Below are 57,671 nucleotides of genomic sequence, written 5' to 3'. Positions count from 1 at the left end.
GGAGTGATATTCCATTGGCACGGGGGCTGGGCAGCAGTGCTGCTGCAATTGTGGCAGCCATTGAGCTAGCCAATCAGCTTCTCGAATTAAATATGCCGGATGATCAAAAGCTCTTTTTTGCAAGTGAGGTAGAAGGTCATCCAGATAATGCGGGTGCTTCTTTATTCGGAGGTTTACTGATTGGTCTTCATGAAGAAGACAAGACACATGCTGTCAAAGTGAAGCATGTGGATATAGATGTTGTTGTCGTGATTCCTTTTTATGAAGTACTGACAAAGGATGCCCGTGATGTCCTGCCAGAGGATTTTTCCTATAAACATGCTGTCAGTGCGAGTGCTGTGAGCAACGTGCTTGTTGCCGCCTTAATGACGCAAAACTGGCCGCTTGTTGGAGAAATGATGAATAAGGATTTATTTCATCAGCCTTACCGCACAATGCTCGTCCCAGAGCTGTCGAAGGTAGAGCATGTCGCTTCGCTAAAAGGAGCGTATGGAACGGCATTAAGCGGTGCTGGTCCGACAATCTTAACCTTAGTTGAAAAAGGGAAGGGAGAAGCGCTGAAAAAGCAGCTTGCCCAAAACTTCCCGCATTGCGAAGTAGATTTGCTGACAGTACCAGTAGAAGGTGTTGTCGTGGAGCATGATCCAGTCAATCAAGTAAAGAACGTGCTGTAAAAATGCACGTTCCAGCGTGTAGGCAAACCCTCGCATTCGGTGTCAGTCCTGCGTGCTGGTGCTCACGAATATTAATTCGCTCCGCTCCAGTACTCGTCCTTCCTAGACTGCAAAGGTTCTCTATCACGCTGAAAAGAAGAAAAAGAGCTAAAATAAAGATCATTTTAGCCCTTTTTCAATAACCTGAGAACGTGCTGTAAAAATGCACGTTCTTTTTTTATTCTTGTTTTTATAAAATGAAGCAGGGATTATTATTTAGAGGATCGAACTATTTTTTATGCATAAAAGGAGGAGATACATTCATGAAGAAATTGATGACAGCAGAAGATTTAACGAAGATTGTTTCTGTTTCTCATCCGGTTTATTCACCAGATGGAAAAAAGGCGGTTTTTACAAAGGTCACGGTGAATGACAAAAAGGACGATTACAACATCCATTTATGGGTTCGAGATGAAGAGACAGAGGAGCTGTCACAATGGACATTTGAGGATGGAAAGCATCATCAGCCAGTGTGGTCAAAAGACAGCAGGCAGCTTGCGTTTATTTTGCAAAAGCCAAAGGAAGCTCCCCAGCTTGCACTGATTCAGAGCGAGGGAGGCGGTGTGCGTACCTTAACGTCGATTCCATACGGAGTATCTCATCCTGTCTTTTCACCAAATGGAACTTTCATTTATGCGGCTGTGTCACTGAAACAAACAGAGTCTATACATGATGAAAAGAAGGAAGAGCGAGATGAGTTCGCTCCTGCGGTATATGATGATTTGACCTATAAAGCAGATGGCAGAGGTTTTTTAGATGGGCGTTTTACGCAGATCATTCAAGTGGATGTTCATTCAGGAGAGATCGAGGCAGTTACGAGCGGACAGCATCATCATGTGAATCACACGCTCTCTCCGTGCGGGAAATGGCTTGCCTATATTCAATCAAATCCTCAGAAACCTTACATAAGTGATGTATGCCTCCAATCATTAGAGGACGGTACGACAAAGAAAATTACACAATCTGCTGGCGCTTATTCCGCCGTGTCTTTTGCTCCTAATGGAGAAAGCCTCGTGTATATCGGACATGAGCGAGAATTTCAAAATGCTACGTTCCCAGCATTATGGCTGTATGATCTGAAGGAGGGAAACGGCGTTCAGCTGTCAGAAATGCTCGATATGTATGTGGGCAACTGTATGGCAGGGGATAGTGTTATGGGCGAAGCCAATCAGTTTCCGCAGTGGACAAAGGATAGCCAAGGGTTTTATGCGCTTGTTTCTGATCAAGGCAGTACAGGGATTTATTATTTCTCTGTTGAAGGCTTAGCCTATCCTGTTCGATTAGAGGCAGAGCATATCACAAACTTCAGCCTTCATCCGAATGAATCCAAAATGCTGCTGAGCCGGCTGTCACCCGTTTCTCCAAGTGAGCTGTATGAGCTGACATTAGGGGAGGCGGATCTAAAGCGAATCACGTTCGAGCATGATGAATTCCTCAAGGAGCATGTCCTATCGGTACCAGAGCCATTTTCGTTTCAGTCAAAAGAAGGCGACGAGGTGCATGGCTGGTTTATGAAGCCATCCCAATTGGAAGAGGGGAAGACTTATCCGCTTATTTTAGAAATTCATGGCGGGCCGCATGCCATGTATGGTTATACGTATTTTCATGAATTTCAAATGCTTGCCGCGGAAGGCTATGCCATCGTATATATCAATCCTCATGGCAGTCATGGATACGGACAAATGTTTACCGACCGTGTGAGAGGGAGTTATGGTGACGTTGATTATGAGGATGTCATGCAGGCTGTTGATCATGTGCTGAAAGCCTATGATTTCCTTGATGAAACAAGACTTGGAGTGACAGGCGGCAGCTATGGCGGTTTTATGACCAACTGGATTGTCGGACAGACCGACCGTTTTCGCGCAGCCGTCACACAGCGGTCCATTTCAAACTGGATTAGCTTTTATGGCATCAGTGATATCGGTTATTATTTCACAAGGTGGCAGATGGATGGGAATATTTATGATTCAGTCGATAAGCTATGGGATCGTTCGCCGCTCAAGTATGTGAAGCAGGTAAATACGCCGCTTCTCATCCTACACAGCGACGAAGACTATCGCTGCCCAGTCGATCAAGCAGAACAGCTTTTTGTAGCACTGAAGGAGCTTGGGAAAGACACAAGGCTCGTCAAATTCCCGAAAGCATCTCATGATTTATCCAGAAGCGGCCATCCGGGGCAGCGTATTCAAAGACTGACCTTTATAAAGGATTGGTTTAGAGAGAAGCTAAGCTAATAATAAAAAAACGACCCAAATCGGGTCGTTTCAGCGTGATGACAAACCCTCGCATTCCGTGTCAGTCCTGCGTGCTTGTGCTCACGAATATCAATTCGCTCCGCGCCAGTACTCGTCCTTCCTAGAATTCAAGGGTTTTCATATCACGCTGAAAAAGGCTAATACTGAAAAAAACGACCCAAATTCGGGTCGTTTTCATGTCATATATGAATTAGAAAACCTGTTCAACTTCTACAACGCCAGGCACTTCTTCTAATAATGCGCGCTCAATACCGGCTTTCAATGTAATGGTTGAACTTGGGCAGCTGCCGCATGCACCAAGAAGACGCAATTTGACAATGCCATCTTCAATGTCTACAAGCTCACAGTCTCCACCATCACGTAATAGAAATGGACGAAGTTTGTCTAGTACTTCCTGTACTTGGTCTTTCATTTCGACTTCAGTCATTAGATACAATCGCTCCTTTCACAACATATCACCATTATATTCATCTGGACGATAAAAATCTATTGATTGGTTTCAAAGTTTCCTTCTCATTATAGCACAATCTCATCTTGAAACAAAAAGTGATTTTGACTTTTTTCATACAGAAAATTCAGCTAAAATAAAGAAAGAATAGGGGGCTTGTCAAATGAATCAAACCGTCGATCTTTATGTATATGGAAGAGATGTACTTTGCGCTAGCTGCGTGAATCTGCCTTCATCAAAAGACACATTTGAGTGGTTAGATGCAGCGTTAAAACGAAAATATCCAAATCAGCCGTTTCGCATCACATATATTGATATTGAGCACCCACCAGAAAACGAACACCAAAAGGAATTGTCCGAACGAATTCTTGATGATGAATTCTTTTATCCGCTTGTCTTAGTGGAGGATCAAATTGTCGGAGAGGGCAATCCAAAATTAAAAGACATTTATCAAGAAATGGAGAAATACGGTTACACGGAGAGCAGTGAATAAACTGTTCTTTTTTTGAGAAAATAAACAGAACAAACGTTCCTTTCCGGGTTGAAAAAGAACGTTTGTTCGATTATAATGAAATGAAAGGAGCGTGAGCATCATGAATTATTTACTGAAACAATCTCTTCAACAGCAAATACCAATTGAGATGATTTATATGAAGAAAAACGGAGAGTGCACGAAGCGTAAAATCATTGTCCACCGTCAAACAGACCAGCTCATCCAAGCGTATTGTTTATCGAAAAAGACGATGAGAACGTTTCGTAAAGACTGCATCCTTGCCCTTGCTCCGATCAAATGGACCCGTTCATCGGCACATGCCGTTTCATAGAAAAAGCTCCCTCGACGAGAGGGAGCTTTGAGATAAAATTCACATGATGTTAGCCATTGTGATGCTTATACATCCAAAGGAGTCCGGATTTTAGAAGTCTTGGTACACGGCCAATAAGTGGACGATCTGCTACTAAGCCAAAGCCGGCTTTTTTCCCTAAAGAGCCTAATACACCTTTTAGCTTAAACTGAGGATAAGCCTCAGGAAGCGGCTCGTTTTTCCAGCGTTTTTGCAGAGATTGGACAATTTGTTCTGCCTGCGCCTCGGCAAGCTGTGCACTTGGGGCATGCGGAAGACTTGCGCAATCACCCACGACATAGACGTGCTCATCTCCAGGGAGATTGTGATGAGGTGTTAATACGACGCGGCCTTGTACGTCCTTTTCAACATCCATCTCTCGTATCACTTTGCTTGGCTGAATGCCTGCTGTCCATACGATGACCTCTGCTTCAATGGCATCATCATGGTTGTAAACAACACCTTCTTCAACCTTCGTAATATTGGCACAGTTAATGATCTTTACGTCATTTTCTTCAAACCACTTTTGCACATATAAACTTAATCTTTTTGGGAAGCTTGATAGAATCAGCTCTCCGCGGTCAAAAAGAATAATGTTTAAATCAGCACGGCTTTCTCTTAATTCACTGGCTAGCTCTACCCCGCTAAGTCCAGCACCGACGATACCAACCGTTGCACCTGCACCCAAATTGTTTAATTTGTTATACGTATGTCTTGACTGATCAATGGTTTGAATGCTGTATGTATGTTCTTTCGCACCAGGGACATTATGATACTTGTCCTCACAGCCGAGTCCAATCACCGTGTCGTCATAAGGAATGGGTTCACGGTCGCTGAATAAGATCTGTTTGTTTTCAATATCAATTTTTTCTACTTCCCCATATTGAATATCCAGCTTCGGATGCTCTGGAAAAGATACTCGAATGTGATGATCAGAGATCGTTCCAGCAGCGAGTGCATAATATTCTGTTTTTAAACAGTGGTAAGGATTTCGATCAATTAATGTGATAGTAACATCATCAGGTAATTGATTTGGCAATAAGCGGTGGAGAACCCGCATATTCCCGTAACCTCCGCCGATCAAGACTAAATTTTTCATGACGATTCTCCTTTTCCCCGTAGACATTGAAAAACACTTATACTAAAAAACTTTAAGTTAAAATACCAAATAAAATTATATCGAATTTACTGTGAAACCACAATAATTGTTTCAAAATAACCTACATATTCATTAGTTAGTCCTAAATAGTAAAACATTTTACGAGGAATAGGCGTAACGATACAGGTGAAGCTCATGTTTTGACTAATAGAAGGAATTTCGGTAGGATGGTAAAGCAATGTGAGGTGAAGCAAAGTGTTCCCACTGATCGAATTTTGTGTAAGTAATCTTGCACAAGGGTCTCAAGAAGCAAAAGAGAAGCTTGATAAAGACCCAAACCTAGACGTTATGGAATACGGCTGTTTAAGCTACTGCGGCAAATGTATGGACTCCCCATTTGCACTCGTGAATGGAGAATTTGTTTCCGGAGAAAATGCAGAGCAGCTAGTTGAGCGTATTTATGCTTTTATAGAGGAAAATGAGATGTTTTAAATGCACCACATGGGTCATGAGGTGCATTTTTTTCATATTTTAAATTTCCATTTTTAAGGAGAATGAATAGAAAGCGCATCCAATATGTTATGCTAATAAAATATCATTAAAATGAAGCATCACACGAGAGAAAATGAGGCATATGCATAATAAAAGCCCCTTGCCATGGCAGCAAAGAGCTTTTATGTATGAAAAACGGGGGATGATAAGATTGTCTCCTGAATCGACTCCTTTTATACTATAAAGAAACAACATTTTTGGAGGACGCTCATGACATCATTTCAATTCACGAAAATGCACGGACTAGGAAACAATTATATATACGTCAATCAGATGAAGGAACAGCTTCCAGAAGAGCAGCTGTCAGAGATAGCAATTCAGGTTTCTTCTGTTTACACAGGAATCGGTTCAGACGGAATGATCCTCATTTGCCCATCAGATGTTGCGCCTGTGAAGATGCGCATTTTCAACAATGATGGATCAGAGGGGAAAAACTGCGGTAACGGTCTGCGTTGCGTTGCAAAATATGTATATGAGCATCAAATCGTAACAGACACAACGTTCCAGATTGAGACATTGTCAGGACTTGTTGAAGCGACCGTTCATGTGCAGGATGGTCACGTTCAGTTAGTGACAGTAGATATGGGTAAACCTCGTTTTGAAAAAGAAGCGATGCCAATGCTTGGTGAACCGGCCAGTACAACGATTAATGAACCGCTTGATTTTGGCACGACGACCTTAAATGGAACAGCTGTTTCAATGGGGAATCCCCATATCGTTTTCTATTTAGAAGACATTGAACAGGCGCCGCTCGATTCGCTTGGGCCAATTATTGAAAAGCATGACATGTTTCCAGAAGGCGTCAATGTAGAATTTGTGGAACGTGTCAGTGAAACGGAACTGCATTTCCGCGTGTGGGAAAGAGGATCAGGGATTACGCAAGCGTGCGGTACAGGAGCATGTGCTGCGGCTGTATCAACGATTGTCAATGGACATGCGAAAAAAGAAACGGATATGACCGTTCATCTAGCTGGCGGAGACCTCATCATTCGCTGGAAAGACAATGACCATGTGCTGATGACAGGACCTGCTGAAACAATTTGTGACGGCACATTCTATCTCTAAACCAATTATTTGAGAAAAGGCAACATCACGTTTATAATTGAAAAGAAACATCCAGTCAAAAGGAGGGATGATCGTGAGTACACCAGTAACGATTACAGAAGCTGCTGCATTGCAGATTAAAGATATGATGAAAGAACATGAAGAAGAAAATGCGTTCCTACGAGTGGGCGTAAAAGGCGGCGGCTGCAGCGGTCTTTCATACGGAATGGGTTTTGACCATGAAGTTTCTGAGAAAGACACGCAGTTCGAACAGCAGGGCATCAAGGTCCTTGTCGACTCCGAAAGCCTTGACATCATGAACGGCACCATCATTGATTTCAAACAATCACTAATGGGCGGCGGTTTCACGATTGACAATCCGAACGCGATTGCTTCATGCGGATGCGGTTCTTCGTTCAGAACAGCCACGAATACCGGTACGCCAGAAGAGTGTTGAAAAGTTTAAATGGGTGTTACTGGTTATGAATTACATTGGAATTTTGAGTGTACACAAGCCTTTAAATGATATTAAAGGCTTCAAGTAAAGCTGTACAGGGAAAGCTTGAAACATACTGTCTCGATCTACTAGAAATATATGTCGATTATAAAGAGAAAATTAGCTTTGGCATCACAAAAGAAAAAAATGGATTAGACTTTTCTATATACAACAGGAACTTGAGGATATTGTAGCAGGATATGTCTGAGACATAAGAGGTAGTCCTTCAGACTCTGTATATGTAGTGGATAACAGCTATTCGAATTGTATAACAGTAAGTGTTATTATAATAAAAAACACTTTGAAGGAGGGGACTGACCCCCGTTTTTGAGACAGGAATCAAAACACCTTTATACAGCCAATTGCCGATAGTTTATCGGTGATTGGTTGTTTAGTTTCGTTTGAATACGAATGTTGTTATAACAGTGCGTTCTACGATGGTGGTCGTAGTGCGATCAATCCTGTTAAGATAGAACGTTTCAGACTTTAGTGAGGAATGAAACGATTCGATGGAGGCATTATCAGCGGGCGTCCCTTTACGGGACATGCTCATGGTAATGCCTTTTATATGAACAGCTTTCTGATACTCGTAAGATGTATACACAGAACCTTGATCGCTATGTAACACGCAATTCTCAGGAAGTGCTGGGAGCTGATTAAGTGTGTTTAAGATAAAGTCTGTGTCCTGCTTATCACCAATTGTAAAAGCAATCACTTCTCCATTATATAAATCCAATATACTGGAAAGGTACAATTGTTTCTGTCCATAAGGCAAATACGTGATGTCCGTGACTAGTTTTTCAAGAGGGCGATCAGACTGAAAATTCCGATCCAGTATATTACCGGCTACGGCATAAGGCTGCCCATTCTTCTTACGCTTTTTCATTTTAACCCGGCATTGCCACTGGTTTTTCTGCATGATACGTTGAACAGTTTTATGGTTAATACGCATTCTCATTTTTAGTATGGCTGTGATTTTCCGATAACCATATCGATATTTGTGCTTTCGACACAACGTGCCGACCTGTTTCTCTAGTTGTCTTTTAGAATGAGTCTGAGTCAAATCCTTTTTCCATCTATAATACGAAGTACGTAAGATGCCTAAATGGACACAGATGTCCTGTACCGTCATCGTTTTGCACAATTCTTCTACCAGTTTGATTGACGTTTCCTTATCAACTTCCTTTCCAATTCGTTGTACTTTTTTAAAACTTCATTCTGTTGACTCAAATAGCGATTTTCTGCCTGTAGTCGCTCTAATTCAGAAGAGTACTCGGGACCCTTTCCATAGGTATATTGTTTTCTAACAGGTTGTTCGAACCTGTGTGTATCCCCAGTTTTATGCCATCTCACCCATGTCTGAACCTGCGTCTTATTCTTGATATTCAATTCCTGCATGATCTCTTTCATAGGTACGCCTGCCCAATCTCATTTCTACAGCCTTCTGTTTGACTTCAACCGGATAACTCACTCTTGTCCCCATAGAAAAAACACCTCCATGTTTTATTTCGGATCACAACGATCCGTTTTCAAACTTGAAGGTGTTTTTTATTTGTCTCATCTTAGGGGGTCAGTCCCGGATATTACTTCGATAGTGAAAGGTATACAATAGGAAGACTTATGTCTGACAGTTATGATCGATTATATAACCCCCACTCTGACAGATGGGAATGGATTAATATGAAACTGGTGTAAAGCTATACTATGGAAAAGGTATGAAATCAGTTAGCGTATCATTTCACAATAATGAATAGAACCAGTCTTGGTAAAAAGTGAGTTCAAAAAGGTAATACAACATTATTTTCGAATAAGCAGTGTTCTTTTATTTAATTTCCAATGATATATCAATAAGAAATCAGTTTTGATTAATTATGAAGGTGGTATGTAAAAAAAAAACTATAAAGGTTATAATTAGAATATATAAAACTAATATCTTGTATGAACTAATTTTCAGTTCAATAGATATATTACTTCTATACTGGAGGATTTATATGCAAACTATAAGTGATAGTAGCTTATGGAAAAGTTCCATAGGAGAGAAACAAATAGACCAATATGAAACTTTTAGAATGAATTTATTATCAGCTTACGAGAATTTTAGAAAAAATACTATGATACTGTCTGCTGAAATTGCAAGAGATTTACCTAATTTTACTGTTCATGATATTACACACATCGATGCCCTATGGGAAACAGCTTCGAAAATTGTTGGTGAAGGCTATGAATTAAATCCGATGGAGGCGTTTGTATTAGGTAGTGCAATCCTTCTTCATGATTTAGGGATGGCATCGGCTGCTTATGTAGATGATGTGAGCCAACTTTTTGAAGGGGAAGAATGGGAAGATATAGTTGAATATTCTTTAAGAGAGGAACTAGGAAGAATTCCAACACAAGAAGAGAGAGAAAATATTCCTAAAAATGTTCTTGATAATGCAAAGGCTACTCGCTTAAGAGAACTGCATGCAACGCATGCAGAAAATCTTGTGAGTGCAGTTTGGACTACTAAAGAGGGACAGAGCTACCGTCTGTTGGAAGATCAAGAATTATTAGCGCATTTTGGAGAATATATAGGTCTTTTAGCATCAAGTCATGGCTGGTCAATAGAAAAAATGGAAAATGTCTTAAACATAGAAATTGGTGCTCCACCATCCTATCCAGATAGTTGGTCTGTAGATATACTAAAGTTGGCATGTATACTCCGTGTGGCTGATGCTGCACATTTAGATAGTAGAAGGGCTCCAGCTTTTCTGAGAGCTTTAAGGAAACCTGAACATTATAGTGATATTCATTGGAAGTTTCAGGGGAAGTTATCAAGACCAACTTGTCAAGGTGACCAATTAGTTTTTACCTCTGTTCAAAGATTTAATGAAGATGAAATTGATGCTTGGTGGCTAGCATATGAAAATTTATCTATGGTAAATAACGAGCTAAAAAGTGTTGACAGGATATTAAAGGAAAAAAACAAACCGACTTTTATAATAAAAGGTGTAAAAGGAATAGAAAGCCCAACTAAATTATCAGAAGTGATTCGTGTAAATGGTTGGGAACCAGTAAGTGCTAGCCTGCATGTAAGTGATGTACCTCATTTAGTTAAACAACTAGGAGGTGAAGGTTTATATGGGAAAGATAGTACAATTCCTTTAAGGGAGCTTATTCAAAATGCAAGGGATGCTTTGCATGCAAGAAGAACAATTCAAAACCATGGGAAACTTTGGGGAAGTATCACAATAAAAGTTGGTGTTGAAAATAGTAATGATTTTATTGAGATAATAGATAGTGGTATAGGAATGTCACAGAATACTTTGTGTCAAAAACTTCTAGCTTTTGGTTCAAGCTATTGGGGAAGCTACTTAATGACAAAAGAACATCCAGGATTACTTACAAGTAATTTTGAATCAATTGGTAAATTTGGAATAGGTTTTTATTCTACTTTTATGTGGGGGGAAAGAGTAGTAGTAAAAACAAGGACCATATATGATGGACCTAGTGAAACTAAAATACTGGAATTTGGGATGGGGCTTAGTGGTCGCCCGATATTAAAAAAATGTAATGTGAGAGAGGGTTTACAGGACCCAGGGACAAGTATACGTATTTATTTAGAAAATAAAGAGGAATTACTTGATTCAATGTTAAAAATTTTAGATGCTTCTGATGAGATATTCAAGGTCAAATCGAACGAAAAGTTGGCATCAATTTGTAGAATGATAGCTCCTACATTAGACGTCGATTTATATATCCAGTATGAAAATCACCCAGTTCAAAAAATAATTGAAGCGGATGATTGGAAAAATATTAATCCTGTTGATTTCATCATAAGTTTATCAGGTTATCAAAAAAATAATTGTCCCGATGACATTAAAAGTTTAGCTGAAAAAAATTCGGTATTAGTAAAGCCAATATTTAATGAAGATGGTGTACAAGTAGGACGAGCAGGAATAAGCCCAACTAAAGAAATCGGGTACTATAATAGTGAGATTAGTGGATATCTAACATGCGGTGGTTTGTATGTTGAAAAGCTACGAGGAGTATTCGGCGTAGTGGTTGGTGAAGTAGATGGAGCCAGTAGAAGCAGAGGGGTTCCTGTTGCGTCTGAAAAAACAATTGCTACATGGGCAACCGAACAAGGTCGAATTATTCTTGAGTATTTTAATCACTTATCCCCAGAAGTGTTGAACAGTGTAGCGGATATCATTTATGCGTTAGGTGGTAATGGTGAAGGTTTTCCATTATGTTACACAAATCATGGTTGGCTGAATTATTCTCAAATAAAAGAACACGAATGGTCTGAAAAAATAGGTTTTACTTCCCGATATCAAATAGGCGAAATTTTAAATCTTAAATCCCTAGAGCCAAATGTTATAGCTACAAGCTTTGGGGGGAGAGATGTTATTTTTCAAAATTGGCGTCAAGTTAAAATTGATATTGGGAATTGGAATACAAGGCATAATGTGTTAAAGGCGCTTGCAGAGATATATGAACTGAATATAGATGAATTTTTTCACAATTATTATAATAATAATAAAGACAGAAAAAAACCCATGAAAATAGGAACAACTTCAGATGGTAGTAAGATTGAAATTAATGTTGAAATAATACAATTTACCAAAGATTAATTAAAGAACATCAACACGTTAGTTAAGGGACTCTAATGGGTCCCTTTCTTTGCTAGGGTCATGAGCAGTATAACCCCATAGTAGATTCAGTCGCACGTATCATAATTCTAACATATCGTGTATAAAAAATGCCGATAAATAGTTTGTTTATGTTCCTGAAGTTAAAGAGGAGATTTTAGTAAGAAATCAGGGTAATTTGACTTAGTTATTCGTTTATTCATTTTCTTAATCTAATTAAATATTAGTCCAATGATAATTGTAGCTAAAGAAGTTAAGTATAATAACAGTAGTATTGCTATTAATAGAATGAAAAAAAGGTAATATTAACTTTTTTAATTTCCTGCGAGCTTCCTAATAACCGGGAAACACAAGTTGAAACAACCCTCGGGCTCAATTATATGGCCAGTAAGGATGCAAAACTCATGATGGCGCAATTCATCAGAGAAAGAGAACTGCATTATCTCCTTACGATTTTTCTCATGTTAAGCTAGTAGATATTAATGAAAACAGTTTTTTTTCAGGAATAAAATTTACAAAAATAGAGAAATTATTACTGGCAGCTTAGAAAAAAAGACACTCATTCAGCGTCTCTTTCTCAAATTGCTTCTTCTATTTTCAATAGTTCTTTATCCAAGACATCCACCAACTCTTGGGTGCTAAACATATAGATCACCACTTCTTTATTGCCATCTTCCACATGGACTTCAATTTCAATTTTAATCTTTGCTGTTTTTTCATGGTACACCACTTCAAAAGTGCCCATTCTTTTTGTTTCATTGTTTTTATTCATTTTTTGAACGTTGGTGAGTATCTGTTTGATTTCTTGATCACTCAAACCAGAATCCAAAACCGAAGTGGATACACGCTTTAAAAAAGGTTCTAGCTGATCAACATCCATATTCAATCCGGCAGCGAATTGAGCATAATGTTTGTTATAGTCTTTTGCAAACACTTCAACTGAACCGCCAATCATCAGTAACAAGCTTAAACTAATCATGAAACGCTTTATCATCTTTCCACCTATCCTTCATTACGATCTTCTCATTCTTATATCGGTTGAACCAATCAAACCTTCATTGATTCCATTCCTTCTTAAACAATTTGTAAATCGCTCAATTTTGTTACAGCTTGTCCTCACAACTGGCTATTTCCACTCGAAAAGAGTATCATGAGAACCAAACATAAACTGTCATCAGAAAAGAGGTTGCTGAGGTTTGAGTGAACAAATCAATTGCAGGAACTGTCATGAACTGATTCCGTATCGTTCAAAAACATGTCCATCTTGCGGGATAGACAAGCCGCTTCCGAAAAAGGAACGCGTGAAGGATCGGGTGATTTTGGTTGTGGCAGGAATTGTTGTGGTGTTACTTGCTGCAATGGTACTTGGAATGGCGAATGCCTATATTGGGATTTTTAAATAAACAAAAAAGGAGTTCCGCAGATGGAACTCCTTTTTTTGATCCGTTCTTATTTATTTTCAAATAAGCTTGTGGAATGAAGCGGCTGTACACGAGCTTTCGGGTCCATGTAAGCTTTCGCGTTGTTCACAGCAGTTGGTGCTTCACCAAATCCGCTTGCGATTAACTTGACTTTTCCTTCATACGTACAGATGTCTCCTGCCGCATAGAAACCTTCGATGTTTGTCTCCATCGTGGATTTGACCACGATGGAGTTCTTTTCGATTTCAAGGCCCCATTGTTTGATTGGTCCAAGGGAGGAAACAAAACCGAAGTTGACGATCACGTCGTCCACATCTAGTACATGCTTTTTATCGCCTTTCACTTCTTCAAGCACAATTTGTTCAATACGGTCTTCCCCAATGAGCTCAGTTGGCACAAATGGTGTTAGCACATTGACTTTCGAGTTGTGCAAGTTTTCTACACTGTGCTCATGTGCACGGAATTTATCACGACGGTGAATAATCGATACTTCTTTTGCGATTGGCTCAAGCATCAGTGCCCAGTCCACCGCAGAGTCTCCGCCGCCAAGAACAGCGACACGTCTGCCAGCAAATTGATTCAAATCATTAATGAAGTAATGCAGGTTACTTCCTTCAAATGATTCTGCTGTATCTAGCTCAAGCTTTCTCGGTTGGAATGCACCGTTACCAGCTGTGATGATGATCGTTTTAGAATAATGAACCTCTTGATTTGTCACAAGTTTAAAGATACCATCTGCCTGTTTTTCAACCGTTTCAACTGCTTGCTCTAAGCAAATGGTTTGATCAAATTTATCCATTTGTTCCTTTAAGTTATCAATTAATTCTTGTGCGCGGATTTTTGGAAAACCAGCCACATCATAAATGTATTTTTCAGGGTAAAGAGCGGATAATTGACCGCCGAGCTGAGGAAGGCTTTCAATGATTTTCACACTTGCCTGTCTCATGCCACCGTAAAACGCAGTAAACAATCCTACTGGGCCGCCTCCGATAACGGTAATGTCATATACCTTAGAATCTTCTTGCATTTCTTTAATCCTCCCAAATGAAAATTGTTATCACTATATCATATCATACCACACATCGTCGTTTGACTTGTTTTGAAAAACTTGTCGTTTTTTGATGCCGAAGCTTTGAAAAAGAGGAAAAAGTGAGAAAGACCGTTTATCATAAGGATTTTCAGTTTAAAGCCTTGAAAATTGGATCAGAACTCGCTATTATTGTTAAGGGAACTAAATATTAATTTTTTATGAATTTTTGTCGGATACGGTCAAATGCTTTCGTTTTATGTAGGTGAAAGTTCAGATTTTCACATACTTATTTTTTTGTTTAAATTTCATAAAATGCCGCAAAGCGGTTGAGAATAACGATATGTAATTCTTTATCCGTTTTACAGCAAATTTAAAAAAGGTGGATGTGATTCCAGTGAATAAACCGAAAATCGTTGTATTAGGTGCAGGTTATGGCGGATTAATGACTGTAACAAGATTAACAAAACAGCTTGGCACAAATGATGCGGACATTACTCTTGTGAACAAGCATAATTATCATTACGAAACAACATGGTTACATGAAGCAAGTGCAGGTACACTTCATCATGACCGCTGTCGTTATCAAATCAAAGATGTGATTAACAGTTCCCGTGTCAACTTTGTACAAGCAACAGTTGAAAGCATTAATAAGGAAGAGAAGAAAGTCGTGACATCAGATGGTGAACTTTCTTACGACTACCTTGTTGTTGCGCTTGGTGCTGTTCCTGAAACATTTGGTATTGCAGGACTGAAAGAATATGCATTCTCAATCTCTAACATCAACTCTGCTCGTCAGCTTCGTGAGCATATTGAGCTTCAATTTGCGACGTATAATACGGAAGCTGAAAAACGTCCAGAGCGCTTGACAATCGTTGTCGGCGGTGCGGGCTTCACAGGTATTGAGTTCCTTGGTGAGCTTGGAAACCGTGTGCCTGAGCTTTGCAAAGAGTATGATATTGATCAAAAAGATGTGCGCATCATCTGTGTAGAAGCTGCACCAACAGCTCTTCCAGGATTCGATCCTGCATTGATCGACTATGCAATGAACTACCTTCAAGGTAAAGGCGTTGAGTTCAAAATTGGTACAGCGATCAAAGAATGTACGCCAGAAGGCATCATTGTTGGAAAAGACGATGATACTGAAGAAATCAAAGCTGAAACTGTTGTTTGGGCTGCTGGTGTACGCGGTAACCCAATCGTTGAAGAAGCTGGATTTGAAAACATGCGCGGACGCGTAAAAGTATCTCCAGATCTTCGTGTACCAGAAAATGATGATGTATTCATCATCGGTGACTGTTCATTGATCATCAATGAAGAAATCAACCGTCCATACCCACCAACTGCACAAATCGCTATGCAGCAAGGTGAAACAGTAGCGAAAAACCTTGCCGCACTAGTGAAAGGTGGTTCTCTTGAAAGCTTTAAGCCAGACATCAAAGGAACAGTTGCTTCTCTTGGTGAACACGACGCTGTAGGTGTTGCGTTTGGTAAAAAACTTCAAGGAACAAAAGCTTCAGCAATGAAGAAAATCATCGACAACCGTTCTTTATTCATGGTTGGCGGACCAGGACTTGTTCTGAAAAAAGGAAAATTCAAGTTCTTCTAAACCGATATAGACAAAAACGTGTATCCTCGTGATACACGTTTTTTTTGACATATTTTCTTACTTGGTTATCGGCAGTAAAGTATGGTATGATAAATTATCAGAAAATTTAGATTAAGGGAGTGAGCAATATGAATGCACATACAAAAGAAAAGAAGTCCACCTGTCAATATTGTTCGGGGAAAGGATATTTTCAGCTATTGCTCGGCGGATCTGAAACATGTGAGGAATGTAAAGGGACAGGAAAGAAGCTTTAATCCATCTGCTTTTTCCATTGATTGACTTCATCTCTATTTCCAAGTTAAACTAATGATGGGATATTTGGGGGTGGAGATGAAGTGATCAGTTTACCAGTCGTTATTATTTCCGTTATTTTATTTTTCGTGTTATTCTTCGGCATTGGCTTTTTGCTCAATATGCTGCTGAGAATGTCATGGATTATGGCTATTTTATATCCAATTGTATGCCTTTTCATTATCAACAATCAAAAGATGATTGCTTATGTCAGAGAACCGGGCATCGCTTTTTCAGGAATAGGGGACCGCATTGTCTCTCTCGCAGCGGCTGATATCATTATTTTGTTAAGCGGTCTGATTGGTGCAATTGCATCAGGTTTTGTCATTAATGCACTTCGAAAAAGAGGGTATCAAATGTTTTAACTCACTTGTAGATAGGCAAGTGGGTTTTTTTGTTTCTCCTTTGCATAGTTTCCATTTTGTTTGGAAACAAATAGATGGGTAGAGGAGTGACAAATAAAGATGAAAACATGGATGAAACGATTGTTCATGACAGCCCTTTTTATGCTTGCTCTTTTGACAAGCTTTACGGGCATATCTGGAGTTGAACCAAGTGATGTAGCTGCCTGGGTGAAAGAGACTGATCCTGGCAAGCAAGTATCTTCTTTTTTCCAACAGCAAAAAAGAGAAACGATGGCACTCAAAAGTGATGACTTGCGGGCTATTTCTCTCGAAGAAGCGTTCAATTGGAACGATTACCCGAAGCAAAAGGTTGTCGCCACAGGCTATACAGCAGGTGTGGAATCAACAGGTAAAACGAAGGAACACCATGCATATGGCATTACATATTCAGGCGTCAAAGTGAAACGTGATTTATATTCAACTGTGGCTGCGGACCCATCAGTCTTTCCGATTGGAACGGTGCTCTTTATCCCAAACTATGGCTACGGAGTGGTCGCAGATACGGGAAAAGCCATTAAAGGTCATAAGCTTGATTTATACTATGAAACAGTAGATGATGTGTATAGAGAATGGGGTAAAAAAGTGCTCGATGTGTATATCATCAAAAAGGGCGAAGGAACGTTAACGGAAAAAGACTTAAACCAGCTTAATGAAGCAAAATCAATGCAAGTATTCCGTCAGCAGTTTCAAGCCAATAAAGAATAAAAAAGCTTTGGACAAGTTTGAGGTCCAAAGCTTTTTTCGCTTCTACATGAAGTAATAATCTAAGATAAGTGTCAGCAAGATCCCTGTTAAGCCGCCAAAGAAGACTTCAATCGGCTTATGACCAAGAAGCTCTTTCAATTTCTTTTGCTTTTCTTTTTCTTCCGCACTCGGGAAATTCTTTGCTTCAGAAACAAATCGGTTAAAATCTGTTACCAGCTTGTTCAGTACAGTTGCCTGTTCTCCTGCCTGTCTGCGCACACCTGTCGCATCGAACATGGTAATAATCGCAAAGATGGCGGAAATCGCAAAGATTGATGTATTTAGCCCGTGCTCTAAAGCCACTGCTGTTGAGAGTGCTGTTACGGCTGCGGAGTGTGAACTTGGCATTCCGCCTGTGCTTGTAATGAGCGACCAATCTAGTCGTCTAGAAATGATAAATTGAATCGGTACTTTTACAAATTGAGCAAAAAAGATGGCTGCAAGGCTGGCAAGCAGCGGAAAATTCGTCAGTACGCTCATGAACAAGAAACATCCTCTCTGTAAGAAAAAATATCGTGCAAAATGGTGGACTGTGTACCCTAGTATGATGAAAAAATGATAGCAGATTCAAATGCTGCCAAGTCCATGTTCAATTATAACATTAAAGAAAGTAGATGTGGAACGAGGAGACGCGGACGGGCTGTACAAGTTTTCATCGCTTTTTCATGATGCCCTTCCGCGTGTGAAAATATAAATGTTCATCAAGTAAAGACAGACTGGCAATGATCGTATAGACCCGCAAATTTTGATATAATAGAAGTTCCAATGTGAAAAATGGAGTTCATTGAAGGAGCGTGTGATAAATATGTTTTTCTCGACAAATGAATGGCAACATAAAGATACACTGGCGATCGGACTTTTTCAAAAGAGCCAATTATCAGGAAAAGCAAAAGAAATGGATGAATTACTTGAAGGACGAATCACTGAATTATTAAAAGAAGGCGATATTTCATCTAAACGAAATCAGCTTTCGAAGTTTTTCCCATCCCCTGAAACAGGCATCAAACGCATTTATTTTGTCGGACTTGGGAAGGAATCAGATTACACGTTTGAAGAGGCAAAAGAAGGGTTTGCCCATTTATTTAAAAAGCTTCATCAAGATAAAAAGCAAGCGGTTTCGGTCTTACTGGATACGTTTATTGGAAAGGATCTGCCTGCCCAAGATGCAGCCCATGCCCTTTCTGAAAGCTGCCTTTTAGCTACATATGAATTACAAGATTTTAAACATAAAACAAATGAGCCGGATCGCTTCATCGAATTTGTTTATGCAATGACGGATCATGATACGACTGAAATTCAGGCAAGTCTGAAAGTGGGCGAGGTCTACGGACAGTCCGTCAATTCGGCTCGTACCCTTGTGAATATGCCGCCGAATATGCTCACATCCTCTGATCTGGCTTCGTACGCGGCAGAGCTTGCGTATAAATACGAATTTGAGATTGAAATTTTAGATAAAGAACAAATGGAAGAGCTCGGGATGGGCGGGATTCTAGCTGTCAATAGAGGCTCAACAGAACCACCAAAGCTCATCGTTCTGAAATATCAAGGCAAGGAAGAATGGACGGACGTGATTGGGCTTGTCGGTAAAGGCATCACATATGATACTGGTGGCTATTCGTTAAAGCCAAGAGCCAGTATGGTTGGGATGAAAACTGATATGGGCGGCTCAGCCTCTGTTTTAGGCGCTATGGAAATCATCGGTGAACTGCGCCCAGAGCAAAATGTCATTGCTGTTATTGCTTCGACAGACAATATGATCTCGGCTGACGCGATGAAACCGGATGACGTCATTGTGTCGCTTAGCGGTAAAACAATCGAAGTGCTGAATACGGATGCAGAAGGCCGTCTTGTTTTAGCAGATGGGGTGACATATGCGAAGCAGCACGGTGCCTCTGTTCTTGTAGACGTGGCGACATTAACAGGCGGAGTCATTGTGGCACTTGGAAATGAGACAACAGGCGTCATGACAAATAACGATGAACTGTATGCCCAGTTTAAAGAGGCATCAGAAGAATGCGGTGAAATGATTTGGCAGCTGCCAATCACTGAAAAAGATAAAAAGCGCGTACGAAACAGCAAAATGGCAGATCTCAATAACTCACCAGGACGTGATGGACATGCGATCATGGCAGGAGCTTTCATCGGTGAATTTGCTGAGGATACGCCTTGGGTTCACTTGGATATTGCAGGAACAGCCACAACAGAAAAGCCTTCATGCTTTGGGCCAACAGGGGCGACAGGTGTGATGGTACGGTCATTGGCCACATTTGTGGAACGATTTGAAGGAAAGAAATAAAGGATGAGGCTCTGCCAAATGGCAGGGCCTTTTTTATGTAGGTCAAACGCCATTTGACGTAGTATTTTTTCTATGGTAACATACGTTGGTACTTTAATTATCTACTACATTAGTAAACTAAAGGATTTCGGGGGTTTCACCATGAATGCAGTTGTTTTAGCGGTTGTTTTAATGTTGATATTAAGCTTGCTGCGGGTCAATGTGGTCATTGCCCTCGCACTTGGTGCTTTAGCTGGCGGACTTGCAGGTGGATTAGGCCTGGGAGGAACAGTGGAAGCCTTTACTGACGGGCTCGGAGGAAATGCGACAGTGGCAATTAGTTATGCGCTTTTAGGGGCATTTGCTGCGGCGCTGACAAAAACGGGTCTTCCAGATGCCATGGTTGAAGGAGCAGTGAAGCTTTTAGGAAAAGAAGGCGACTCAAGAAGAAAAACATTATCAAAAGTACTGATCATTCTTGTGATTTTGATCGTATCTTGTTTTTCACAAAACGTCGTTCCTGTTCACATTGCCTTTATTCCGGTCTTAATTCCGCCATTATTAAAAGTGTTTAACGAGCTTCAAATTGACCGTAGACTGCTAGCGTGTGTCATGACCTTCGGACTCACTGCACCATATATTTTACTTCCAGTCGGTTTTGGACAGATTTTCCACGGAATGCTCCGTGACAATATGAAGGATGCAGGTCTAGCTGTGAATTTAGCAGATATTCCATATGCCATGCTGATCCCTGTTGGGGGGATGGTGCTAGGATTGATTGTCTCTCTTTTCATGTATCGTAAGCCAAAAGTATATGAGGATCGCGATATTACAGATGTAGAGAAATCAGCCTATACGACAAAAAGTCTATTCTTTGCCGGTCTTGCCATTCTCGTGTCATTGATTGTCCAGCTTTATCTGTCTCAAAGCCTTGGCGTGGAAGGGATGATCTTCGGTGCACTCGCAGGACTGCTTGTCTTGTTTGTGACCGGAATGATGAAACGCGATGAAGCAGATCAACTGATTACATCTGGCATGAACATGATGGCATTTATCGGTTTTGTCATGCTTGTTGCGGCTGGATTTGCCAACGTTTTAACCAAAACAGGAGACATTGAAACGCTTGTTAAAGCATCTTCACAATTTATCGGCAACAGCCAGAGTCTCGCGGCCATTTTAATGCTGCTTGTGGGTCTGCTTGTGACAATGGGGATCGGATCATCATTTGCCACGATTCCTATTATTACGACCATCTTTGTTCCACTTTGTTTACACCTTGGATTTAGTCCAATGGCGACCATTGCCATTATCGGTTCAGCTGCGGCTGTTGGTGATGCAGGTTCACCTGCAAGTGACAGTACGCTTGGACCGACATCTGGATTGAACATGGATGGACAGCATCACCACATTTGGGGTACATGTGTCCCGACTTTTATCTATTATAATATCCCACTTGTTCTATTCGGCTGGCTTGCAGCGATTATCCTGTAAGATGAAAAGCTTGTAGAGAAAACGATGATGTTTTTTCTATAAGCTTTTTTGTTGTTCACAAGCGAAAAAATAATTAGGACTAAAGTATGAATTAAATGAATCTTTCTTCCTCTATCTTACGTATATATGCTGATAAAAACGAAAAGGGGAAGATGAGAGATGTCATTTTTTAAAAAGCTAGTGGCAAGTGCAGGGATTGGTGCGGCAAAGGTAGATACCATTTTGGAGAAAAACACTTATTATCCTGGACAAGAGGTAAGGGGAACTGTCCATGCAAAAGGCGGGAAAATCTCTCAGGACATCCGCTATATCAATGTCAAGATTCAAACACAGTATGTGATTGTGAAAGATGATGAAGAGCATAGAAAATATGTGAATATCTTTACTTTACGGGTGACGGATTCTTTTATCATCCAGCCTGGCGAAAAGCATGAATTTCCGTTTTCATTTATTCTTCCTATCGATACCCCGATGACGATCGGAAAAGTAGAAATTGCAGTAATGACAGACCTTGATATCCAAGGAGGAATCGATAAATCGGACTATGATCGCATTTTCGTTGAAGCACATCCTTGGGTGAGAAATGTACTGGAGGCCACTAGAAATCTTGGCTTCCACCTGAACGAAGCGGACTGTGAACAAGCACCTTACTTCCAGCGTCGTCTGCCATTTGTTCAAGAATTCGAGTTTATTCCGACATCAGATGACTATCGTTATATGCTTGATGAATTAGAGCTGATTTTTCTGATAGATGAAGGCGGATTAGACATTGTTTTCGAAGTTGACCGCAGAGCAAGAGGACTCAGAGGGTGGCTTGAGGAGATGTATCATGATGGAGAACAGCTTGTGCGCTACCGCTTCAGTCCATCAGACCTTGAAGATGTAGAAGTGCTTGAAGGGATGCTAGAAGGAATCATCGACCAATACGCTGAATAAATGATGAAAAAAGAGCCTAAATGAAGATAGGCTCTTTTCTCTATGTTCAACTTGTAGATGATGTCTGCACTTATGATGCGGCTTGTTGTTTTCGAAAGGACGTAGCTTTTGAAACAGAGCGATAAATTTTAGGTGCCAGCATCGCAAGTAATATCGTCAATGCGTAATCTTTCACCATAAACCAGATCATAAAGAACCACGTGGTTTGATAAGAAATCGGGGCATTCAGCCACACATTTAATGCGAGGTACGTATAAGTCGTTCCGATCACATACATGACGGTCGTACCTGCAATAGCTGCAAGTAAAAAGCGGCCAAATCCAGGATTTTTTCTTTTTTCTAAAATGAATCCAGCTAGCCAGGCAGCAGGAATATACGATAAGACAAAACCACCGCTTTTGCCTAAAATCACCCCAAAGCCTGCTGAAAACTGTGCGAATACAGGTGCGCCAGCAATTCCGACCAAGGCATATACAATCATCGCTAAAGCACCAAGCCGTCTGCCGAGCAAAAGACCAGCAAGTACACAAAAAAATGGCTGCATCGTAAGTGGAATTCCGCCGACCTGTAAAAACGGCACAATGGATGTGATATTCGCTCCAATCGCCATGAGTGCAGCAAACATTCCGACTAGCACAAAATCAGCGGTTCTTGTTTTCTGTTGCATGATGTTTCCCCCTGTCTTATCTGTACAAATAGATTAAGGGGATGAAGGTTATTTGTCAACCTGTTTTTAATATTGGTTAACAATAAAACCCGCCCATCAAAAGGGCGGGTCTGTATTAAGCTTCTGTCATAGAGGACGCATCGATCGCTTGATGAACAGGTACATAATCATAGCCGAGATCACGAGCGACGGCTTCATATGTGATATGTCCGTTCATGACATTGACACCTTCTGCGATGGCTTTGTTTTCTTGAATGGCTTTTGCAGCGCCTTTATTAGCAATTTGCAGTGCGTAGGGAACGGTGACATTTGTTAAAGCAACAGTCGATGTCCGTGGAACTGCTCCAGGCATATTGGCGACAGCATAATGTAAAATACCGTGTTTTTCATAAGTAGGTTGATCATGTGTTGTGATATGATCTATGGTTTCGACAATGCCGCCTTGGTCAATGGCTACGTCTACGATGACGGAACCGGGCTTCATTTGCTTCACCATTTCTTCCGTCACAAGCGTTGGTGCTTTGGCACCTGGGATCAGCACCGCACAAATGAGAAGGTCCGCCTCACTGACTGAATCGGCGATATTGACAGGGTTAGACATTAACGTTTTCATTTGATGACCAAATTGATCGTCCAGCTGACGTAATCGTTCTGCGTTTACGTCAATAAGAGTGACATCTGCGCCAAGTCCAATCGCCATTTTCGCTGCGTTTGTTCCAACAACACCGCCGCCTATAATTGTGACCTTCCCTCTTGATACCCCTGGTACGCCTGCGAGCAAGATGCCTTTACCGCCTTTTGGCTTTTCTAAAAATTGTGCACCGATTTGGGCGGCCATTCTGCCTGCCACTTCAGACATAGGTGTTAAGAGAGGGAGTGATTTTCCGTCCGTTACTGTTTCATAAGCAATAGCTGTGACGCCTTTTTGTTTTAAAGCTTCAGCCAAGGAGGGCTCTGCCGCAAGATGCAGGTACGTAAATAAGATGAGTCCTTCTCTGAAAAATGAATATTCCTCAGGTAATGGTTCTTTTACCTTCATGATCATATCAGAAGAAGCCCACACATCTTTCGCTTGATCAAGAATTTCTGCACCAACAGATACATAATCGTCATCAGTGAATCCGCTTCCAAAACCAGCGTTTGTTTCAATCAAAATCTGATGTCCAGCTGAAAGTAATTGAGAAGCTGCTCCTGGTGTTAATGCCACTCGGTTTTCATTGTTCTTAATCTCTTTCGGAATGCCGATGATCATGTTTATTCCTCCCATGCTTATCTATTCATATTGTATGTCTAGTGTATCCTGAATGTTTAAAAAATGCTTCGGTTGAAATAAAAAATAAAAAAACGCCTCTTTGTGAAATTTCACAAATGGACGTTTTTTAGCTTCATATCAAGGTATATGGTCATTTTCTCATTCATGTTTTTTAAATCGATTTCTGCAATGTCCGTAATGCGTTTTAATCTGTAATTCAATGTATTGATGTGGATGTTTAATTGCTTTGCGGCAATATTGGCATTGCTGTCACAGTCAATAAACCGTTCAAGGGTTTCGACTAGGTTGGAATGATGCCTCAGGTCGTAATCTTCCAGCTTTGATAAAGAGTAACTGGAGTAAGATGAACCCCTTCGTTTTTCAGCGAGGACATCTAAATATTGATAAATACCAAGTTCAGAAAAACTGTGTAAACGTTCGGTTTCAACAGGGAAGCGCTCTTTTGTTTTTAATACAGCCAGTGCTTCTTTATAGGATGGCTGAATATGAGAGATGTTATCGTAAATTCCACCAATCGCTGCTTGAACGTGATGGATATGATAACGATCAGACAGCTGCTGCAGCATGCCGCTTGTGAATTGTTTAATATCCTGCAGTGGGTGCTCTGTTTTTGGTGAGACAAGAATAATGAATTCGTGAAAATCAACAGTCGTTAACAGCACTTGGACTTGCTGTGTTGTTTCAAGCAGATAAGATAGCTTTTTTTCTGTGTCCTCTGTGAGTTCGTCACGAAGTCGGAAGATGATGATGGCATACGTGTCTGGACATCTGATGCCGAGTCTTAAAAATAGGTCGAGCATCTCATCCTTTTCATGAATATGACCTGTGAGCATCTTCCAAAAAAGCTCCTGATTGCGTTCTTCTGTTTTCGTTTTGCGAATTTGTAAGTTAAGTAATTTGTTTTTAACAGCATGTGCTGCCATCTTCAGAAGGTCCATTTCTTCTTCTGAAAAAGGCTGTGTGGATTCAATCGCCCAGATAAATCCGAGTACTTCTTTGTCCTTCCAGATTGAAATGGCAACCCTGCTAGATAAACCCACCTCTGCAATTTGAGGGACACGAAGCGGTTCGTCTGTTTTAAGGAGTGTAGGAATGATGCCGTCCTTCCAAAGCCGATTAATGACCTTTTCCGGTACACGGCGGGAGATAATGGTTGAAGTTCTGGCGGGATCAGTAAAATCATTATGTGTGCTATAAGCGAGCAATCGATGATGCGTATCTTCTATAGTAATAGGGCAATTGAGCACATCACTAATTTGGTCTGCCACATCCTCTAAACGATCAAGACTATACTTAAATGGATCTGTCTTTTTTGTCATAAAAACCCCTGCTTTTTCGAATATTTCACGTACTTACATTATGAAGAGAAAGCGGTACGTAAATCAATAACAAAATGCCATAAATTTAAAAAAGAGATCGCTATGAGAAGCGAGCGTATCATGCTGAAAGAAGGCGAAAAAGAAATAGTACAATAATAACGTAGTAATAAATCAATAGGCGGAAAGATTCAGTGAAGTGTGTCTACACTTATTAAGAATATATGACCAAAAAAATGTTAAATACTAGATAAAAAGCGAAAATACAGTAATTCTATAGACTCATTTTGTAAAATAAAAACAGATTTGTTTGACTGTGTATCATTTCTGTTTTTATAATAATAACGTCAAAAAATAAGTGGATTAGCCCATTATATGGCGGCTATGCACGGGAGGTAATGAGGAATATGTCAGGAATTATTCGCGTAACCCCAGAAGAACTAAGAGCGACCGCTAAGCAATATGGTGTTGAAAGTCAAGAAGTGTTAAACCAAGTTGATCGTCTAAATAGAATGATCTCAGATTTAAAAGGAATGTGGGAAGGTGCTTCTAGTGAAGCATTTGCTGATCAATACGAGCAGTTAAAGCCTTCATTCATCAAAATGTCTGATCTATTAACAGATGTCAGCAATCAGCTTGATCAAACGGCAAATACACTTGAAAGCACTGACCAAGACATCGCTAGCCAAATCCGCGGCTAATCAAAGGGATTTCCTTTCTAAGTGTGAAAAGCAGAAAAAGCGCCGAGTCTGTCAATGGATGCCGGCGCTCTTTCTATTTTGTGAGGTGGAAATTTGTGTATATCGATATTACCATCGACTTAAAAAATTATGATGGCAGTGTGTTTGATTTGAGACTATCAAATTATTTACATATTAAACAAGTCATCCATATCGCCTGGCAGGCAAAACAAATCTCACTTCCTAAGCGAGAAGGCGGCTGGGTGCGAGTAGTCAATAAGAAAGCTGTGTTTTCAGGCGAATATAAGCTGTCAGACTGTGGAATCACCACAGGAGACAGGCTGGAAATACTATGAAAGGACTTTTGTAAATGGCAGATAAAAAGAGTTCCTATTTAGAAGAACAATTAGAAGCAGTGATGAAAAAAGAGGGCGGAACCTACAGCTTCATTTTTCAAAGAGAGACCATTAAACTCTTAGACGGTTTAGAAGCGGCACCGATCAAAGACATCAACCCTTCATTCAAAAAAGAGATTCAATTAACTGAAGATGAGGTCATTATTTCGATTCAACCGCCTCCTGCCTATCAGGAATTTCGTTTCATCCATGCGAAGGATGAAAAAAGCAAATGGATTTTTTCATACCAGCTTGTCGATGCAGTGTGCAAACACGACGTGAAGCGGCTGCATCCTATTGTTTCTCCTGAAAACATTGTTTTTCATCAAGGCTTAGCTACTGCATTTTTGCATTACGGCGTCAAAGAAAGCATCCCGCCATATGAAACGGATGAGCATCGTCTGTTAAAAGAGGTCAAAGCCGTCATTCTTCGAGTGGTGGACCATGAATATCAGTTTCAAGAATATGTGGCTTACAGCGAGACACTGAAATTATCTGAACTGGCAAAAGAGATCAGCGAAACGCAGTCTCTGGAAGAATTGTCTGCCCTGATTCAGCAAAAGATCGAAGCGATTGAAACGAAAGAGAAAACGCTATTGACCATTCCGAAAAAGAAATGGAAGGTCGAACGATATATCGGACTAGGTCTGCTTGTCCTATTAATCCCAGCATTGGTGTACACCATTTACACCTTCTTTTTTGCGATGCCGAAACAAGAAGCGTATGTCGAGGCAAACAAATATTATCTCAACAAACAGTACAGCCAAGTGGTGGATACGTTAGAAAAATATTCAGCCAATCAAATGCCGGTCTCTCTTCAATATGAACTGGCCATTTCGTATGTACAAACAAATCAAGGCAACCTGTTACTCGATCAGCATAAAAAAGAAATCACAGATACATACACATTACAGACTGATCCGCAATATTTCCTTTTCTGGATTCATATTGGACAAGGCAATAGCAAGGAAGCACTTGATATTGCACGGGTACTTGGAGACGACCGGTACATATTTACAGCACTCGTCGCCTACCGCAACGACATTCAAAACGATGACAGTCTTTCTGCGGAAGAAAAACAAAAACAGCTAGATCCGATCATTAAGGAAATGGCGAAATATGAAGAAAAAGAAACAACGGAGACAAGCACCAATGACTCCTCGGGCGCAAGTCAAACAGATGAAACAGCTGAACAAAAAGAGCAGTCAAAAGCCGATCAAGAGAAAAAAGAGAAAGAATCTGAAGCGAAAAAGAAAACCTCTCAGACGAAAAAAGATGAGAAAAAATAATTCTTTCGATACAACTGACAGTTGGTGCTGTCCCATGAGGAGGTGGAGCGTTTGAGTCTTCTTTGGGTTTTTTATGAGGAGGATTATCAAACCGTCCGTTTAGACGAGCAGTTCAATCGAGAAGCTGTGATTGGACCTGAAATAGAGCATACGGTGACAATCCCTTCACTTTCGTTTGATGAAGGGGTCATCCGTTTAACTCCTGATGAACCGAATGATGGCTTTTCCATTTATCAGGGTGAAGAGAAGAAAGGCACATTACTTCCACATGAACCATATAAGCTTGGTACACTGACACTTGTTTTAATGGAAGCACATCATGATCAACACATTTATTACCTAGGAAATAGAGTCGAGCTGTCTTTTTCACGTGAGAACAAAGGTGATATTGATGTGTGGAAAGAACAAGCGCATTCCATGTTTCAAGATGCGAGCCAATTTACTTTGGAGAAAATCGAAGGAACTTGGTATGTCATGCCTCAGGACGAAACGATTTATGTGAACGGGCAAAAAATTCACGGTCCAGAGACAATTGATGCTGGAGATGAGCTGTTCTGGAACTTCCTAACGGTGACATTGAAAGAGGATGATTTATTGCAGGTGACTGCATATGAACCATTTCAAACACGTTTGGAAAAAACAAGAGCACCAAGCACAGAAACAAAACAAAAATATCCTTTATATAGACGAACACCGCGTTTAATTTATGATCTGCCAGATGACCGGGTTTCCTTTAGCTTTCCTTCGCAGGAGAGTGAAAATAGCAGCAGAGGGCTTTGGCTTGTTGTCCTCCCGCCGCTTGTGATGCTTCTTGTGATGGGAATTGTCGCTCTTGTCCAGCCGCGCGGGATCTTTATTGTCGTGTCGATGGCGATGTTTATCATGACGTTAATCACATCGTCTGTTCAATACTTTAAAGAGAAATCACAACGTAAAAGAAGGGAAGAGAAACGGCAGCGAGTCTATTCTCTTTACTTAGAAAATAAACGAAAAGAACTGCAAGAGCTCTACGACCGCCAGCAATATATTTTGACGTATCATTATCCGTCATTTGAACAAATGAAGTATTTAACGTCAGAAATTAGCGGCCGAATTTGGGAAAAAACACTGATGAGTGATGATTTCTTGCAGCTGCGTCTTGGGACGGGCGCAGTCCCGTCAAGCTATGAACTATCGATGAGCGGCGGCGATATGGCCAATCGTGATATCGATGACTTAATGGAACAAACGCAGCACATGCAACAGGTCTATCGTGAAGTAAAGGATGTACCCATCACATTCGGTCTTGCCGATGGCCCAACAGGATTGATTGGAAAGCCAGCCATTGTGAAAAAGGAGCTTCATCAGCTTGTCGGACAGCTTGCTTTCTCGCACAGCTATCATGATTTAAGATTTGTCTTTATTTTTCATGAGCAGGAGTATGAGAAGTGGGAATGGATGAAATGGCTTCCGCATTTCCAGCTGCCTCATACATACGGCAAAGGGTTCATTTACAACGAACAAACACGTGATCAGCTGTTGTCCTCCATTTATGAAATTTTACGTGAGCGTGATCTAGAAGAAGAAAAAGAGAAGAAGATCTTTACGCCTCACTTTGTGTTTATCGTGACAAATCATGAGCTCATTGCGGAACATGTGATTTTAGAATATTTAGAAGGCAGCCGAACGGACCTTGGCATCTCCATTATTTTTGCTGCTGAAACAAAGGAAAGCTTAGCTGAAAATATCTCGACGCTTGTCCGTTATATTAACGAGGAAGAAGGAGATATTCTCATTCAGCACAAGAAAGCCGTCCGAATTCCATTTCAGCTTGATACACATGAGCGCGGGGACAATGAGCTGTTTGCCAGAACGCTGAGAACATTAGATCATCAAGTTGGCATGACCAATTCGATTCCTGAAACGGTCTCCTTTCTTGATCTTTTTCATGCCAAACAGGTAGACGAGATTGGTATTCGTGAAAAGTGGCTCACATCAGAAACGGCCAAATCACTCTCTGTGCCAATCGGTTATAAAGGGAAAAATGACATTGTGGATCTGAACCTGCACGAAAAAGCACATGGCCCGCACGGCCTGTTGGCGGGAACAACAGGATCAGGGAAAAGTGAATTTTTACAGACGTACATTTTATCGCTCGCTGTACACTTTCATCCACATGAAGTCGCTTTCCTATTGATTGACTATAAAGGAGGCGGAATGGCGCAACCGTTCCGGAATATTCCTCATTTACTTGGCACGATCACCAATATTGAAGGCAGTAAGAACTTTAGTGAAAGGGCACTTGCCTCAATTAAAAGTGAATTGAAGAAAAGACAACGCTTGTTTGATCAATATCATGTGAATCACATCAATGATTATACGAAGCTCTATAAGGAGAAAAAGGCTGAACAGGCAATGCCTCATTTATTCTTAATCTCTGATGAGTTCGCTGAATTAAAAAGTGAAGAGCCGGACTTTATTAGAGAGCTTGTCAGTGCTGCACGTATCGGCCGAAGCCTTGGGGTTCATCTCATTTTGGCTACCCAAAAGCCAGGCGGGGTCATTGATGATCAAATTTGGAGTAACTCACGCTTTAAGGTCGCACTAAAAGTACAAGATGCGTCAGACAGTAAGGAGATATTGAAAAATAGTGATGCGGCGTCTATTACCGTTACAGGCCGTGGCTACCTACAAGTAGGAAACAATGAAATCTATGAATTGTTCCAATCAGCTTGGAGCGGTGCGCCTTATATGGAAGATGGCTACGGATCAGAAGATGACATTGCCATTGTGACTGATACTGGACTTATTCCGTTATCAGGGGTAAGCACAGAGCCGGCTGTGAAAAAAGAGACAGTGTCGGAGATTTCTGCCGTTGTGGATGAAATTGAACGTATGCAGCAGGAGCTTGGGATTGAGAAGCTCCCAAGTCCATGGCTTCCACCGCTCGAAGAACGGATTCCAAAATCACGTTACGTGTCGAGTGAAGAGCATGTCTTCCATTTTGCGCTTGTCGATGAGCCAGATCAGCAAAGCCAGCATCCACTTTCTTATCAAATGATGGAGGATGGGAACATTGGGATCTTTGGTTCCTCTGGCTACGGAAAATCACTTGCTGCAACAACACTACTCATGAGCTTTGCGGAGAGATATTCACCTGAAGAATGGCATGCGTATATTTATGACTTCGGAAATGGAACATTGCTTCCGTTGGCCAAGCTGCCGCACACGGCGGATTATTTCTTAATGGATCAAATGAGAAAGATTCAAAAGTCGATGACGCGTCTGCGGGAAGAGGTTGAATACCGCAAGCGTTTATTCAGGCAGCAAGAAATGAGTCATATCAAAATGTACAACGCCTTAAATGAGAAAAAGCTCCCATTCATTTTCATCGTGATCGACAACTTTGACATTGTCAAAGACGAAATGCATGAACTTGAATCTGAATTTATCCAGCTGAGCCGTGATGGACAATCATTAGGAATTTACTTCTTAATTACAGCGACTCGGGTAAACGCAGTCCGTCAATCTCTTATGAACAACTTGAAAACAAAGGTCGTCCATTACTTAATGGATCAAGGAGAGGCGTACTCGATTATTGGCAGACCGAAATTTAGCTTAGAGCCGATTCCGGGGCGAGTTATTATCAACAAAGAAGAGCTTTACTTTGCACAAATGTTCCTACCAGTTGAAGGAGATAACGACCTCGAGCTGTTTGAGCATTTGAAACAAGAGATCCAGCTTCTTCATGATCGCTTTGCATCAGCTGAAAAACCAAAACCTGTACCAATGCTTCCTGATAAACTAACCATTTGGGAGCTAGAAAGTCGCTTAGAAGAACAAAAACAGCCGTATGACATTCCAGTCGGACTAGATGAGGAATCTGTTGCTCCTGTTTACTTTGACTTGAAGAAGAATAAACACTGCCTCATCATCGGTCAAACGCAGCGAGGGAAAACAAATGTGACAAAACTGATGCTTGATCAGCTATTAGCAGCAAAACCTGAGAAGCTAGCCGTCTTTGATTCGATTGATCGGGGTCTCTCTCATTATGCAAAAGAAGAGAACATTGATTACCTTGAAACAAAAGGTGATATCACCGAATGGGCTGAGGAAATAGACCGTTTATTCAAGGTGCGTGAAGAGATGTACGTCGAAGCTGTGCGCCGGGGAGAGACTGATCAGTTGTCGTTCTCTCAAATTGTGCTTGTGATTGATGGCATTACGCGTTTTCAGCAGACAATCGACCCGCGTCTTCAAGATCAATTGGCTGATTTCATGAAGTCATATGCACACCTAGGCTTTAGCCTGATCGCATCAGGAAATCATACCGAATTCAGTAAAGGCTATGATGCACTCACAAACGAAATCAAACAAGTTCGTCATGCTATGTTACTCATGAAAAAATCAGAGCAAAACATCATACCGCTTCCGTATGCAAGACAAGAACCAGATATTCAGCCAGGCTTCGGGTATTTGGTTGAAAACGGGAAAGAGAAGAAAATCCAGGTTCCTTTATGTGCGGTAGAAAGGAAGAGTGTTCAATGACAGAGCAGCAAAAAAGCTCCATCAAAATCGTATCGACCATGATATTGATTCTGGTTCTGCCGGTTTTATTTTTCCACCTTATTGGAGATGATCCGGCAAAACAGAAAAAGAATGCCACACGTAATATTGCTGTGGTCAATGAGGATATGGGAGCGAGCGAAAGTGAAAACACCGCTCGTTTCGGACAGGATGTCGTCGCCGCATTATCAGAGCGTCCAGATTATACATGGACCGTAGTGAACCGCAGTGCGGCGGAAAATGGACTGAAAAGCAGAAAGTATGACGCTGTCCTCTATATTCCGTCTGATTTCTCTAAAAATGTGCTGAGCTATGATAAAGATCATCCTGAAAAGGCATCCATTCAATTTTCCATTCAAGATCAGCTCAATTCAGTCAATAAAGAGAAAGTGCAAAGAGAGCTGGAAAATGCGCAAAAGAAAATGAATGAACAGATGTCAACGTTATACTGGAGCTTTGTATCACAGGAAATCGGCAATGTCAGAGAAGAGTTTGAGCATATTGTCGGTAAAGAAGTCGAATTTCAAAACACGATGTATAACTTCTATAAGCCGAACTCAAACAAACTATCAGACGCTGTTCAGCAGCAGAAGAAACAAATAGAAGAATTAAAAAATGCGATGGCCGATTCGCAGAAACAATATAAAGATGGTCTGAGTACAACAGAAGAAGCAAAGAACCAGTTAAAGGGCTTTGTGAAAGTAGTCGATCAATACCAGCAGTATCAAGACAAACAAAAGGACCTCCTGATCAAAGCGCAATCGACAAACCAAAAACAAATCCAGCAGGGGCTCAAACAGCTCGCTGATATCCAAAACCAAAATGCCCGCAGCTTCAGTGATCAAATGGGTGGACTCAAAACAGACATCAACGGAGTACAAAGTCAGCTAAACACAACGGACAGCGCTATCCAATCTGTTCAAAAGTCGAGAGAAGACGCTATTCCTGATCAATCAAAGGGATTAAAGGAACTTGTGAAGACGTCTCAGGAAGAATTGATTAGTAATTATGAAGCTCAATATCTTGCATACATAGGGGATAAAATTACTCCATTGCAAGAGCAATTGAAAGTTTCGAGAAAGGCATTGCTTGAAGCAGAGAAACCGGAGGATCCGAATGAGGATTCGAATAATCAAGGTGAAGACCAAAAAGACTCGACAGACGATTTGAAAATAAATCTTGAAGAAGAGACGAAGAAATTAACTGAAATCTCAACAGAAATAAATCAAGTGGCAGATGAGTTGTCTGGAAATGAAGAAACGCCACCTACTCCAGAAAATGGTGAAGAAAATCCAGAACAAACTGGGGAAACCAAATCAACGTCAGTTCAATCAAAAGAGCAACTAAAAGCACTATCCCTAAAATTAGAAGAAGTGAAAAAGAATATCGAGGAGAAAACCACAGCTCATAATGATCAATTACAAGGAAAAGTCGATCTTTTGAGTAAAGTATTAAAATCTTTAACAGATAAAATAGATAAACTAGAAGAAAAAATAATAAGAATAGAAACTAGCAACAATAAAAACATAAGTGATATAAAGAAATCCATCATCAAACAAGAATCTGCTATTACAAGAAAATTAGAACGAATAGAAACAACTCAATCTCCATTAAATCGATATACATTGAAAATGGATAAACTTAGAGATTTTAATACAAAATCAGAAAATGCATCAGAATTATTAAAGTATTCAAATGAATTAGTACATTATGAAGCATTACTTAACAGCTTCTATCAAGAGAAGGATCCTTCTTCTTTGGTCGACACCAAACCAGATGAAATCCAGTCCATCCTCTCCATCAAAAAAGAGGAAACAGAAAACTGGGATACGCTCAAAAAACAAATGCTGACGTCAAACGATGATGTGTCTACTTTTATTGATGAGATGCAGAAGTTTTCAGATGGCTATGCAGAATACATTTCGACTCAGCAGGCAAGCATGGAACAGGAATTAAACACAATTTCTGAAAGTGCGGACAATGTTGCGGAGCAAATGGCTGATCAAGGAGATGCAGTGTATACGGCAGACCTTGCAGGCAGTTCTATTGTTGTCAGTGCACAGGATTCAATTGGTCAGGAAGTGCTTCGACTTTCTGAAAATATGAGTTCGTTAACCGACCGCCAAAAAGGGGTGGCGGATTATACGAATAACATTGAAGAGAGTGTGACAACGGTCCAAGAAAAAGCGGATACGCTGAATGAAAACTGGAGCAAGAATGTTCATTCCACGAAGCTTGTTCAGCAAGATTTGAAGGGTATTTTAGGAAACACATTAAGCGATCAAGGCAACAGCAACTATGTGTATAATCACTTAGCCAATCCGCTGAAAATTAGCGGTGATGTACCAGAAGAAAAAACGCAGACTGTACCGCCAGTGGTCATTTTGGTCATTGTGATGATCAGTAGTTTGTTAATTGGCTTTTTCAGCTCGTATTATGCGACAGCTCCGATGCTGGTTAAAGGTGCACTGTTTGGCATCTTAAATCTATTAGTCGGACTCATGATCAGCTTGTTCGGACTGAACATTTACAAGCTTGCAGATGATCAAGCGATTCAGTGGTCCATTTTCACGATTTTACTATTAGTGGCTTGTTCCGCCTTTATTCGCACGGCGTTCCTTTTCGGCTCTATTGCCGGATGGATGGCAGCAACGGCGCTTATTTTCTTCTTTGTCGCACCATTAATTGATTTGGTGATGCCGAATTTCCATTTCACAAATCCAGTGACAGACGTGTACCTGTCCATCCAATATGGAAATGGAGATCACTTTGGAATGGGTGTTATAGGATTAGTGATTTTAACTGTCCTCTTCATGGCCATCCCGCTTGTGACAAAGCTATGGAAAGATAAAACGGAGGAACGTGATGTGACTCATGAGGCTTAATCTGTTCGTGAAAGGGATGGCACTTGGTGTCATGTCCCTTTTTCTCCTCATTCCTGCTGCTTTCGCTGCTGGTGAAGATACGGATACAAATGTCAAGCCGAATGAATATCAAGAAAAAGAACTCAATATTAACTCAAGTATATTGAGGGATCAAACGAAATACGAACAAAGCAAAAAGACATCAACAGTTAAAACAGACATTCATTTTGCTGAACCGCCTAAAACTCCGGGAGGGTCTCTTTCTCCGCAGCTTTTCAGTGATCTAAAAGAGAATCCGCCCAAAACATCAGCTCACATGATGGAAGAGATGAATATCTCTTTTCGTGATGCCGCTGTATCGGCACCTTCTGGAGATGATTATGAGAAGCAGTCATCCGCACTGCTTCCAATCATCTTTGGTTTCTTAATCGTCTTTGGCATCGTTGTGATGGTCATTCTAATTCCAAAGGTGAATGTGAAGGCTGAAAAGAAATAGCCTGTCTCTTTAAAAAGAGGCAGGTTTTTCTTTATGCAGATTGCTTGAAGTCGTACCGTTTCACTACGTAAAATAGAGTTATCGAGGGAGGAGATTGTCATTCGAATTTCAATCGTTACAGGCGGATCAAAAGGATTTGGCCTAGCACTTGTGAACCGGCTGCTCTCACGCGGAGATCATGTGTACACGGCAGCAAGAAGTGCATCACCGATTTCTCATCCGAAGCTTACACATACACAGGTCGACCTGACAGATGAGCAAGCAGCAGCCAAATGGCTTCAAGATTGTCTCACGCCGCCAACACTGACAGCAGCTGATGACATCTTATTCGTCAATAATGCAGGCATGGTGACACCTATCAAGCGTGTGGGGCAAGGCGGACAGGATACGCTTCATCAGCATTATACGCTGAATCTTGTGATTCCTGTTTTGCTGAGCCATGTGTTTGTTAAGCAGACTCAATCATTTAATGGAAAGAAAACGATTGTTCACCTTTCTTCTGGAGCGGCGAAAAATCCATATAAAGGCTGGAGTGCGTATTGCAGCTCAAAGGCAGGACTTGATATGTTTATGAGGACTTTGCATGAGGAACAGCGGGACGAGGCGTATCCAATCAACACGTTTTCATTTTCCCCAGGCACGATTGATACAGATATGCAAGGAGAGATTCGGAAATCATCAAAACAGGACTTCGAACAAATTGATCGTTTTCAGCAATTATATGAAACAGGCACACTGAAGAGTCCAGATGAAGTCGCAGGTATTTTGCTCGATCTTTTAGCGGGTGATCCAGCTGGCGGCTGTGTATACGATGCACGTGAGTATGTGAAAAAGCAGTCATAACGACTGCTTTTTTCCGTCTTGTACAAGCAAAACCGGCCAATTTGACATAAGCTAATCTTGAGACTCATAGAAAATATAACAGAACATTTGAGTTTCTTTTCAGAATATGTTAGGATGCTAAAAATATAGATAAGGAGGGGTCTCCATGAGAAAGGTTACATTAATGGATGTTTACACCCATCCAGTTGCTCAAAAGTATTTAAATCGTTCAGGAAAAGCCCATGCGATTGCTTGTGCTTATCACGCATTCAAGCTGGCGATGAATGCAGGGATTAACCCAGATCTGGCTGTGAAAGCAGCGCTCTTACATGACATTGGCCATTATGAATGGTATACAGCCGGCGGAGAATGGGATTACGAGACATATAGACGAAATGATATTCATGCCATTAAAGGTGCGGAGCGGGCACATAAACTGCTCATACGGCTCGGGGAGGAACCAAAAGCAGCCAAAGATATTGCACTTGCAATTCTGCTTCATACAGATTCCTATTTGCCAGAGGGCGACCTTCATAAGGACACACTTCAACAAATTGTGAAGAAAGCAGATGAAATGGATGAAGAGCCTGGCGGACACCACCATTACAGACAAATAGACGAATCACTCGCAATGAAAAAAATTGCCGATTTGGATCAGAAAGTGCAGCAGGCACTTCAGCCCATGAAACGCTCTGTTTAATATGGAATTTCTCCATGAATCGTTCCGTGCTGATCGACATACAATGTGCGAATAACGGTACGGTTAAACGCAGATGTCCCTGACGCAGTGAGTCCAGTGTAATTTACCGTGACAGAATAAGCACCTTCTTTTTTCAATTGAACGGCTGATGAGGTACTTGTTTTCAATGGATGATCTTTTTTTGCATCTTGAAAGTAAGTGGTTTCCACCGTTCTGCTTAACCGTTTAATCAGACCGCTTGAATGGGTCGATGCATCTCCTGACTTCGAAGCAGCTTCTTTAATTTCTTCATTTAATGGTGAATCAAAGGTTACAAGCAGCAGATAAGGAGCTCTTTTTCCTGAGTTTGATTGAATCGTCCATTTTCCAGGAACGGGTTTATTGATTTTCACATGGTGTGAATATGCGCCTTCATATGGGAAAGATGCTTCCGATGTCTTAAGGTTTGTTAAGACATCTCCATTTGGGGCAATGATTTCGGGCTGCGTCTCCTGCCTTTCATTTAACCACTGGATCGATAAGCCATTCGTTCCTTCCTCTACATAGAACGCTTCTGTTTGATCCTTTTCACTTTCTCCACCTTTCACATAAACATCTGTATTGAGCTCAGCAGAAACGGGCTCTTGTTCCTCTTTATGTTTATTTTCAGCGCTCGCGGCATTTGCCAGCAGCTGATGCTGGAACACAGGAAACATACTTGTGCCGTTTTTGATTGAATAGTGATCCCATTTTCCTGTTAAAATATTGTTTGCATATGATAGTTTTGTGCTGTTTACCGTGACGGCACCATCATTTGTACCAAAGCTCTTTAAATACATGCCGCCTAAATACAGCGCACCGCCAAATGTTCCCCATTCCGAACCAGAGTAGGTGACATATTTATTGGGAAACGCCTCAAGCTGGTCGGTTTCACTTCGAAAAGCCGCCATCAGACCGGTTTGCAAAGAATAAAGCGCGTCGCTTTTTTGTCCAAGAATTTCCGCCAGCCAGCTTCCGCCCTTGCTATACGCTAGATCCGCAAGCGGTGTCCCGTTATGAGGAGAGCCGAGAGTAATGACTTTTTCCACATAGGGATGGGCTTTGAAATACACCAGTGCGGACTGTGTATCGACCCCGCCTTTACTATGACCAATCACAATGAGTTTTCTACCAAACGCATCATAGATTTCTTTGAGCTTTTCCGCTAATAGTTTGCCGTTCTTTTTCATGTCCTGATCTGGGTGCAAATCTATGAATGCGCTTTCGTATCCGTTCAAAACAGCCTGCTTTGCCATATCGTTTCGATTGGACCAAGTGGAGGAGGAGCTGTTAATGCCATGAACAAAAACAAGTGGTGGTTTTGATCCGTCTTTTTGAACGGGCTCTTCGCCTTTAAACCACTTTCCTGGCGTCCCTGGTGGGTCTCCAATTGTCCCTGCATGCGCATAACATGCAGAGGATAGAAAGAGCATGACAGCAACAATACAGATGAGTTTTTTCAAGACAATTCACCTCTTCAAATGTTTTAAATGGTTGGCAGCACCAATCTATTATACTTCTAAAAAATGTAAAAACGTACCAATTGTTAAAATATGGTATTAATGTTGTGGGATTGCCCTGAGTGACATTCACATGGGTTCATGCATACGCTATGGGTAAATACACAAGTAAAGGGGCGGGTAGTATGGCACAACAAGGAAGTCCACAGCTTGTTTCATTAGTTGATCCATATGTTTATCAAACATTGCAGAAAGTGGTCGGTATGAGATTAATTGTGCAAACAGTGAAAGATACGGTCCGTGGGAAATTGAAGGAAGTCATGCCGGATCATATTGTCATAGAAGCGGGGGCGAAATCAGTTTTTTATGTGCGGATCCAGCAAATCGTGTCGGTGATGCCTGATCACAGTGAAAGAGTGTAACAAGCAGACGCATAGGTGTCTGCTTTTTTTCATGCTTATAGAATGTATATCTAGAAAAAGTGCATGATATACCAATTGTTCTTTTTTTTTCAAAAAATGAGGTTCTAAAAACAAGAAGCAGTTGACAGATGGTGGGTTGAATAGTAGTTTTTTAATAAGATCAATACGTAACAGGAGGAGCATCTTTGTTAAAATCTAAAGTTCATTTTTGGACATTCCAAATATTACTTGTTTTACTCATTGTGTATGTATCAACAAAGGTTTCGTTTTTATTTCAGCCGATTATTTTATTTGCATCAACACTGTTTGTCCCCATTTTGCTGGCGGGTATTCTCTTTTTCATCTTTAATCCAATTGTTCAATTTTTGTCCAAGAAAATGCCTAGGACACTCGCTATCCTGATCATTTATCTCCTGTTCATCGGACTCATCACAATCATCGTCAATGCTGCCGGACCTGTCATTGTCACGCAGTTAGGCGGACTTGTCAAAAGCTTCCCTGGATATGTGACGGACATGCAGAAATTTATCAATGACTTTTCGCATTCTAAAACATTTACTTGGATGATGAGCCAAGATTATGTGTCTGTCTCAAAGTTTGAACAGACGGTCGTTTCGACATTAAAGGCATTACCGGAAAACATTGCTTCAAGCATGTCTGCGGTGTTTGGCGTGATTGCGAATATTGCCTTAGCCGTCATCACAGTTCCATTTATTTTATTTTATATGCTGAAAGACGGGCATAAGTTTCCGGACAAGCTCGTACAGTTCTTGCCAATGCCTTACCGCAAGGAAGGGCTGAAGATCTTCAAAGAATTAAATGACACACTCGCAGCTTACATCCAGGGCCAAATTATTGTCTGTTTGTTTGTCGGAGTCGCTTGTTTTATTGGATACTTATTAATAGGTGTAAAATATGCGCTTATTCTCGGTATTATCATTGCGGTCACAAATGTGATTCCATACCTTGGACCATATCTTGGCGCGGCACCAGCTGTGCTGATTGCCTTTCTTGATTCGCCTGGAAAAGCAGTGGTGACAGTGATTGTGATTCTTGTCGTGCAGCAAATTGACGGAAATGTCATTTCTCCATTGATCATTGGGAAACGCCTGAACACACATCCTTTGACCATTATCCTGTTATTAATTGGGGCAGGAAGCTTTGGCGGTATCCTTGGCATGATCTTTGCGGTTCCTGTCTATGCACTGCTCAAAGCCATCACCCTGAATATTGTCAGATTGGTTCAGCTGCGTCAGCGGTCTCGTAAAGAACAGCATTTAAACGTCTAAGGCAGGGCAAATGCACAACTTTTCCCTTTCTGCATAAGATGATTGACATAAGCAGATAGGGGGAGATTCTGATGCCTGCCATCGTTGGACCTATTCATATCGAGTCATTAGGAGGAAATGGTGCAGCTACTTTCGGTGATGTACTGGCCATTGCTCCTTTAGCTGTAGACCACTCGACTGGCGGGGCTGGAGCCTTTAATTCAGGTGATTATATGTCTCTTACAAGTGATCCAAATGCGACGATGCTTTGGGACTTCACATTGTTTGGCCAGCCTCAATCATTTAATGCATAGAAAGACAGCTGGTGATCAAATATCAGCTGTCTTTTTTTATTTGTGATACACGTATTGTTGAGCTGGGCATATGATGTGGATAGAAAAGGTGGTGGAGCAATGCCAGCGATTGTTGGACCTATTCATATAGATCGTGTGTACGGAAATGGGGCGGCACATTTCGGTGATGTTTTTGCTATTTCACCAAAAAGTGTTGATCACTCCGCCGGTGGTTCAGGTACCTATAATGCAGGGGACCTCGTCCAATTTTTTAACAGTCCAAACGTCACATTTGTTTGGGATTCTAATCTTATTAGTCAGCAAAAGAGCTTCAATGCGTAGCCAGCTTTGAAAGGGTATTCCTTTTCAGAAGCTGTCTTTTTTTATGGTACAATGGATATGGAAGTAAGAAGAAAAAAGAGGTGTGAACAGAGTTAAATGAAAATTAGAAAAGCACACATCACAAGCCGGCAGCCAAAGACCTACAATGTATATTTACATGAAAATAAAAAAGAATATAAAACGCTTGTTGCCGTACCTGACATTGAATGGAGTATATCCATTGCGTACGAGGACGAAAAAGAGCAGCTGATCCATACGCTTGAGCAATCCTTAATGGAAAGAGCAGAAACAGACGAAGCCCGTGAACTTGCACTAAAGATTGTGCACTGGGTCACAGAAATGTAAATTTTAAAACCAGGAGTGAAAACAGCGATGAAAGAAGAATCCATAGACTTTTATTTGCAGCAAGGGATATTTGGACATGCTGAAACAAAACCCGATGAACGAAGAATGTTTCTCGGTTCATTAAGGGAACGAGCGCTTCTTGCCCTGACAAAGGGACAGGTATCACGAAATAAACCGTATCAAGAGGTCGAACAAATATTAAAGGCCAACCGTCAGGCCACTGTTCTTTTAAATGGTGAGTTGTCCTATGCTTCTTATTCTCAATATGTGAAAATGGCTAATGCCGCTGGATGTTCCTTTAAAGTGGTGAATCATCATGAGGCACATTCTCCTTTTGGTCTTGTGATAGAGCTGCCGAATGCGGTCAATCAAGAGCACATCTATATCGAAGATGAGCTGTTTCAAAAGGCTTTTTCTCACGAATCTGTTGAATAGGTTTCCCTAGTGAAATGAATAAGCTATAATGAGTCAAAAGAGCATATGGGAGAGATGCGGATGGGCAAAGCATTGATTTGTATTGATTATACCGTTGATTTTGTTGCAGACGATGGAAAATTGACATGCGGAAAGCCTGGACAGGCGATAGAGCCTAAGATCACAGAGATCACTTCTTCGTTTATTGATGAAGGGCACTTTGTCGTCTTTGCAGTCGATCATCATGAGGAGCAAGACCTTTATCATCCAGAGACAAAGTTATTTCCGCCCCATAATATTCGCGGGACAAAGGGAATTGAACTTTATGGAAAACTAAGTTCACTATTTCACACGTCAAAGCATTTAAAACATGTCTACTATATGGAAAAAACAAGATACTCTGCTTTTGCAGGCACTCAATTAGAAATGAAACTGCGCGAGCGTGGCATCACTGAACTTCATTTAGCCGGCGTATGTACCGATATTTGTGTACTTCATACAGCTGTTGATGCGTACAATAAAGGCTTCGAACTTGTGATTCACGAGAATGCTGTGGCGAGTTTTAATGAAGCGGGGCACGAGTGGGCACTTTCTCACTTTGAGCAGTCGCTTGGTGCGAAAGTGGTTAAGTAAGGGAAGGAGAATGGAAGTTGGAGCATCGGTTTATTGACGACAGTTTATCACTACATACAGACCTTTATCAAATTAACATGGCAGAAACGTATTGGAGAGACGGCATTCATGAGAAGAAGGCAGTGTTTGAACTCTTCTTCAGAAAGCTTCCATTTGACAATGGCTTCGCTGTATTTGCTGGTTTAGAGAAAGCGATTGAGTATTTATCGGACTTCTCCTTTACCGAAAGTGATCTAGCGTATTTAAAAGACGAACTCGGTTATAAAAGCGATTTCATTGATTATTTAAGCGGGTTATCCTTTACAGGCTCCCTTCATTCAATGCGGGAAGGCGAAATTGTCTTTGCAAATGAACCAATTATGCGTATCGAGGCAACGCTTGTCGAAGCGCAGCTAATCGAAACCGCCTTGCTGAATATTGTGAACTTCCAGACGCTGATTGCAACAAAGGCAGCTCGGATTAAAGGAATCATTGAAGACGAGACAGCACTAGAATTTGGAACAAGACGTGCACATGAAATGGATGCAGCAATGTGGGGAGCAAGGGCGGCACTCATCGGCGGCTTTCAGGCGACAAGTAATGTTCGTGCTGGGAAGCGCTTCAACATCCCAGTGTCAGGAACACATGCTCACGCACTTGTACAAGCATACCGTGATGAATATACGGCATTTAAAAAATACGCTGAAACCCATACAGACTGTGTCTTTTTAGTCGATACGTATGATACCGTGAGATCCGGTATTCCGAATGCCATTAAGGTAGCGAAAGAATTCGGAGACAAGATCAACTTTATTGGTGTCAGACTTGATAGTGGTGACCTTGCCTACTTGTCTAAAAAAGCTAGAACGATGCTGGATGAAGCTGGATTCCATGACGCAAAAATCATTGCATCAAGTGATCTCGATGAACATACCATCATGAATTTAAAAGCACAGGGTGCCAAAATTGATGTGTGGGGTGTTGGAACAAAACTGATCACAGCATTTGATCAGCCAGCTCTCGGTGCAGTGTATAAGCTTGTGTCCATTGAAGAAAACGGCAAAATGAATGATACCATCAAAATTTCGTCCAACCCAGAGAAAGTGACAACACCAGGACGTAAACGTGTGTACCGCATTATCAACCAATTGAATCATCACTCAGAGGGTGACTACATTGCGCTCGAAGAGGAAGATGTTCATAGTGAGGATAAGCTAAAAATGTTCCACCCTGTGCATACATTTATCAGCAAATTTGTCACAAACTTTGTGGCGAAGGATCTACATGTCCCGATTTTCGAACAAGGAAAACTTGTATATGACAATCCGGATATTCAAACGATTCAAGCCTATGTGCAGGATAGCCTCGGACTTTTCTGGGAGGAATATAAACGAATCAGCAAACCAGAAGAATATCCAGTCGATTTGAGTCAAAAATGCTGGGATAACAAGATGCAGTTTATCCATGACGTGAAAAATAAAATTAAACTAGAGCTTTATGAAAGCTAACGTTGGAAGAAAAGGAGATCATCCAGTCAGGTGATCTCTTTTTTTATTTTTTCACCGATTCAAATTGAACCATAAGCGCAATCATTTGGTATACTGAAAGCACATCTTGTTTGTCATTGCATAAAGGAGGATTGGAGCAGTTGAGGGTGTTTGTTGCGAGACAGCCTATTTTTAACAGAAAAGAACAAGTCGTATCATACGAGCTACTTTATAGAGATAGTGAAACCAATACATATAGCGCTGAAGATGGTGACAAAGCGACAACGGACCTCATTATTAACAGTTTTTTAAATATCGGCATCGAAACATTGACAGAAGGCAAAAGATGCTACATTAATTTCACCGAAAGCTTACTTTCGTCTGATCTGCTCACCTATTTTGATCCGCATCAGCTTGTGATCGAGATATTAGAAAATGTCCCGATTACCCCAGCTCTTATTATGAGATGTAAGGAGTTAAAAAAATGGGGATATACGATTGCACTTGATGATTTTTTTCTAAGCGGATCACATTTCAGTGACAAGTTGCTTGACGAACTCCTCTATTGCATTGATATTTTAAAAATTGACTTTCTAAAGACTACATCGAAAGAACGTAGAAATATTCTACATACCTATAAAAAATATCGACTTCGCTTCCTTGCAGAAAAGGTGGAAACGCGAAGAGAATATGAAGAAGCGCTAGAAGCCGGCTTCCATTTGTTTCAAGGGTATTTCTTTAGTGAGCCGCATGTTATATCAGGACGAGCATTATCAACCAGCTTCCATGCGTACCACCAGCTATTAAATGAGCTGAGCAAGGAACAGCCGAATATCCAGGTCGTGACCCATTTTATTGAAAGTGACCTTTCGCTATCATATCAATTATTAAAAATGCTCAATTCAGGCGGCATGAGGCGTCTTTATCAAATCAAAAGTATCCGGCAGGCGATTATTCTGCTCGGGTTTAATGAAATTCGGCGCTGGATCTTTATTCTTTCATTTAAAGAATTGAATGTTCAAGCCAATTCAAGCCAAAAAGAAATTATCAAAATGTCCTTCATTCGGGCGAAAACGTGTGAACTGATTGCGAGTCGTACCGATCGAGAGCATCCAGCCTCTTATATGCTGACAGGCATGTTTTCTCTCATCGATACACTTGTCAGGGCAGATATCACAGAACTTGTGAAAGAGCTGCCGCTTTCTGATGAAGTTGGCGAGGCACTGCTTGGCTATGAAAATGATTATTCATTTGTACTCGGTGTAGCCAAACGGATTGAACGAAATGAATGGGATCATGAGATGTTAGATGGGAATCTCCCGAAGCAAGAAGCCTACGGATGTTATATAGAAGCCATTGAATGGTGTCATAAAATGTTTGAATCGTAAAAGCCGCTCACGTCAGAGCGGCTTTTTTTGTTATGCCCACTGTAAAAGGAGAAAAAGTCTGCTAGAGGCGAGAGACAAGTAGATACGAATGCCTTCTGGACTAAAGCGGATGTCAATACCACTTTTCACACCGATTTGTTTCAGCATTCGGATGACACTTGCCGAATCAGAGCGCTCAGCAGCCTCCATGATCTGCTGTGCAAACGAAAGCGAGCTGGAAATCTGCTGTGTAATAAGTGAAGCATCAGCAACAAGTCGGGCTGATTCCTTTGCGGCTCGTTGAAACGAGTGGGCATCTACTGGAGGAAAAGTCATAGGCGTGCGCGAATATGCACGGCTCATTGCGGGACCTTGCAAAGCAGGATAAGGAACATAGTAAAACACGTGGTCACCTCTTCTCTCATTGACGTGAAATTGGACGGATATCTGTTCTAAATGTATGTAGAAAATCAGAATAAAGAATCAAAATGATCTTTCTATCTTTATAAATCCAACATAAAAATAGGTACTTTTGCGGTCAATTTCGGTGAATGTCGCCAAAAAATTGCGGTGTCCACAATGGGGTCTGTCGTCTGACCTATAACACGCAAAACCGAGGTTATAGAAGGGATCGTATGTTCTATTGTGAGAGAAGTGTGACGAATGATGCCTATTCTTGTTGCATTAGTGACACAATTCCTTTGAAATTAAGATAAAAGTATGATTTGAAAAGTCAGAAAATGATGAAAAAAGACCTATTGAATTTTGCGGTATCACGCACACATTTTGTGCATACTTTTCGGTGAAAAAATACTCAATTACATTTACACTGTTAGTAATAGATCAAATACTTATGACCCAATCACCATACACAAATACATTGATCTTCCAAAAAAGGAGAGTGGAATCGATGGAAAAGTATGAAATCGAAGAACTTAAACAATTATTATGGAAACTTGAAAACGAAATTAGAGAAACAACGGCTTCTCTTCATAACATTAACAAAAGCATTGATCAATACGACAAATATGAATATGTGAAAATTTCTTAAAGACTTGATAATCATCAAGTCTTTTTTTTATCCAAATACATACAAAAAAAGGATATATTATTATATAATTGTTAAATAGTGATGTCAGTGGACATTTGCTCATGTCTTTTTAGTAAAATAAAAGGCGGAAGGGTGAGGGACAAGACCGAGTATGCTAAACTATCTAGAGAATACAAAAATCAAGCAGAATATGTCTGATTTTATTCAACATGCAGTCAGGCAGAAAGATTTACAACAACTGCTTCTAGAATTTACAGATATAAAGAATGAATTTCCCTTTGGGCAATTGGCTTACAAGCATTATGAGGCATTTGGCGGACAAGACAAGCAAGCGATTACACAATTGGCAGCAGGGATTGAACTTCTCATCTTATCAGCCGATATATTAGATGATATCGAAGATCAGGATAAAGATTCGTATCCTTGGATGAACGTCAACCAAGGAGTGGCCATCAATGCTTCTACGTATTTGTATACGCTGAGTATCCAACTCATCACAACAATATGTGAAAATGATTCTCAACTAATTGAGAAACTGTTCCAACTCATCAAATGGTCAATGGAAGGACAGCATGAGGATTTGCGTCATATGCATGGAACAGAAGAAGAGTGTGTAGAGGTTTTAAGGAAAAAATCAGGATCATTAACAGCTCTTGCTAGTGTACTGGGTGTTTATTTAGCGACAGGAAAAATCAACTCAACTGTGGAATCATATTCCATATGTTATGGTGTTGCTGAACAAATCAGTAACGATTTTTTTGCGTTATTTTCGAAAACCAACGGAGATTTTCTAAAAAAACAAACGCTGGCATTTAGCTATTTACAAAGAGGCTTTAACGATGCCAGTCAAGAGATTCTTATGTTCTTATCTAATCGTTTAGATGAGTCAGAACAAAAGTCATTTCAACTGAAGCAGAAATTACTTGAAGCAGGTTTGACTCAGTACATGGTATCAATGAGAGAGATTATGCTGTTACAAATGAGGCAAGGGATTGACCAACTTGATTTACCTAAAACAAAGAGGGAACAATTGTATGCATTTATGACAAAGGAGGGCAATGATTGAACATTCAAAATGTTATTGCATATTTAATGGAAAATCCTGGAGTTGTGAATGAGTTGGATTTAGGGAATGCAAGTTTAATTCACACAGATGAGCAAACCATGAAAGCAATCATTCAAGGCATTAAAAAAGGGCAAATGTCTGCAGAATATATATGGTACTATAAATGATGCTATTTCATTTATAAATGATTTAAAAGTTCTCCAGTTAAGGATGTTTTATACATGAAGATAACTTATACGAAACTATCTGCTTTTTTCGTTTTTCTGTCTTTTTTATTTGTGATCTATGTTTCATATATTTATGTATTTGATATTTTTAATGGAGCACGTGTAGCGGAGAACAAGAACGGTCAAGCAGAAGTTGTCAAAGTTGAATATCTTTCTTTAGCCTACACATCAGGATTAGAAGAAGGAGATATTATACTTAAAATCAATGGGGAACCTGCTAACAACAAAGATCATATGATCAATGGTGAGCTTAGGAATGTGCAAAGAATTGATATTCAAAGAGGCAACCAAATGATCACCCTTAAAAATAAGACATTGATTGGTCAAGAAAGTTTATTTGTCTATTTAATTCCTCTCGTCCTGTATTCAATATGTTTATTTTGTATCTTCTTTATCATTAGAATTAACAAAGAGGCCCAACGGAAATCAGCATTTCTATTAGTTTTATTTTTATTAACGATTTGTATCGGGTATCTTAGTGCAGGTACTTCAGGTATTGGTGAAAGATTTAGCCATTATGTGATCGTATTTTGTTTATCAAGTGTATTTATCTTTTATATTCATTTCATTTATCAGTATTTTAAAGAGTTTAACTTGCATATAACAAATCAAAAAACAATTCGCCTTTTATATAGTCTTCCAGTAATTAATCTATTGATAGAGCTAGCAGTTCCAATAGATTCAGCGATAGCAAGATACATGCCAAGTTTAAATCTTTTATTCTTTTTCGCTTCTATTATCATGTCATTCAAAGTGATTATCAATGGAATGCGGAAATATAAAGAGACAGAGCAGGGGTCTGTTTTAAAGTTTTTTGTCATGATTAATATCATAGCATTCTGTCCATTTATATTTTTATTTGCAATACCATATGTTTTGTTTCGTATTTATGTAGTAGATCCCTTTTTCTTGACTTCTTTTGTCTTGCTTATTCCTTTTTCTCTAGTGTACCAATTCATGACGAACAAACTATACAATATGGACTTTTTGATTAGTAGACTGAAATACTATGGCTTTTTAGCCATTACACCGACCATTTTTGTTATTGTCACGTTTTACATTCTGCAAAAACCAGAAGATTTGAAGTATACACTGAAACTCGCATTAATCACCTATACACTCATGCTTGCTGTCTTTTATTTTAAAGAAATTCTAGATTTCCGCTTCCGGCTGAAACGTTTTTCAGAGAAGCATAATTACCAGGACAGTGTGTTTAAATTTACGCAGCTCATCCGTGAGGCGTCATCACTTCACCAAGTGCTTTATCATTTGAAATACACCATTTTAGAAGTGCTGGTTGTTAATAAAGCCTTTGTGCTTGAAGTGAAGCCAGATGGGCAGATTGAAGAGATTGATGAATCTTCAGGTGATAGCAATCTATGGAAAGAGTATGTGGATCAATTTCAGGATATTTTAGGGGAAGTCGGGAAAATCATTGGGCTTGATAAAGGGTTCATGATGAAAATTGGCGAGCGGGGTGGTCACTCGTTTGTGATTTGCTGCTTATCCAATTTACAGACACCTAAATTGACGCGTGATGAGATTTCTTGGCTGAAAACATTGGCATTTTATACAAGTGTCAGTTTAGAAAATGTCGTCAAGATTGAAGAATTGATGGAGCATCTTGAAGATTTGAAGCAGCGTGAAGCGAACCCTGCTTGGCTGAAAAAAGTCATGTTTGCGATGGAAGAAAAACAGCGCTCCGATTTAGCAAGGGATCTCCATGATTCCGTGCTACAGGATTTGATATCGCTGAAAAGACAGTCAGAGATGTTTTTAACGAATTTCCAAAACGATCAATGCCCAACGTCTATTGAACAATCGCTTATCTCATGGAATGAACAAATGTCTAAGGTGATTCAAACGACGAGAGAAACGTGTCATGAACTTCGGCCGCAGCTGCTGTACGATTTAGGTTTAGTGAAGGCGATATCGAAGCTGACTTCTCAAATTCAGGAGGAAGCACCGTTTCATATTCGGCTGAATACGACACGCTTTGATAAGGAGATGGACATTGATATTGACTCCCAGCTTAATATTTACCGGATTGTTCAGGAATTGTTATCCAATGCCTTGAAACATTCTCAAGCCAGCCAAGTGCTCGTAATGCTGATTTGTATTAAAGATCAGGTTGTTCTTCACTACGAGGATGATGGAGTAGGCTTTGACGCAAGCCATCTTGATCAGCACACCATGAGCATGGGCCTCTCTGGGATCAGAGAACGAGTCAAGGCGTTAAATGGGAAGCTTCACATTCATACCGCACCTGAAAAAGGGCTGAAGGTGAAAATTGAAATGGAATTGTAACGATTTATTAAGGAATAAGACTTGGCATCTGCCAAGTTTTTTATATAAAATGGAAGTGAGTGATTTAAAGGGAGGAAGACATGAAGAAGATATTGGTCATTGATGATCATCCGGCTGTCATGGAAGGGACAAAAAGCATATTAGAATCAGATCAGCAGCTATCAGTCGATTGTTTAAGTCCTGATGCAGAAGCCGCCTTTTTAAAGACGCATGACTTTTCCATCTATGATGTGATTTTGATGGATTTAAATCTCGGGGATATCAATGGAATGGACATTGCGAAACAAATTCTAGAAACCAACCAACAAGTGAAAATCATCATTTATACAGGGTATGAAGTAGATGATTATTTTGAAGAGGCCATTCGGGCTGGATTGCACGGTGCAATTAGTAAAACAGAGACAAAAGACAAAATTATTGAATACATACACCGCACATTGCAAGGAGAAGTTGTCATTCAGCTATCCTATTTAAAGAAATTAATTTCACAGCAGCAAGAAAAGCCAGAACAGGCGCAGGAGACCGATCACGAGCTGTTAACAGAGCGAGAGTGTTTGATCCTCAGAGAAGTGGAAAAAGGATACACGAACCAAGAGATTGCCGATGTGCTGCATTTGAGCAAACGCTCGATTGAATACAGCTTGACGTCCATCTTTAATAAGCTGAATGTTGGCTCTCGAACCGAAGCGGTTTTAATTGCAAAATCTGAAAGTGTGCTGTAAACGTGTGAAGGGAGAGAACCCTGATGGAAGTGAATGGATCAAATACACTGCTTGAGGCACTGGGGATTGAGATTGTAGAGTGTAATGAGTCTCGATGCGTAGCGACAATGCCAGTCGATCACAGAACAAAACAGCCATTTGGACTGCTGCACGGAGGAGCTTCTGCTGCTCTAGCAGAAACAGTGGCAAGCATGGGAGCTGCGGCTCATTTAGACTTAACTCAGCAAGTTTGCTCAGGGATTGAAATCAATGCCAATCACTTAAAATCTGTACGTGATGGAGTAGTGACAGCGACGGCTGTTCCTGTACATGTCGGGCGCCGTACAATGGTATTTCAAATTGATATTAAAGATGATCGAGACCGGCACATCTGTACGTCAAGATGCACACTTGCTGTCATTGATCGCATATAAAAAAGCTCCCGGTGCAGCGGAAGCTTTTTTAGGTTGGATTAATCCATAAAAAGCAGATCCTCACATGAGAGGATCTGCTTTCGGTTTATAAGTACGAGTCTTCTTTGCGTTTAATCACGAAGTTACGAAAACCGCCATAATCATCCTGTACACTTCGTTTGTCCATCTTGACCCCCGTATTGTAGGCGGCTCTTCCGATCAAGTGTGCGCCGACTGGAGCTGTTAAAAAGATAAAGACAATTCCAAGTAGGATCTTCGCAGAAATAATCCCTGCAAGAAACCATTCGTGAAAGAACACCCCAACTAATATGAGGACAACACCAAGTGTCGATGCTTTTGATGCAGCATGCATACGTGTATAAACATCCGGCAGGCGAAGAACGCCAATGGCTGAAATGAGACAAAGGATGGCGCCAAGCAGGATAAAGAAAATGACAATAGCTTTAGCGATGACGATCATTTTCAATCACTTCCCCTTTCTCAAGGAATTTGGAAAAAGCGACAGTGCCGATAAAGGCAAGGATACCGAGCAGTAAAATAATTTCAAAGAACGTTGTCGTTTTCAGCAAAATAGAAACGATAGCTGTCATCCCAATTAAATTGATTCCTATCGCATCAAGCGCACTTACACGATCAGGAATAGAGGGCCCTTTGATAACCCGTATCACAAAAAGAAAGGTGGACAGCGCAAGAATGCCAAGTGAAATTTGTAATATGAGCTCCATTACTTACCGCTCACCTCCTGAATCGCTTTTTCAAATGAAACCCGGATATCGTGAATGGCTTTTTCTGCATCTTCAATATCCATCGCGTGAATGTATAAAATGGAACGATCATCAGAAATATCAATGACGAGTGTACCTGGTGTCAATGTAATCATATTAGCCAGTATGGTGATTTCCCAATCCGTTTTCAAATCTGTACGAAAGGCGAAAATACCGGGCTTAATGGTGAGCTTTGGAGATAATACGGTCTTTAATACACTTAAATTGGCAAGAAGCAGCTCCCGAATAAAAATCAATACGAGCTTGAAAATCGCAAACAGGGCATAGCCGTAAAAACGCTGCGGGAAAAACCGCCGAAGCATAAAAATGGCGACCATCCCTAGTACAAAGCCTGATACAAAGTCTGCGGCTCTGTATGTATCATTCATAAACATCCATGTAAAGGCGAGGAGAGCGTTTAGTAATATTTGAAAGGCCATGTTCATCTACTCCTTCAGCACAGCTTGAATATATTTTTCTGGTGTTGAGAGCATTTCCGCTGCTTGATTGATATAAGGGGCAATGAACTCTGTCCCTAACCCAATGGCAAGCGACAAGATCACAAGCAGTACGCCAGGGTACACCATTCCTTTAATCGACGGTTTCCTTCTTCGCATATCTTGATCCTCGCCCCAAAATGCGAGTATGAAGATCCTCATAATCGAATACAGGACAAGAAGGCTGGACATTAAGACAAGGATAGAAAAGGTCATGTGTCCAGCAGAAAATCCACCTTCTACAATCTTTAGCTTTCCAACAAACCCACTCAGAGGAGGAATTCCTGCTAGGGATAAAGCCGAAATGAAAAACATCCACCCTAGTAAAGGCTGAGATTGAATCAGTCCGCCCATCTTTTTCAAGTGGTTTGTGCCAGCGTATACAAAAAGTGCACCTACCAGCATAAATAAAGCGCCTTTAATCACCATGTCATGAATGAGATAATAAATGGCCCCTTGGAGTGAGGCAGGTGTATTGGCTGCAATCCCAAACAAAATGACCCCAACTGCTGTGACAATGTTATAGATGACGATCTTTTGCACATCAGAATAGGCAATAGAGCCAATCACACCGAATATCACCGTTAGTGCGGCAAACCAAGCCATGAGTGTATGTGTAAACCCTGTATCATGTATAAAAATTAACGTAAAGACTCTGGCAATCGCATATAAGCCAACCTTTGTCAGCAGTGCACCAAATAGAGCAGAAATAGCCGCTGGCGGTGCATGATATGATCCTGGCAGCCAGAAATAAAGCGGGAAGATCCCAGCTTTTAAGCCAAATACAATGAGAAACAGAATAGAAATGACAGTGATTAATCCTGTTTGCCCTGATTCAGCTATTTTCACGCTTAAATCAGCCATATTCAAAGTGCCCGTGACTGCATATAAGCAAGCGACACCGACAATAAATAATGCCGACGAGATGATATTAAATACAATATATTTGAGTGATTCTCGAAGCTGAGGCTTTGATCCGCCTAACACAATGAGCATATAAGACGCCATTAGCAGCAACTCAAAAAAGACAAACAGGTTGAAAATATCGCCTGTTAAAAAGGCCCCACTTACGCCAGCTAACAAAAATTGTACGCCAGAGTAATAGAAAAGCCGCTCCTTTTCCTTCCCAATTGTTTGAAAGGAGAATAGAACTGTCACTAGCCCAACAACGGAAGCGGTGAGCACAAGGAGCGCAGCAAACTGATCGGCCACAAGGGCAATCCCAAATGGTGCTTTCCAGCCTCCTAAATAGAGAGTTTGAATCCCATTAGTAAAGATGGTTTGGACTAAATACACATTACAGACAATGGCTAAGAGCGAAGCAAACACACTAAAGCCTCTCGACAGCATGATGTTCTTATTCATAAAGATCAATAGTGTAGCAGCTAATAATGGAATTAAAATTGGCAGGATCACGAGATTATTCATGCTGATCATTTCCTCTCATTTGATCCATGTCATCTGTTCGCAGCTCTTGGAAGGCACGGAAGGCCATGACAAGTAAAAAGGATGTCACACCAAAAGCAATGACAATGGCTGTTAAAATTAATGCTTGTGGTAATGGATCTACATAGGATGTGAGCCCCTCTTTTAAAATAGGTGGAGCTCCTTTTTTTAAGCCGCCCATTGTCAAAAGAAGCAAATGGACGCCGTGACTTAAAACAGCAGTACCGACGATGACCCGTAGAAGGCTTTTTGAAAGCATTAAATAGGTCGCCGCCATAAAAATAATACCGACGATTATAGACATTAGAAATTCCATTATTCCTTCTCTCCAATCGTTTGAATAATGGTCATGGTGACACCGACAACAACTAAATATACACCGATATCAAACAGTACGGCTGTCGCCAGTTCTGTTTTCCCTAAAAACGGCAGTTGAAAATAATCAAATGCATGGGATAGAAAAGGTGCACCGAATAGAAAGGATCCCATCCCCGTCAGGATCGCGACGAGCAGCCCGGTCGCTGCAACATAAATAAAATTAAAGGGCAGAATACGTCTCACTGTTTTCAGATCGTAGGCTAAAAGCAGAAGGACGACAGCACTGGCACTCATCAGGCCGCCAATGAACCCCCCGCCAGGATTATTATGTCCCGCAAGAAATAAGTGAAGGGAAAAAAGCAAGATGATGAATGCTGTGATTTTTGTTGTGACTTGTAAGAGCATATCATTCGTATCAATCTTCCTCATCGCCGCACGCCTCTCTTCCGTTTTCCTTGTGCCTGTGCCTTTAATAATCCATAAATACCGAGTGCCGCAATGGCAAGTACGGTAATTTCAAAGAGTGTATCAAAGCCCCTGAAATCTACAAGAATGACATTGACAATGTTGTCGCCGCCAGCAAGTTTATAGCTGTTTTCAATAAAGTAAGTTGAAATGGACTCAAGTGACTGCTGACTTGTGGAAGCAAAAGCAAGACAAGTGACAGTGAGACCAACACCTATTGAAATGATCAAATTGGTTAATTTGAATTTTCTCGTTTTTTGCTTTAAGCTCAGCTTCGGTAAATGATAGAAGCAAAGTAAAAACAGTGCGACAGAAATCGTTTCAATAATCAGCTGTGTCAGGGCAAGGTCAGGTGCCCTGAAAATCACGAAGAATAATGACAGCGTGTATCCCATGACACCTAGAGCAATAATGGCAGTTAAGCGTGAGCGGGCGAATACGGTCGTGACCGTCGCCGCCACCATCACAAGTGAAAGAATGGCTTCATACGTGCCAATTGGCGCAGCTTTTTCTGTTTCAAATGAGAAAGCTTGCTGATAGAACATCACGCTGCCAAGTACAATAATCATGAACCCAAACACATAGACAAGGTAATCACGAAGGAAACCAGTCATATAGCTGTTTGTCAGGCGGTATGAACCTTTTTCTAAACCGATTAGAGAACGATCGTATAACGTGTTAAATGACCATTTTTCCTTAAATATATTGTACATTGGACGCCATTTTGACAACGTCAAATATCCGATGATTCCTAAAGCGACAACACCCATTGTCATATAGAGCTCTGGCTTAAAGCCGTGCCATGCTTCAATTTTGACAACAATGTGTTTTCCAGGATCAATCGCATCAGGGATAATGGCTGCAATTGCAGGTTCAATGACAGAATAAGCAAGAATATTTGGGAAAAAGAAGAAAGTGACCACAAGTGCAGCGAGAATGATTGGCGGGATGAGCATGCCAATCGGTGCTTCATGCGGTTTTTTCTCTAATTGGTCTACATTCAGACGACCTCTAAATGTTTTAAAGAGAAGCATCATACTGTAAATGAACGTAAAGACACTAGCGAGCCAAGCAATTGCTGGAAAAATAGCGCCCCATGTCGAAATATCTGTAAAGCTGATCTCAGAAATACGTAACATACTTGTGAAAAACAGCTCTTTACTTAAGAAGCCGTTAAATGGCGGTAGTCCAGCCATTGAAAATGTACCGATTAGCGTAATCGTAAAGGTAATCGGCATGATGGTCATTAAACCACCTAATTTCCGAATGTCACGAGTACCTGTTTCGTGATCGATAATACCTGCTGCCATAAAGAGACTGCCTTTAAACGTAGCATGGTTAATGAGGTGAAAAATAGCAGCAAGAACGGCTGCGCCAAAAAAGGCAGGGTTGTTTTCATGAATCGCAGCTGCGCCGACGCCAAGCATGAGCATAATCATGCCGAGCTGACTAACTGTCGAGTAGGCCAGAATGGCTTTCAAATCATTTTGCCGGACGGCATGGAATGATCCCCAGAATAATGTGATAAGTCCGACAATGGATATGGTCCAGAACCACACCTCTGATATAGCAAAGATCGGACTGAAGCGGGCAACAAGATAAATACCGGCTTTCACCATCGTAGCAGAATGCAGATAACTGCTCACAGGGGTAGGTGCTTCCATTGCATCAGGCAGCCAGATATAGAATGGGAATTGCGCTGATTTCGTAAAGGCACCTAGTAAGATCAGGATCATGGCAGGGATAAAGTAAGGTGATGCCATAATGAGCTGAAGCTGATTGACTGCTTCACGAATACTGAATGAATCAGTGATCAGGTAGATGAGGATGAAGCCACCAAGCATAGCTAATCCGCCAAAAACAGTAATAAGCAGTGATTTGGTTGCACCATATCTAGAGCGCTCCCGCTTATACCAATACCCAATTAAGAGGAAGGAAGAAATACTCGTTAGCTCCCAAAACAAGTACAGAACCACCATATTGTCAGAGAGAACCACACCAAGCATAGCGGTCATAAACATTAACAAATACGTATAGAAAGAGCCAAGCTGTTCTTTTTCTTTTGATAAGTAGAAAATACTGTACAAGACCACAAGTGCGCCAATACCTGTAATTAATAATGCAAATAACAAGCTAAGGCCATCAACATATACAGTAAAATTCATCCCTAAAGATGGAATCCATTCAGCTTGTGAGAAAAGCGTTCGTCCATTCGAGGTAATGTGTAACATTTGGATGAAATAGGTGAATAAAAGAATCGGCAAGATGAGAACAAACCACCCTGTATGTATACGCCTTACATATTTAAAAAGGAAAGGTACAACAAAGGCGAGTAAAAAAGGTGATAGGATGGCGAAGTGAATAAGCTGCAAGAAAATGAACCTCCTTTGATCAATATAAATTCACGTTCTAAAGAACTGGTAATTAAAATTATATCTTAAATACAGCCATAGTGCATTGGTTTGAAACGATTTCGAGCAAACTGTATTTGTTTTGGGTTCTTTTGACCACAAAAATAATTTTATCAAAAATGAAACTCATTGTATATTGTTTTGTTTTTCGTACATGCTTTTCTTAAAGGAGCTGATTAAATGAAACGAAAGATCGCCATCAGCTTAAGCATATTCTGCACGATTTTAGGAGGAGCATTCTTGATTGACCGAAATGATCAAAAAAGGTGGCAGGACGGCAGTGAATGGCCGCTATTTTCTGAGCACCTTTTCCGCATGAGCTATCAGGAAACTAAGCTGTATCCTTTTCAGCCTAGGGAATATTTACGAATTGTATTAGCTGATGAATAAAATCATATAGGATAAAAGAAATATAAAAAAGCATGTGCCTATGAGAGGGCACATGCTTTTGATGTTTCAATGTTTTAAGTAAACATTCTAAGTAAGATTGTTGCGCAGATCACAGTTGCTGCTCCGCCAAGACGTGTAGATACTTGTGCGAAAGGCATGAGACCCATTCTTCCAGAAGCTGAAAGGATCGCAACGTCACCAGTACCGCCAAGTCCGCTGTGACAGCCTGTCACAATCGCAG

At 40.7% G+C, this 57,671-nt stretch carries 57 protein-coding genes and 2 pseudogenes (2 of these 59 cut by a window edge); 40 read left to right on the top strand and 19 right to left on the bottom strand.

The window, feature by feature from the left end; translation table 11 throughout:
- On the top strand, window positions 1-674 hold the 3' portion of the coding sequence (gene thrB, locus NSS78_RS15000) for a homoserine kinase (protein ID WP_034620114.1). The gene continues 259 nt to the left of window position 1, outside the view; 674 of the gene's 933 nt are visible here — the last part of the coding sequence; the start codon falls outside the window, past its left edge; it ends in the stop codon at window positions 672-674.
- A gap of 302 nt (window positions 675-976) precedes the next feature.
- Window positions 977-2,947, top strand: coding sequence for a S9 family peptidase (locus NSS78_RS14995; protein ID WP_212045505.1), 1,971 nt, complete (start codon window positions 977-979; stop codon window positions 2,945-2,947).
- 211 nt (window positions 2,948-3,158) lie between these two features.
- Here the strand turns inward: NSS78_RS14995 and NSS78_RS14990 are convergent.
- Window positions 3,159-3,458, bottom strand: a pseudogene (locus NSS78_RS14990) (NifU family protein).
- Window positions 3,459-3,579: 121 nt separating this feature from the next.
- Here NSS78_RS14990 and NSS78_RS14985 point away from each other — a divergent pair.
- Together NSS78_RS14985 and NSS78_RS14980 are read left to right on the top strand one after the other, a co-directional pair.
- The gene (locus NSS78_RS14985; RefSeq protein WP_003212989.1) at window positions 3,580-3,909 is read left to right on the top strand and encodes a YuzD family protein; all 330 of its coding nucleotides are present in this window, start codon (window positions 3,580-3,582) and stop codon (window positions 3,907-3,909) included.
- Window positions 3,910-4,009: 100 nt separating this feature from the next.
- Window positions 4,010-4,240: a hypothetical protein gene (locus NSS78_RS14980; RefSeq protein WP_003213664.1), complete on the top strand. Its 231-nt coding sequence runs from the start codon at window positions 4,010-4,012 to the stop codon at window positions 4,238-4,240.
- Window positions 4,241-4,289: 49 nt separating this feature from the next.
- On the opposite strand, the gene NSS78_RS14975 is transcribed toward NSS78_RS14980, so the two are convergent.
- Window positions 4,290-5,357, bottom strand: coding sequence for an NAD(P)/FAD-dependent oxidoreductase (locus NSS78_RS14975; protein WP_212045504.1), 1,068 nt, complete (start codon window positions 5,355-5,357; stop codon window positions 4,290-4,292).
- Window positions 5,358-5,612: 255 nt separating this feature from the next.
- Here NSS78_RS14975 and NSS78_RS14970 point away from each other — a divergent pair, with 255 nt between their 5' ends.
- The 3 genes from NSS78_RS14970 (at window position 5,613) to erpA (ending at window position 7,410) form a co-directional block, all read left to right on the top strand.
- Window positions 5,613-5,849, top strand: a complete 237-nt coding sequence (locus tag NSS78_RS14970) for a YuzB family protein (protein ID WP_003213414.1) — start codon at window positions 5,613-5,615, stop codon at window positions 5,847-5,849.
- 270 nt (window positions 5,850-6,119) lie between these two features.
- Window positions 6,120-6,974 (top strand): diaminopimelate epimerase, encoded by an 855-nt coding sequence (gene dapF, locus NSS78_RS14965; RefSeq protein ID WP_041091838.1) that lies wholly within the window; start codon window positions 6,120-6,122, stop codon window positions 6,972-6,974.
- 73 nt (window positions 6,975-7,047) lie between these two features.
- Window positions 7,048-7,410 carry an iron-sulfur cluster insertion protein ErpA gene (erpA, locus tag NSS78_RS14960; RefSeq protein WP_017358921.1) on the top strand — a complete coding sequence of 121 codons (363 nt, stop codon included), beginning with the start codon at window positions 7,048-7,050 and terminating at the stop codon, window positions 7,408-7,410.
- Window positions 7,411-7,799: 389 nt separating this feature from the next.
- Here the strand turns inward: erpA and NSS78_RS14955 are convergent.
- Window positions 7,800-8,932: pseudogene (locus NSS78_RS14955) on the bottom strand (IS3 family transposase).
- Between the two features lie 508 nt (window positions 8,933-9,440).
- Here NSS78_RS14955 and NSS78_RS14950 point away from each other — a divergent pair.
- Window positions 9,441-12,062, top strand: a complete 2,622-nt coding sequence (locus tag NSS78_RS14950; protein WP_212045503.1) for an ATP-binding protein — start codon at window positions 9,441-9,443, stop codon at window positions 12,060-12,062.
- Between the two features lie 595 nt (window positions 12,063-12,657).
- On the opposite strand, the gene NSS78_RS14945 is transcribed toward NSS78_RS14950, so the two are convergent.
- Window positions 12,658-13,074 (bottom strand): hypothetical protein, encoded by a 417-nt coding sequence (locus NSS78_RS14945; RefSeq protein WP_212045502.1) that lies wholly within the window; start codon window positions 13,072-13,074, stop codon window positions 12,658-12,660.
- 202 nt (window positions 13,075-13,276) lie between these two features.
- Between NSS78_RS14945 and NSS78_RS14940 the strand changes: the two genes are divergently transcribed.
- Window positions 13,277-13,483 (top strand): hypothetical protein, encoded by a 207-nt coding sequence (locus NSS78_RS14940; protein ID WP_008346803.1) that lies wholly within the window; start codon window positions 13,277-13,279, stop codon window positions 13,481-13,483.
- 46 nt (window positions 13,484-13,529) lie between these two features.
- Here NSS78_RS14940 and yumC read toward each other — a convergent pair whose 3' ends face one another.
- Window positions 13,530-14,528, bottom strand: a complete 999-nt coding sequence (gene yumC / locus NSS78_RS14935; protein WP_212045501.1) for a ferredoxin--NADP reductase 2 — start codon at window positions 14,526-14,528, stop codon at window positions 13,530-13,532.
- Between the two features lie 391 nt (window positions 14,529-14,919).
- Here yumC and NSS78_RS14930 point away from each other — a divergent pair, with 391 nt between their 5' ends.
- From NSS78_RS14930 to NSS78_RS14915, 4 genes are all read left to right on the top strand, one after another.
- The gene (locus tag NSS78_RS14930; protein ID WP_161792789.1) at window positions 14,920-16,137 is read left to right on the top strand and encodes an NAD(P)/FAD-dependent oxidoreductase; all 1,218 of its coding nucleotides are present in this window, start codon (window positions 14,920-14,922) and stop codon (window positions 16,135-16,137) included.
- 128 nt (window positions 16,138-16,265) lie between these two features.
- On the top strand, window positions 16,266-16,391 hold the full coding sequence (locus tag NSS78_RS14925) for a YuiA family protein (RefSeq protein ID WP_157957789.1): 126 nt from the start codon (window positions 16,266-16,268) through the stop codon (window positions 16,389-16,391).
- Window positions 16,392-16,472: 81 nt separating this feature from the next.
- Entirely contained in the window at window positions 16,473-16,793 is a 321-nt protein-coding gene (locus NSS78_RS14920; RefSeq protein WP_003212933.1) for a YuiB family protein, read from the top strand.
- Between the two features lie 99 nt (window positions 16,794-16,892).
- Window positions 16,893-17,537, top strand: coding sequence for a 3D domain-containing protein (locus tag NSS78_RS14915; RefSeq protein ID WP_003212854.1), 645 nt, complete (start codon window positions 16,893-16,895; stop codon window positions 17,535-17,537).
- Between the two features lie 42 nt (window positions 17,538-17,579).
- On the opposite strand, the gene NSS78_RS14910 is transcribed toward NSS78_RS14915, so the two are convergent.
- Entirely contained in the window at window positions 17,580-18,056 is a 477-nt protein-coding gene (locus tag NSS78_RS14910) for a divergent PAP2 family protein (protein ID WP_003212726.1), read from the bottom strand.
- Between the two features lie 325 nt (window positions 18,057-18,381).
- Between NSS78_RS14910 and NSS78_RS14905 the strand changes: the two genes are divergently transcribed.
- From NSS78_RS14905 to NSS78_RS14895, 3 genes are all read left to right on the top strand, one after another.
- Window positions 18,382-19,872, top strand: coding sequence for a leucyl aminopeptidase (locus NSS78_RS14905; protein ID WP_050944058.1), 1,491 nt, complete (start codon window positions 18,382-18,384; stop codon window positions 19,870-19,872).
- A 141-nt stretch (window positions 19,873-20,013) separates the two neighbouring features.
- Complete coding sequence (locus NSS78_RS14900) at window positions 20,014-21,342, top strand: Na+/H+ antiporter family protein (RefSeq protein ID WP_003212911.1); 1,329 nt, start codon at window positions 20,014-20,016, stop codon at window positions 21,340-21,342.
- Between the two features lie 159 nt (window positions 21,343-21,501).
- Window positions 21,502-22,278 (top strand): sporulation protein, encoded by a 777-nt coding sequence (locus NSS78_RS14895; RefSeq protein WP_212045500.1) that lies wholly within the window; start codon window positions 21,502-21,504, stop codon window positions 22,276-22,278.
- Between the two features lie 70 nt (window positions 22,279-22,348).
- Here NSS78_RS14895 and NSS78_RS14890 read toward each other — a convergent pair whose 3' ends face one another.
- The 3 genes from NSS78_RS14890 to NSS78_RS14880 form a co-directional block, all read right to left on the bottom strand.
- Window positions 22,349-22,945 carry a biotin transporter BioY gene (locus NSS78_RS14890; protein WP_003212636.1) on the bottom strand — a complete coding sequence of 199 codons (597 nt, stop codon included), beginning with the start codon at window positions 22,943-22,945 and terminating at the stop codon, window positions 22,349-22,351.
- A 115-nt stretch (window positions 22,946-23,060) separates the two neighbouring features.
- A complete protein-coding gene (ald, locus tag NSS78_RS14885) occupies window positions 23,061-24,197 on the bottom strand; it encodes an alanine dehydrogenase (RefSeq protein ID WP_061409499.1) in 1,137 nt (378 codons plus the stop codon).
- A 110-nt stretch (window positions 24,198-24,307) separates the two neighbouring features.
- Entirely contained in the window at window positions 24,308-25,537 is a 1,230-nt protein-coding gene (locus NSS78_RS14880; RefSeq protein ID WP_212045499.1) for a PucR family transcriptional regulator, read from the bottom strand.
- A gap of 404 nt (window positions 25,538-25,941) precedes the next feature.
- Here NSS78_RS14880 and NSS78_RS14875 point away from each other — a divergent pair, with 404 nt between their 5' ends.
- The 8 genes from NSS78_RS14875 to NSS78_RS14840 all read left to right on the top strand — a co-directional run bounded on the left by NSS78_RS14875 (window position 25,942) and on the right by NSS78_RS14840 (window position 37,325).
- A complete protein-coding gene (locus tag NSS78_RS14875; RefSeq protein ID WP_003213769.1) occupies window positions 25,942-26,235 on the top strand; it encodes a WXG100 family type VII secretion target in 294 nt (97 codons plus the stop codon).
- A gap of 95 nt (window positions 26,236-26,330) precedes the next feature.
- Window positions 26,331-26,570 (top strand): EsaB/YukD family protein, encoded by a 240-nt coding sequence (locus NSS78_RS14870; RefSeq protein ID WP_003213579.1) that lies wholly within the window; start codon window positions 26,331-26,333, stop codon window positions 26,568-26,570.
- Between the two features lie 14 nt (window positions 26,571-26,584).
- Window positions 26,585-27,898 (top strand): type VII secretion protein EssB, encoded by a 1,314-nt coding sequence (essB, locus tag NSS78_RS14865; RefSeq protein ID WP_212045498.1) that lies wholly within the window; start codon window positions 26,585-26,587, stop codon window positions 27,896-27,898.
- A gap of 51 nt (window positions 27,899-27,949) precedes the next feature.
- Complete coding sequence (essC, locus tag NSS78_RS14860; protein WP_212045497.1) at window positions 27,950-32,425, top strand: type VII secretion protein EssC; 4,476 nt, start codon at window positions 27,950-27,952, stop codon at window positions 32,423-32,425.
- Entirely contained in the window at window positions 32,422-35,328 is a 2,907-nt protein-coding gene (gene esaA / locus NSS78_RS14855; RefSeq protein ID WP_212045496.1) for a type VII secretion protein EsaA, read from the top strand. Before essC ends, esaA begins: the two co-directional genes overlap by 4 nt.
- Entirely contained in the window at window positions 35,318-35,803 is a 486-nt protein-coding gene (essA, locus tag NSS78_RS14850; RefSeq protein ID WP_050944050.1) for a type VII secretion protein EssA, read from the top strand. Before esaA ends, essA begins: the two co-directional genes overlap by 11 nt.
- Window positions 35,804-35,902: 99 nt before the next feature.
- Window positions 35,903-36,646, top strand: coding sequence for a (S)-benzoin forming benzil reductase (locus NSS78_RS14845; protein ID WP_212045765.1), 744 nt, complete (start codon window positions 35,903-35,905; stop codon window positions 36,644-36,646).
- Between the two features lie 145 nt (window positions 36,647-36,791).
- Entirely contained in the window at window positions 36,792-37,325 is a 534-nt protein-coding gene (locus NSS78_RS14840; protein ID WP_212045495.1) for an HD domain-containing protein, read from the top strand.
- On the opposite strand, the gene NSS78_RS14835 is transcribed toward NSS78_RS14840, so the two are convergent.
- Window positions 37,322-38,806: an alpha/beta hydrolase gene (locus tag NSS78_RS14835; RefSeq protein WP_212045494.1), complete on the bottom strand. Its 1,485-nt coding sequence runs from the start codon at window positions 38,804-38,806 to the stop codon at window positions 37,322-37,324. The two genes, NSS78_RS14840 and NSS78_RS14835, sit on opposite strands and share 4 nt — an antisense overlap.
- 182 nt (window positions 38,807-38,988) lie before the next feature.
- Here NSS78_RS14835 and NSS78_RS14830 point away from each other — a divergent pair, with 182 nt between their 5' ends.
- From NSS78_RS14830 to NSS78_RS14790, 9 genes are all read left to right on the top strand, one after another.
- Window positions 38,989-39,225 (top strand): YuzF family protein, encoded by a 237-nt coding sequence (locus NSS78_RS14830; RefSeq protein ID WP_003213721.1) that lies wholly within the window; start codon window positions 38,989-38,991, stop codon window positions 39,223-39,225.
- A gap of 185 nt (window positions 39,226-39,410) precedes the next feature.
- Window positions 39,411-40,514: an AI-2E family transporter gene (locus NSS78_RS14825; protein WP_050944047.1), complete on the top strand. Its 1,104-nt coding sequence runs from the start codon at window positions 39,411-39,413 to the stop codon at window positions 40,512-40,514.
- A gap of 71 nt (window positions 40,515-40,585) precedes the next feature.
- A complete protein-coding gene (locus NSS78_RS14820) occupies window positions 40,586-40,807 on the top strand; it encodes a spore germination protein (RefSeq protein WP_003213446.1) in 222 nt (73 codons plus the stop codon).
- Window positions 40,808-40,906: 99 nt separating this feature from the next.
- Window positions 40,907-41,128, top strand: coding sequence for a spore germination protein (locus NSS78_RS14815; RefSeq protein ID WP_050944046.1), 222 nt, complete (start codon window positions 40,907-40,909; stop codon window positions 41,126-41,128).
- A 96-nt stretch (window positions 41,129-41,224) separates the two neighbouring features.
- Window positions 41,225-41,473 (top strand): YueH family protein, encoded by a 249-nt coding sequence (locus NSS78_RS14810; RefSeq protein ID WP_034660684.1) that lies wholly within the window; start codon window positions 41,225-41,227, stop codon window positions 41,471-41,473.
- Window positions 41,474-41,500: 27 nt separating this feature from the next.
- Window positions 41,501-41,908 (top strand): YueI family protein, encoded by a 408-nt coding sequence (locus tag NSS78_RS14805; RefSeq protein WP_212045493.1) that lies wholly within the window; start codon window positions 41,501-41,503, stop codon window positions 41,906-41,908.
- Window positions 41,909-41,968: 60 nt separating this feature from the next.
- The gene (locus NSS78_RS14800; protein ID WP_003213138.1) at window positions 41,969-42,520 is read left to right on the top strand and encodes an isochorismatase family cysteine hydrolase; all 552 of its coding nucleotides are present in this window, start codon (window positions 41,969-41,971) and stop codon (window positions 42,518-42,520) included.
- A 17-nt stretch (window positions 42,521-42,537) separates the two neighbouring features.
- Window positions 42,538-44,007 (top strand): nicotinate phosphoribosyltransferase, encoded by a 1,470-nt coding sequence (locus NSS78_RS14795; RefSeq protein ID WP_003212630.1) that lies wholly within the window; start codon window positions 42,538-42,540, stop codon window positions 44,005-44,007.
- Window positions 44,008-44,147: 140 nt separating this feature from the next.
- Window positions 44,148-45,374 carry an HDOD domain-containing protein gene (locus tag NSS78_RS14790; protein WP_212045764.1) on the top strand — a complete coding sequence of 409 codons (1,227 nt, stop codon included), beginning with the start codon at window positions 44,148-44,150 and terminating at the stop codon, window positions 45,372-45,374.
- A 30-nt stretch (window positions 45,375-45,404) separates the two neighbouring features.
- On the opposite strand, the gene NSS78_RS14785 is transcribed toward NSS78_RS14790, so the two are convergent.
- On the bottom strand, window positions 45,405-45,758 hold the full coding sequence (locus tag NSS78_RS14785; protein ID WP_339205997.1) for an inner spore coat protein: 354 nt from the start codon (window positions 45,756-45,758) through the stop codon (window positions 45,405-45,407).
- A 505-nt stretch (window positions 45,759-46,263) separates the two neighbouring features.
- Between NSS78_RS14785 and degQ the strand changes: the two genes are divergently transcribed.
- The 6 genes from degQ (at window position 46,264) to NSS78_RS14755 (ending at window position 51,139) form a co-directional block, all read left to right on the top strand.
- A complete protein-coding gene (gene degQ, locus NSS78_RS14780) occupies window positions 46,264-46,404 on the top strand; it encodes a degradation enzyme regulation protein DegQ (protein WP_003213123.1) in 141 nt (46 codons plus the stop codon).
- Between the two features lie 151 nt (window positions 46,405-46,555).
- Entirely contained in the window at window positions 46,556-47,470 is a 915-nt protein-coding gene (locus NSS78_RS14775) for a polyprenyl synthetase family protein (RefSeq protein ID WP_212045490.1), read from the top strand.
- Window positions 47,467-47,637 (top strand): competence pheromone ComX, encoded by a 171-nt coding sequence (gene comX / locus NSS78_RS14770; protein ID WP_212045489.1) that lies wholly within the window; start codon window positions 47,467-47,469, stop codon window positions 47,635-47,637. The genes NSS78_RS14775 and comX overlap by 4 nt, the downstream gene beginning before the upstream one ends.
- A 54-nt stretch (window positions 47,638-47,691) precedes the next feature.
- Entirely contained in the window at window positions 47,692-50,004 is a 2,313-nt protein-coding gene (locus NSS78_RS14765; RefSeq protein WP_340866486.1) for an ATP-binding protein, read from the top strand.
- A gap of 80 nt (window positions 50,005-50,084) precedes the next feature.
- Window positions 50,085-50,726, top strand: coding sequence for a response regulator transcription factor (locus NSS78_RS14760; RefSeq protein ID WP_003213500.1), 642 nt, complete (start codon window positions 50,085-50,087; stop codon window positions 50,724-50,726).
- A 23-nt stretch (window positions 50,727-50,749) separates the two neighbouring features.
- Window positions 50,750-51,139 (top strand): hotdog fold thioesterase, encoded by a 390-nt coding sequence (locus NSS78_RS14755; RefSeq protein WP_106066313.1) that lies wholly within the window; start codon window positions 50,750-50,752, stop codon window positions 51,137-51,139.
- Between the two features lie 85 nt (window positions 51,140-51,224).
- Here the strand turns inward: NSS78_RS14755 and mnhG are convergent, their stop codons facing one another.
- From mnhG to NSS78_RS14720, 7 genes are read right to left on the bottom strand one after another with little or no spacing between them, the layout of a single operon-like run.
- A complete protein-coding gene (mnhG, locus tag NSS78_RS14750) occupies window positions 51,225-51,599 on the bottom strand; it encodes a monovalent cation/H(+) antiporter subunit G (protein ID WP_003213369.1) in 375 nt (124 codons plus the stop codon).
- Complete coding sequence (locus NSS78_RS14745; RefSeq protein ID WP_003213177.1) at window positions 51,583-51,864, bottom strand: Na(+)/H(+) antiporter subunit F1; 282 nt, start codon at window positions 51,862-51,864, stop codon at window positions 51,583-51,585. The genes mnhG and NSS78_RS14745 overlap by 17 nt, the downstream gene beginning before the upstream one ends.
- Complete coding sequence (locus tag NSS78_RS14740; RefSeq protein ID WP_044140819.1) at window positions 51,864-52,343, bottom strand: Na+/H+ antiporter subunit E; 480 nt, start codon at window positions 52,341-52,343, stop codon at window positions 51,864-51,866. The genes NSS78_RS14745 and NSS78_RS14740 overlap by 1 nt, the downstream gene beginning before the upstream one ends.
- A gap of 6 nt (window positions 52,344-52,349) precedes the next feature.
- Window positions 52,350-53,828: a Na+/H+ antiporter subunit D gene (locus tag NSS78_RS14735; protein ID WP_309215906.1), complete on the bottom strand. Its 1,479-nt coding sequence runs from the start codon at window positions 53,826-53,828 to the stop codon at window positions 52,350-52,352.
- Window positions 53,821-54,162, bottom strand: coding sequence for a Na(+)/H(+) antiporter subunit C (locus tag NSS78_RS14730; protein ID WP_003213576.1), 342 nt, complete (start codon window positions 54,160-54,162; stop codon window positions 53,821-53,823). Before NSS78_RS14730 ends, NSS78_RS14735 begins: the two co-directional genes overlap by 8 nt.
- Window positions 54,162-54,593: a Na(+)/H(+) antiporter subunit B gene (locus NSS78_RS14725; protein ID WP_034620105.1), complete on the bottom strand. Its 432-nt coding sequence runs from the start codon at window positions 54,591-54,593 to the stop codon at window positions 54,162-54,164. Before NSS78_RS14725 ends, NSS78_RS14730 begins: the two co-directional genes overlap by 1 nt.
- Window positions 54,590-57,001, bottom strand: coding sequence for a Na+/H+ antiporter subunit A (locus NSS78_RS14720; protein WP_212045486.1), 2,412 nt, complete (start codon window positions 56,999-57,001; stop codon window positions 54,590-54,592). The genes NSS78_RS14725 and NSS78_RS14720 overlap by 4 nt, the downstream gene beginning before the upstream one ends.
- 219 nt (window positions 57,002-57,220) lie before the next feature.
- On the opposite strand from NSS78_RS14720, the gene NSS78_RS14715 reads away from it, so the two are divergent.
- The gene (locus tag NSS78_RS14715; RefSeq protein ID WP_003213300.1) at window positions 57,221-57,430 is read left to right on the top strand and encodes a hypothetical protein; all 210 of its coding nucleotides are present in this window, start codon (window positions 57,221-57,223) and stop codon (window positions 57,428-57,430) included.
- A gap of 74 nt (window positions 57,431-57,504) precedes the next feature.
- Here the strand turns inward: NSS78_RS14715 and NSS78_RS14710 are convergent, their stop codons facing one another.
- Window positions 57,505-57,671: the 3' portion of a 2-hydroxycarboxylate transporter family protein gene (locus tag NSS78_RS14710; RefSeq protein WP_003213451.1), read on the bottom strand. It continues 1,171 nt past the right edge of the window; the window shows 167 of its 1,338 coding nt (coding positions 1,172-1,338); its start codon lies off the right edge, out of view; it ends in the stop codon at window positions 57,505-57,507.

It is taken from the genome of Bacillus sp. FSL W8-0920, assembly GCF_038593215.1.
GTDB classification, from domain to species: domain Bacteria; phylum Bacillota; class Bacilli; order Bacillales; family Bacillaceae; genus Bacillus; species Bacillus pumilus.
The sequence above is the reverse complement of the archived record's forward strand: the minus strand, read 5'-3'. Positions and strand labels throughout refer to the sequence as shown.

What these genes read in the sequence shown, in the direction of transcription:
- NSS78_RS14895 (WP_212045500.1), top strand. Translation starts at nt 21,502, where the DNA reads ATGTCATTTTTTAAAAAGCTAGTGGCAAGTGCAGGGATTGGTGCGGCA.
- NSS78_RS14950 (WP_212045503.1), top strand. Translation starts at nt 9,441, where the DNA reads ATGCAAACTATAAGTGATAGTAGCTTATGGAAAAGTTCCATAGGAGAG.
- NSS78_RS14760 (WP_003213500.1), top strand. Translation starts at nt 50,085, where the DNA reads ATGAAGAAGATATTGGTCATTGATGATCATCCGGCTGTCATGGAAGGG.
- NSS78_RS14915 (WP_003212854.1), top strand. Translation starts at nt 16,893, where the DNA reads ATGAAAACATGGATGAAACGATTGTTCATGACAGCCCTTTTTATGCTT.
- ald (WP_061409499.1), bottom strand. Translation starts at nt 24,197, where the DNA reads ATGATCATCGGCATTCCGAAAGAGATTAAGAACAATGAAAACCGAGTG.
- NSS78_RS14805 (WP_212045493.1), top strand. Translation starts at nt 41,501, where the DNA reads ATGAAAGAAGAATCCATAGACTTTTATTTGCAGCAAGGGATATTTGGA.
- yumC (WP_212045501.1), bottom strand. Translation starts at nt 14,528, where the DNA reads ATGCAAGAAGATTCTAAGGTATATGACATTACCGTTATCGGAGGCGGC.
- NSS78_RS14735 (WP_309215906.1), bottom strand. Translation starts at nt 53,828, where the DNA reads ATGAATAATCTCGTGATCCTGCCAATTTTAATTCCATTATTAGCTGCT.
- NSS78_RS14880 (WP_212045499.1), bottom strand. Translation starts at nt 25,537, where the DNA reads ATGACAAAAAAGACAGATCCATTTAAGTATAGTCTTGATCGTTTAGAG.
- NSS78_RS14995 (WP_212045505.1), top strand. Translation starts at nt 977, where the DNA reads ATGAAGAAATTGATGACAGCAGAAGATTTAACGAAGATTGTTTCTGTT.
- NSS78_RS14905 (WP_050944058.1), top strand. Translation starts at nt 18,382, where the DNA reads ATGTTTTTCTCGACAAATGAATGGCAACATAAAGATACACTGGCGATC.
- NSS78_RS14745 (WP_003213177.1), bottom strand. Translation starts at nt 51,864, where the DNA reads ATGGAGCTCATATTACAAATTTCACTTGGCATTCTTGCGCTGTCCACC.
- NSS78_RS14725 (WP_034620105.1), bottom strand. Translation starts at nt 54,593, where the DNA reads ATGAGGAAGATTGATACGAATGATATGCTCTTACAAGTCACAACAAAA.
- NSS78_RS14980 (WP_003213664.1), top strand. Translation starts at nt 4,010, where the DNA reads ATGAATTATTTACTGAAACAATCTCTTCAACAGCAAATACCAATTGAG.
- NSS78_RS14975 (WP_212045504.1), bottom strand. Translation starts at nt 5,357, where the DNA reads ATGAAAAATTTAGTCTTGATCGGCGGAGGTTACGGGAATATGCGGGTT.
- NSS78_RS14755 (WP_106066313.1), top strand. Translation starts at nt 50,750, where the DNA reads ATGGAAGTGAATGGATCAAATACACTGCTTGAGGCACTGGGGATTGAG.
- dapF (WP_041091838.1), top strand. Translation starts at nt 6,120, where the DNA reads ATGACATCATTTCAATTCACGAAAATGCACGGACTAGGAAACAATTAT.
- NSS78_RS14815 (WP_050944046.1), top strand. Translation starts at nt 40,907, where the DNA reads ATGCCAGCGATTGTTGGACCTATTCATATAGATCGTGTGTACGGAAAT.
- essB (WP_212045498.1), top strand. Translation starts at nt 26,585, where the DNA reads ATGGCAGATAAAAAGAGTTCCTATTTAGAAGAACAATTAGAAGCAGTG.
- NSS78_RS14715 (WP_003213300.1), top strand. Translation starts at nt 57,221, where the DNA reads ATGAAACGAAAGATCGCCATCAGCTTAAGCATATTCTGCACGATTTTA.
- NSS78_RS14910 (WP_003212726.1), bottom strand. Translation starts at nt 18,056, where the DNA reads ATGAGCGTACTGACGAATTTTCCGCTGCTTGCCAGCCTTGCAGCCATC.
- NSS78_RS14775 (WP_212045490.1), top strand. Translation starts at nt 46,556, where the DNA reads ATGCTAAACTATCTAGAGAATACAAAAATCAAGCAGAATATGTCTGAT.
- esaA (WP_212045496.1), top strand. Translation starts at nt 32,422, where the DNA reads ATGACAGAGCAGCAAAAAAGCTCCATCAAAATCGTATCGACCATGATA.
- NSS78_RS14800 (WP_003213138.1), top strand. Translation starts at nt 41,969, where the DNA reads ATGGGCAAAGCATTGATTTGTATTGATTATACCGTTGATTTTGTTGCA.
- NSS78_RS14875 (WP_003213769.1), top strand. Translation starts at nt 25,942, where the DNA reads ATGTCAGGAATTATTCGCGTAACCCCAGAAGAACTAAGAGCGACCGCT.
- mnhG (WP_003213369.1), bottom strand. Translation starts at nt 51,599, where the DNA reads ATGATCGTCATCGCTAAAGCTATTGTCATTTTCTTTATCCTGCTTGGC.
- NSS78_RS14840 (WP_212045495.1), top strand. Translation starts at nt 36,792, where the DNA reads ATGAGAAAGGTTACATTAATGGATGTTTACACCCATCCAGTTGCTCAA.
- NSS78_RS14900 (WP_003212911.1), top strand. Translation starts at nt 20,014, where the DNA reads ATGAATGCAGTTGTTTTAGCGGTTGTTTTAATGTTGATATTAAGCTTG.
- NSS78_RS14830 (WP_003213721.1), top strand. Translation starts at nt 38,989, where the DNA reads ATGGCACAACAAGGAAGTCCACAGCTTGTTTCATTAGTTGATCCATAT.
- NSS78_RS14890 (WP_003212636.1), bottom strand. Translation starts at nt 22,945, where the DNA reads ATGCAACAGAAAACAAGAACCGCTGATTTTGTGCTAGTCGGAATGTTT.
- NSS78_RS14740 (WP_044140819.1), bottom strand. Translation starts at nt 52,343, where the DNA reads ATGGCCTTTCAAATATTACTAAACGCTCTCCTCGCCTTTACATGGATG.
- NSS78_RS14765 (WP_340866486.1), top strand. Translation starts at nt 47,692, where the DNA reads ATGAAGATAACTTATACGAAACTATCTGCTTTTTTCGTTTTTCTGTCT.
- NSS78_RS14810 (WP_034660684.1), top strand. Translation starts at nt 41,225, where the DNA reads ATGAAAATTAGAAAAGCACACATCACAAGCCGGCAGCCAAAGACCTAC.
- NSS78_RS14730 (WP_003213576.1), bottom strand. Translation starts at nt 54,162, where the DNA reads ATGGAATTTCTAATGTCTATAATCGTCGGTATTATTTTTATGGCGGCG.
- NSS78_RS14945 (WP_212045502.1), bottom strand. Translation starts at nt 13,074, where the DNA reads ATGATAAAGCGTTTCATGATTAGTTTAAGCTTGTTACTGATGATTGGC.
- essA (WP_050944050.1), top strand. Translation starts at nt 35,318, where the DNA reads ATGAGGCTTAATCTGTTCGTGAAAGGGATGGCACTTGGTGTCATGTCC.
- degQ (WP_003213123.1), top strand. Translation starts at nt 46,264, where the DNA reads ATGGAAAAGTATGAAATCGAAGAACTTAAACAATTATTATGGAAACTT.
- NSS78_RS14820 (WP_003213446.1), top strand. Translation starts at nt 40,586, where the DNA reads ATGCCTGCCATCGTTGGACCTATTCATATCGAGTCATTAGGAGGAAAT.
- NSS78_RS14925 (WP_157957789.1), top strand. Translation starts at nt 16,266, where the DNA reads ATGAATGCACATACAAAAGAAAAGAAGTCCACCTGTCAATATTGTTCG.
- NSS78_RS14985 (WP_003212989.1), top strand. Translation starts at nt 3,580, where the DNA reads ATGAATCAAACCGTCGATCTTTATGTATATGGAAGAGATGTACTTTGC.